The 57671-nt window shown below is 70.3% G+C and carries 50 protein-coding genes, 4 tRNA genes and 1 pseudogene; 34 read left to right on the top strand and 21 right to left on the bottom strand.

Annotation, left to right across the window (positions count from 1 at the left end):
* Window positions 1–55 precede the first annotated feature (55 nt).
* Window positions 56–610: a YceI family protein gene (locus H293_RS0127415; RefSeq protein WP_020121027.1), complete on the bottom strand. Its 555-nt coding sequence runs from the start codon at window positions 608–610 to the stop codon at window positions 56–58.
* 135 nt (window positions 611–745) lie between these two features.
* Here H293_RS0127415 and H293_RS52885 point away from each other — a divergent pair.
* From H293_RS52885 to H293_RS0127400, 3 genes and pseudogenes are all read left to right on the top strand, one after another.
* Window positions 746–3071: pseudogene (locus H293_RS52885) on the top strand (polysaccharide lyase 8 family protein).
* Between the two features lie 151 nt (window positions 3072–3222).
* Window positions 3223–4818: an acyl-CoA carboxylase subunit beta gene (locus tag H293_RS0127405; RefSeq protein ID WP_033415715.1), complete on the top strand. Its 1596-nt coding sequence runs from the start codon at window positions 3223–3225 to the stop codon at window positions 4816–4818.
* A 57-nt stretch (window positions 4819–4875) separates the two neighbouring features.
* Complete coding sequence (locus H293_RS0127400) at window positions 4876–5067, top strand: acyl-CoA carboxylase subunit epsilon (protein ID WP_020121024.1); 192 nt, start codon at window positions 4876–4878, stop codon at window positions 5065–5067.
* 179 nt (window positions 5068–5246) lie between these two features.
* On the opposite strand, the gene H293_RS0127395 is transcribed toward H293_RS0127400, so the two are convergent.
* The 8 genes from H293_RS0127395 to H293_RS0127360 form a co-directional block, all read right to left on the bottom strand.
* The gene (locus tag H293_RS0127395) at window positions 5247–5828 is read right to left on the bottom strand and encodes a GTP-binding protein (protein WP_009314218.1); all 582 of its coding nucleotides are present in this window, start codon (window positions 5826–5828) and stop codon (window positions 5247–5249) included.
* Window positions 5809–6390 carry a DUF742 domain-containing protein gene (locus tag H293_RS0127390; RefSeq protein ID WP_028808243.1) on the bottom strand — a complete coding sequence of 194 codons (582 nt, stop codon included), beginning with the start codon at window positions 6388–6390 and terminating at the stop codon, window positions 5809–5811. The genes H293_RS0127395 and H293_RS0127390 overlap by 20 nt, the downstream gene beginning before the upstream one ends.
* Window positions 6391–6490: 100 nt before the next feature.
* On the bottom strand, window positions 6491–6904 hold the full coding sequence (locus H293_RS0127385; protein ID WP_007384910.1) for a roadblock/LC7 domain-containing protein: 414 nt from the start codon (window positions 6902–6904) through the stop codon (window positions 6491–6493).
* A gap of 10 nt (window positions 6905–6914) precedes the next feature.
* The gene (locus tag H293_RS0127380) at window positions 6915–10217 is read right to left on the bottom strand and encodes a nitrate- and nitrite sensing domain-containing protein (RefSeq protein ID WP_028808242.1); all 3303 of its coding nucleotides are present in this window, start codon (window positions 10215–10217) and stop codon (window positions 6915–6917) included.
* A gap of 400 nt (window positions 10218–10617) precedes the next feature.
* Window positions 10618–11193, bottom strand: a complete 576-nt coding sequence (locus H293_RS0127375; protein ID WP_007384912.1) for a GTP-binding protein — start codon at window positions 11191–11193, stop codon at window positions 10618–10620.
* Complete coding sequence (locus tag H293_RS0127370; protein ID WP_003973454.1) at window positions 11174–11572, bottom strand: DUF742 domain-containing protein; 399 nt, start codon at window positions 11570–11572, stop codon at window positions 11174–11176. The genes H293_RS0127375 and H293_RS0127370 overlap by 20 nt, the downstream gene beginning before the upstream one ends.
* Before the next feature lie 110 nt (window positions 11573–11682).
* Window positions 11683–12096: a roadblock/LC7 domain-containing protein gene (locus H293_RS0127365; protein ID WP_003993189.1), complete on the bottom strand. Its 414-nt coding sequence runs from the start codon at window positions 12094–12096 to the stop codon at window positions 11683–11685.
* A 9-nt stretch (window positions 12097–12105) separates the two neighbouring features.
* A complete protein-coding gene (locus tag H293_RS0127360) occupies window positions 12106–15918 on the bottom strand; it encodes a sensor histidine kinase (RefSeq protein WP_020121022.1) in 3813 nt (1270 codons plus the stop codon).
* Window positions 15919–16484: 566 nt separating this feature from the next.
* Between H293_RS0127360 and H293_RS0127355 the strand changes: the two genes are divergently transcribed.
* From H293_RS0127355 to H293_RS0127315, 9 genes are all read left to right on the top strand, one after another.
* Window positions 16485–16667 carry a hypothetical protein gene (locus tag H293_RS0127355; RefSeq protein WP_007384915.1) on the top strand — a complete coding sequence of 61 codons (183 nt, stop codon included), beginning with the start codon at window positions 16485–16487 and terminating at the stop codon, window positions 16665–16667.
* Between the two features lie 136 nt (window positions 16668–16803).
* Window positions 16804–17589 (top strand): fumarylacetoacetate hydrolase family protein, encoded by a 786-nt coding sequence (locus H293_RS0127350; RefSeq protein WP_020121021.1) that lies wholly within the window; start codon window positions 16804–16806, stop codon window positions 17587–17589.
* On the top strand, window positions 17573–19057 hold the full coding sequence (gltX, locus tag H293_RS0127345) for a glutamate--tRNA ligase (RefSeq protein WP_078612677.1): 1485 nt from the start codon (window positions 17573–17575) through the stop codon (window positions 19055–19057). The genes H293_RS0127350 and gltX overlap by 17 nt, the downstream gene beginning before the upstream one ends.
* A 117-nt stretch (window positions 19058–19174) precedes the next feature.
* Entirely contained in the window at window positions 19175–19837 is a 663-nt protein-coding gene (locus tag H293_RS0127340) for a DUF4241 domain-containing protein (RefSeq protein ID WP_020121019.1), read from the top strand.
* A 49-nt stretch (window positions 19838–19886) separates the two neighbouring features.
* Window positions 19887–20621: an HAD family hydrolase gene (locus H293_RS0127335; protein WP_028808241.1), complete on the top strand. Its 735-nt coding sequence runs from the start codon at window positions 19887–19889 to the stop codon at window positions 20619–20621.
* 91 nt (window positions 20622–20712) lie between these two features.
* Window positions 20713–20784 (top strand) — tRNA-Gln (locus H293_RS0127330).
* Between the two features lie 40 nt (window positions 20785–20824).
* A tRNA-Glu gene (locus H293_RS0127325) sits at window positions 20825–20897 on the top strand.
* Between the two features lie 20 nt (window positions 20898–20917).
* Window positions 20918–20989 (top strand) — tRNA-Gln (locus H293_RS0127320).
* A gap of 28 nt (window positions 20990–21017) precedes the next feature.
* Window positions 21018–21090, top strand: a tRNA-Glu gene (locus H293_RS0127315).
* Between the two features lie 195 nt (window positions 21091–21285).
* On the opposite strand, the gene ndgR is transcribed toward H293_RS0127315, so the two are convergent.
* Window positions 21286–22002: an IclR family transcriptional regulator NdgR gene (gene ndgR / locus H293_RS0127310; RefSeq protein WP_007384919.1), complete on the bottom strand. Its 717-nt coding sequence runs from the start codon at window positions 22000–22002 to the stop codon at window positions 21286–21288.
* 191 nt (window positions 22003–22193) lie between these two features.
* Here ndgR and leuC point away from each other — a divergent pair, with 191 nt between their 5' ends.
* The 4 genes from leuC to H293_RS0127290 all read left to right on the top strand — a co-directional run bounded on the left by leuC (window position 22194) and on the right by H293_RS0127290 (window position 25510).
* Window positions 22194–23618, top strand: a complete 1425-nt coding sequence (gene leuC / locus H293_RS0127305) for a 3-isopropylmalate dehydratase large subunit (protein WP_020121017.1) — start codon at window positions 22194–22196, stop codon at window positions 23616–23618.
* Window positions 23619–23623: 5 nt separating this feature from the next.
* Window positions 23624–24217 carry a 3-isopropylmalate dehydratase small subunit gene (gene leuD / locus H293_RS0127300; RefSeq protein ID WP_020121016.1) on the top strand — a complete coding sequence of 198 codons (594 nt, stop codon included), beginning with the start codon at window positions 23624–23626 and terminating at the stop codon, window positions 24215–24217.
* 277 nt (window positions 24218–24494) lie between these two features.
* Window positions 24495–24725: an SCO5555 family protein gene (locus tag H293_RS0127295; protein ID WP_007384922.1), complete on the top strand. Its 231-nt coding sequence runs from the start codon at window positions 24495–24497 to the stop codon at window positions 24723–24725.
* A 137-nt stretch (window positions 24726–24862) separates the two neighbouring features.
* Complete coding sequence (locus tag H293_RS0127290; protein WP_020121014.1) at window positions 24863–25510, top strand: HU family DNA-binding protein; 648 nt, start codon at window positions 24863–24865, stop codon at window positions 25508–25510.
* Between the two features lie 73 nt (window positions 25511–25583).
* Here H293_RS0127290 and H293_RS0127285 read toward each other — a convergent pair whose 3' ends face one another.
* On the bottom strand, window positions 25584–25775 hold the full coding sequence (locus tag H293_RS0127285; protein WP_020121013.1) for a hypothetical protein: 192 nt from the start codon (window positions 25773–25775) through the stop codon (window positions 25584–25586).
* A 9-nt stretch (window positions 25776–25784) separates the two neighbouring features.
* On the bottom strand, window positions 25785–26423 hold the full coding sequence (cofC, locus tag H293_RS0127280; protein WP_020121012.1) for a 2-phospho-L-lactate guanylyltransferase: 639 nt from the start codon (window positions 26421–26423) through the stop codon (window positions 25785–25787).
* Between the two features lie 155 nt (window positions 26424–26578).
* Between cofC and H293_RS0127275 the strand changes: the two genes are divergently transcribed.
* The 3 genes from H293_RS0127275 (at window position 26579) to H293_RS0127265 (ending at window position 29590) form a co-directional block, all read left to right on the top strand.
* Window positions 26579–27343, top strand: coding sequence for a lysophospholipid acyltransferase family protein (locus H293_RS0127275; protein ID WP_020121011.1), 765 nt, complete (start codon window positions 26579–26581; stop codon window positions 27341–27343).
* Window positions 27340–28350, top strand: coding sequence for an NAD(P)H-dependent glycerol-3-phosphate dehydrogenase (locus tag H293_RS0127270; protein WP_020121010.1), 1011 nt, complete (start codon window positions 27340–27342; stop codon window positions 28348–28350). The genes H293_RS0127275 and H293_RS0127270 overlap by 4 nt, the downstream gene beginning before the upstream one ends.
* Before the next feature lie 82 nt (window positions 28351–28432).
* A complete protein-coding gene (locus H293_RS0127265; protein ID WP_028808240.1) occupies window positions 28433–29590 on the top strand; it encodes a D-alanine--D-alanine ligase family protein in 1158 nt (385 codons plus the stop codon).
* A 19-nt stretch (window positions 29591–29609) separates the two neighbouring features.
* Here H293_RS0127265 and H293_RS0127260 read toward each other — a convergent pair whose 3' ends face one another.
* Together H293_RS0127260 and H293_RS0127255 are read right to left on the bottom strand one after the other, a co-directional pair.
* Window positions 29610–30092, bottom strand: a complete 483-nt coding sequence (locus tag H293_RS0127260) for a DUF3515 domain-containing protein (protein WP_020121008.1) — start codon at window positions 30090–30092, stop codon at window positions 29610–29612.
* Window positions 30093–30112: 20 nt separating this feature from the next.
* Window positions 30113–30346, bottom strand: coding sequence for an Lrp/AsnC family transcriptional regulator (locus tag H293_RS0127255; protein ID WP_020121007.1), 234 nt, complete (start codon window positions 30344–30346; stop codon window positions 30113–30115).
* A gap of 206 nt (window positions 30347–30552) precedes the next feature.
* Between H293_RS0127255 and H293_RS0127250 the strand changes: the two genes are divergently transcribed.
* Together H293_RS0127250 and thiD are read left to right on the top strand one after the other, a co-directional pair.
* Window positions 30553–31521: a thiamine-phosphate kinase gene (locus H293_RS0127250; protein ID WP_020121006.1), complete on the top strand. Its 969-nt coding sequence runs from the start codon at window positions 30553–30555 to the stop codon at window positions 31519–31521.
* The gene (thiD, locus tag H293_RS0127245; RefSeq protein ID WP_020121005.1) at window positions 31518–32315 is read left to right on the top strand and encodes a bifunctional hydroxymethylpyrimidine kinase/phosphomethylpyrimidine kinase; all 798 of its coding nucleotides are present in this window, start codon (window positions 31518–31520) and stop codon (window positions 32313–32315) included. The genes H293_RS0127250 and thiD overlap by 4 nt, the downstream gene beginning before the upstream one ends.
* A 112-nt stretch (window positions 32316–32427) precedes the next feature.
* Here the strand turns inward: thiD and rpmB are convergent, their stop codons facing one another.
* Complete coding sequence (rpmB, locus tag H293_RS0127240; RefSeq protein ID WP_007384934.1) at window positions 32428–32613, bottom strand: 50S ribosomal protein L28; 186 nt, start codon at window positions 32611–32613, stop codon at window positions 32428–32430.
* A 259-nt stretch (window positions 32614–32872) separates the two neighbouring features.
* Between rpmB and H293_RS0127235 the strand changes: the two genes are divergently transcribed.
* On the top strand, window positions 32873–34588 hold the full coding sequence (locus tag H293_RS0127235) for a DAK2 domain-containing protein (RefSeq protein ID WP_020121004.1): 1716 nt from the start codon (window positions 32873–32875) through the stop codon (window positions 34586–34588).
* A gap of 10 nt (window positions 34589–34598) precedes the next feature.
* On the opposite strand, the gene H293_RS0127230 is transcribed toward H293_RS0127235, so the two are convergent.
* Together H293_RS0127230 and H293_RS0127225 are read right to left on the bottom strand one after the other, a co-directional pair.
* Window positions 34599–37526, bottom strand: a complete 2928-nt coding sequence (locus tag H293_RS0127230) for a hypothetical protein (protein WP_020121003.1) — start codon at window positions 37524–37526, stop codon at window positions 34599–34601.
* On the bottom strand, window positions 37526–39352 hold the full coding sequence (locus H293_RS0127225; RefSeq protein WP_028808239.1) for an HSP90 family protein: 1827 nt from the start codon (window positions 39350–39352) through the stop codon (window positions 37526–37528). Before H293_RS0127225 ends, H293_RS0127230 begins: the two co-directional genes overlap by 1 nt.
* Window positions 39353–39517: 165 nt before the next feature.
* Between H293_RS0127225 and H293_RS0127220 the strand changes: the two genes are divergently transcribed.
* The 8 genes from H293_RS0127220 to mutM all read left to right on the top strand — a co-directional run bounded on the left by H293_RS0127220 (window position 39518) and on the right by mutM (window position 47756).
* A complete protein-coding gene (locus H293_RS0127220) occupies window positions 39518–42757 on the top strand; it encodes a helicase-related protein (RefSeq protein ID WP_020121001.1) in 3240 nt (1079 codons plus the stop codon).
* A 39-nt stretch (window positions 42758–42796) separates the two neighbouring features.
* On the top strand, window positions 42797–43384 hold the full coding sequence (rsmD, locus tag H293_RS0127215) for a 16S rRNA (guanine(966)-N(2))-methyltransferase RsmD (protein ID WP_020121000.1): 588 nt from the start codon (window positions 42797–42799) through the stop codon (window positions 43382–43384).
* A gap of 26 nt (window positions 43385–43410) precedes the next feature.
* Window positions 43411–43890 (top strand): pantetheine-phosphate adenylyltransferase, encoded by a 480-nt coding sequence (coaD, locus tag H293_RS0127210; protein ID WP_007384940.1) that lies wholly within the window; start codon window positions 43411–43413, stop codon window positions 43888–43890.
* Between the two features lie 57 nt (window positions 43891–43947).
* Entirely contained in the window at window positions 43948–44997 is a 1050-nt protein-coding gene (locus H293_RS0127205; RefSeq protein WP_020120999.1) for an ATP synthase F0 subunit B, read from the top strand.
* 131 nt (window positions 44998–45128) lie between these two features.
* Window positions 45129–45782 (top strand): YceD family protein, encoded by a 654-nt coding sequence (locus H293_RS0127200; protein ID WP_020120998.1) that lies wholly within the window; start codon window positions 45129–45131, stop codon window positions 45780–45782.
* A 2-nt stretch (window positions 45783–45784) separates the two neighbouring features.
* Entirely contained in the window at window positions 45785–45958 is a 174-nt protein-coding gene (rpmF, locus tag H293_RS0127195; protein ID WP_006139588.1) for a 50S ribosomal protein L32, read from the top strand.
* A 19-nt stretch (window positions 45959–45977) separates the two neighbouring features.
* Window positions 45978–46787, top strand: a complete 810-nt coding sequence (gene rnc / locus H293_RS0127190; protein WP_020120996.1) for a ribonuclease III — start codon at window positions 45978–45980, stop codon at window positions 46785–46787.
* A gap of 108 nt (window positions 46788–46895) precedes the next feature.
* Entirely contained in the window at window positions 46896–47756 is an 861-nt protein-coding gene (mutM, locus tag H293_RS0127185) for a bifunctional DNA-formamidopyrimidine glycosylase/DNA-(apurinic or apyrimidinic site) lyase (RefSeq protein WP_020120995.1), read from the top strand.
* On the opposite strand, the gene H293_RS0127180 is transcribed toward mutM, so the two are convergent.
* Together H293_RS0127180 and H293_RS0127175 are read right to left on the bottom strand one after the other, a co-directional pair.
* Entirely contained in the window at window positions 47729–48130 is a 402-nt protein-coding gene (locus H293_RS0127180) for a winged helix-turn-helix transcriptional regulator (protein ID WP_020120994.1), read from the bottom strand. The two genes, mutM and H293_RS0127180, sit on opposite strands and share 28 nt — an antisense overlap.
* 101 nt (window positions 48131–48231) lie before the next feature.
* Complete coding sequence (locus tag H293_RS0127175; RefSeq protein WP_020120993.1) at window positions 48232–49314, bottom strand: CAP domain-containing protein; 1083 nt, start codon at window positions 49312–49314, stop codon at window positions 48232–48234.
* A 172-nt stretch (window positions 49315–49486) separates the two neighbouring features.
* Between H293_RS0127175 and H293_RS0127170 the strand changes: the two genes are divergently transcribed.
* The 4 genes from H293_RS0127170 to H293_RS0127155 all read left to right on the top strand — a co-directional run bounded on the left by H293_RS0127170 (window position 49487) and on the right by H293_RS0127155 (window position 55809).
* Window positions 49487–49768: an acylphosphatase gene (locus H293_RS0127170; protein ID WP_020120992.1), complete on the top strand. Its 282-nt coding sequence runs from the start codon at window positions 49487–49489 to the stop codon at window positions 49766–49768.
* 382 nt (window positions 49769–50150) lie between these two features.
* Entirely contained in the window at window positions 50151–50354 is a 204-nt protein-coding gene (locus H293_RS0127165) for a hypothetical protein (RefSeq protein ID WP_007384948.1), read from the top strand.
* A 239-nt stretch (window positions 50355–50593) separates the two neighbouring features.
* Window positions 50594–54202, top strand: coding sequence for a chromosome segregation protein SMC (gene smc, locus H293_RS0127160; RefSeq protein WP_020120991.1), 3609 nt, complete (start codon window positions 50594–50596; stop codon window positions 54200–54202).
* A 188-nt stretch (window positions 54203–54390) separates the two neighbouring features.
* A complete protein-coding gene (locus H293_RS0127155) occupies window positions 54391–55809 on the top strand; it encodes a sugar porter family MFS transporter (protein ID WP_020120990.1) in 1419 nt (472 codons plus the stop codon).
* Between the two features lie 120 nt (window positions 55810–55929).
* Here H293_RS0127155 and H293_RS0127150 read toward each other — a convergent pair whose 3' ends face one another.
* Entirely contained in the window at window positions 55930–56304 is a 375-nt protein-coding gene (locus H293_RS0127150) for a hypothetical protein (RefSeq protein ID WP_028808238.1), read from the bottom strand.
* Window positions 56305–56356: 52 nt separating this feature from the next.
* Entirely contained in the window at window positions 56357–57328 is a 972-nt protein-coding gene (locus tag H293_RS0127145) for an LLM class flavin-dependent oxidoreductase (protein ID WP_020120988.1), read from the bottom strand.
* Between the last annotated feature and the right edge of the window lie 343 nt (window positions 57329–57671).

Below are 57671 nucleotides of genomic sequence, written 5' to 3'. Positions count from 1 at the left end.
GACGTGTCTCCCGGCTCTCCCCTACCGGCGCACCCGCTGATCCGCGGCGACCGGGTCACGCGTTCTTGATCGCGGAGATGTCGAAGTGCAGCTTGATCTTGTCGGAGACCAGGACACCACCCGTCTCCAGGGCCGCGTTCCAGGTCAGGCCCCACTCGGAGCGCTTGATCTCGGCCTTGCCCTCGAAGCCCACGCGCTCGTTGCCGAAGGGGTCCTTCGCGGCGCCGTTGAACTCCAGGTCGATGGTGAGCGGCTTGGTGGTGCCGAGGATCGTCAGGTCGCCGGTGATGCGGTAGTCCTCGTCGCCCAGCGCCTCCGCCTTGGTGGAGCGGAAGGTCATCGTCGGGAACTCGTCGGTCTTGAAGAAGTCCGCGCTCTTGAGGTGCCCGTCCCGGTCCGCCGAACCGGTGTCGATGCTGTCCATCTTGACGTCGATGGAGGCCGTCGACGCGGACGGGTTGCTGCCGTCCAGGTGCAGCGAGCCGCTGAACTCGTCGAACTTGCCCTTGACGTTGGTGACCATGGCGTGACGGACGGTGAAGCCGATCGTGGAGTGGGAGGCGTCGATCGTGTAGTCGCCGGTCAGTGCGGTCAGGTCGGTGTTCGCCATGACGGAACTCCTTGAAGTGAGGATGTTGAATCTTGAACCACTCAACATGGAGGACCGTAGACCTATTCCGCGCACCTTTCAACATCATCCGGAGAAGTGTTGGCGTGCCCGCCCCGCGGTGGTAGATGCCCCGGTATGAACCCACAGCGCAGAGCCCCCCTGCGACCCACCCGAAGGGCCGTCTTACTCGCGGCGGCGCTCCTGGCCGCCGCCGCCCCGCCCGCCCGTGCCGGCGCGGCCGACCCCTACGACACCCTCCGCCGACGCTGGCTCGACATCGCCCTCGGCACCGGCTACGACCCGGCGGCGCAGCCGTACGCCTCCCGCCTCGCCGAGACCGGCGAACTCGCCCGAGGCTTCCGCGCCACCCTGGGCTCCGACCCGTACCTCCCTGTGGGCCGGCTTCCCCTACGACCCCCCGGCCGGCATCACCCAGAGCTATGGCCGCCTGTGGACCATGACCCAGGCCTACGTCCAGCAGGGCACCGGTTCGACCGGCGACGAGAGCCTCCTCGCGGACGTCCTCCGCGGCCTCGACCACCTCTCCGCGACCGTCTACAACCCCTCCACCACCCGCTACGGCAACTGGTGGGAATGGCAGATCGGCAGCCCCCGTCTCCTCATGGACATCGTGGCCGCTCTCCACGACCACCTCACGGAGACACAAAAAGGAGCTGCCTGCGCCGCCGTCGACCACTTCATCCCCGACGCGATGCTCACCGACTACTCCGGCACCTCCACCGGCGCCAACCGCGTCGACCTGTGCCGCTCCGTCGCCCTGCGCGGCATCCTCGGCAGGGCCCCCGACCGGATCGCCCTCGCCCGCGACGCCCTCTCGCCGGTCTTCCCGTACGTCACGAAGGGAGACGGCCTCTATGCCGACGGCTCCTTCGTCCAGCACACCTGGGTCGCCTACTCCGGCACCTACGGCCAGGTCATGCTCGACGGTCTCGGCCGCCTCTTCGCCCTGCTCGCCGGCACCGAGTGGGAGGTGACCGACCCGAACCGGCAGACCGTCCTCGACAGCGTCGAGCGTGCCTACGCCCCGCTGATCCACGACGGGCTGGTGATGGACAGCGTCAACGGCCGTGCCATCAGCCGCGGTTACCTCAAGAGCGACGACCGCCATGTCATGCGCGGCGATCACTTCCACGGCCAGGGGATCATCGCCGCCATCGCACTGCTCGCGGGCGGCGCGAGCGCGCAGGAGCGCACACGCTGGCACGGCCTGGTGAAGGGCTGGATCGAACGGGACACCGTCACCCCGATCCTGACGGCCCGCCAGTTCGGGGTCGCCGACCTCGCCCGGCTGCACGCGGTGGCCGCGTCCCCCGTCCCGGCCGCACCCGAACCCGTCGGGCACACGCTCTTCGCCGCCATGGACCGAGCGGTCCACCGCCGCCCAGGATTCGTCGCGAACATCGCCATGGCCAGCGACCGGATCGCCGCCTACGAGTGCGGCAACGGCGAGAACCCGCGCGGCTGGCACACCGGCGCCGGAATGCTCTCCTGGTGGGCCGCCGACTCGGGCCAGTACACCGACTGGTACTGGCCCACCGTCGACTGGTACCGCCTCCCCGGCACGACCGTCTCCACCAAACGCCTCCCCGACCGGGCCGGTGGCGAGTGGGGCGAGCCCAAGCCGGACGTCCGCTGGGTCGGCGGCACGACCGACGGCGAGTACGCGGCGATCGGCCAGCACCTCAAGGGGCTCGGGTCGACGCTGGAGGCCCGCAAGTCGTGGTTCTGCGTCGCGGACGCGGTGATCTGCCTCGGCGCGGGCATCACCTGCGCCGACGGCGTCCCGGTCGAAACGGTCGTCGACAACCGCAACCTGGGGGAGGGCGGCACGCAGTCCTTCGTACGGGGGCTGGGCTGGGCCCATCTGGAGGGGCACGGAGGCTGGCTCGTCCCCGACCGCCTGCGGGCCCTCCGCGAGGACCGCACCGGCGCCTGGTCCGACATCAACACCTCCAGTACGACCGAACGGCGCACCCGGCGCTGGCAGACCCTCTGGCTCGACCACGGCACCGACCCGGTGGACGCCTCGTACGCCTATGTCCTGATGCCCGGGGCCGACCGCCGCACCGTGGCCGCCCGCGCCGCCGACCGTCATTGGCTGTCGGTCCTCGCCAACGACAGCGCGTGCCAGGCGGTCCGCGTCGACCGCCTGGGCCTGACCGCCGCGAACTTCTGGCGGGCAGGCACCGCGGGTCCGCTCACCGCGTCGGCGGGGGCGAGCGTGCTGGTCCGGCGCAGCGGCCGTACCGCTACCCTCTGCGTCGGCGAACCACCCCGTTCGGGCGAACCGCTGGAGATTGTCTGGAACCGGCCCGTGCGCTCGGTCGTGCGGGCCGACGACACGGTCGAGGTGCTTGCCACCGGCCGCCTGCTGCACCTGCGTGTCACTCCGGGGACGGTATGCGCCGCACACGAATGTGAGGTGGCTCTCACACTCTGACTTTGTTCGACCCCTACAAGCGTCAGGCCCTCTGAGCAGTTAGAACGCCTGCATGCTTCCAGGGTTCTGTTCGGTCGCACCAGGAAAACGGGCCGGAGACTGTGAGGAGTCGACGGCTCGCTTTCCTCGCGGGTCTTCGTAAGGTCACTACATGACCGTTTTGGATGAGGCGCCGAGTGAGTCGACGGGCGAGCCGACGGACGCGCGCGGGCGGGTGGCCGAGCTGCACGAGATCCGTGCGGCGGCCCTGGCCGGCCCCAGCGAGAAGGCGACCGAGGCGCAGCACGCCAAGGGCAAGCTGACCGCACGGGAGCGCATCGAGCTGCTCCTCGACGCGGGCTCCTTCCAGGAGGTCGAGCAGCTGCGCCGGCACCGGGCGACAGGGTTCGGCCTGGAGGGCAAGAAGCCGTACACCGACGGTGTCATCACCGGCTGGGGCACGGTGGAGGGCCGCACGGTCTTCGTCTACGCCCACGACTTCCGCATCTTCGGCGGCGCGCTGGGCGAGGCCCACGCCACGAAGATCCACAAGATCATGGACATGGCCATCGCGGCCGGGGCGCCCCTGGTGTCGCTGAACGACGGCGCGGGCGCCCGTATCCAGGAGGGTGTGAGTGCCCTCGCGGGCTACGGCGGCATCTTCCAGCGCAACACCAAGGCGTCCGGCGTCATCCCGCAGATCTCGGTGATGCTCGGCCCCTGCGCCGGTGGCGCGGCCTACAGCCCTGCCCTGACCGACTTCGTCTTCATGGTCCGTGAGACGTCCCAGATGTTCATCACGGGTCCGGACGTCGTGAAGGCGGTGACGGGCGAGGAGATCACCCAGAACGGCCTCGGCGGCGCCGACGTGCACGCCGAGACGTCCGGTGTCTGCCACTTCGCCTACGACGACGAGGAGACGTGCCTCGCCGAGGTGCGCTACCTGCTGTCGATGCTCCCGCAGAACAACCGGGAGAACCCGCCGCGGGTGGAGTCCTCCGACGCGGCCGACCGGCGCGGAGACGTGCTCCTGGACCTGGTCCCGGCGGACGGCAACCGGCCGTACGACATGACCAAGGTCATCGAGGAGATCGTCGACGACGGCGACTACCTGGAGATCCACGAGCGCTGGGCCCGCAACATCATCTGCGCGCTGGCCCGCCTCGACGGCCAGGTCGTCGGCATCGTGGCCAACCAGCCCTCCTCGCTCGCCGGTGTCCTGGACATCGAGGCATCGGAAAAAGCTGCGCGCTTTGTCCAGATGTGTGACGCTTTTAACATCCCGATCGTCACTTTCCTGGACGTCCCCGGGTTCCTTCCGGGTGTCGACCAGGAGCACGGCGGAATCATCCGCCACGGCGCCAAGCTGCTGTACGCGTACTGCAACGCCACCGTGCCGAGGATCTCCCTGATCCTGCGCAAGGCGTACGGCGGGGCCTACATCGTCATGGACAGCCAGTCCATCGGCGCGGACCTCACCTACGCCTGGCCGACGAACGAGATCGCCGTGATGGGTGCCGAAGGTGCCGCCAACGTCATCTTCCGGCGCCAGATCGCCGAGGCCGAGGACCCCGAGGCCATGCGGGCCCGCATGGTCAAGGAGTACAAGTCCGAGCTCATGCACCCGTACTACGCGGCGGAGCGTGGCCTCGTGGACGACGTGATCGACCCGGCGGAAACCCGCGAGGTCCTGATCCGGTCCCTGGCGATGCTCCAGTCGAAGCACGCCGACCTGCCCTCCCGTAAGCACGGCAACCCTCCGCAGTAACCCCGCGGACCCTCCGCGACACCCTCGCGGAAACCTCTCTCACGGAGACTGTGACCTATGAGCACCCCTGACATCCGCGTCGAGAAGGGCCACGCCGAGCCCGAGGAAGTCGCCGCCATCACGGCGATCCTGCTGGCTCGCGCGGCGGCTCAGCCCTCCGAGACCCCGGCCCACCGAGGCCGCCCCAAGGCCGGCTGGCGCCGCCTGGAGCGCGAGGGCGGCTTCCGCGCCCCGCACAGCTGGCACTGAGCCCTGTACGACGCCTGAGGGCCCCTCTCGAAGGAGAGGGGCCCTCAGGCGTTTTTGTCTTCAGGGGCGCGGGGCTGTGTCGATGTGCGGCTCCGCCGCGTGGGCGCGACAAGCCACCGGGCTGCCGCGGACGGCGTACAACCGTCCGTGGCAGCCCAGTAGCCGCAAGAACCGCGCACCTACCGCAGACGAGCCATCAACGCGTGCTCGACCAACGTGATGAGCGCGGACTTCGCGTCCGCCCGGTGCCGCGCGTCCGTCGTGATGATCGGAGTGTCCGGCCCGATCTGCAGGGCTTCCCGGACCTCGTCCGGGTTGTACGGCTGCTGGCCGTCGAAGCCGTTGAGGGCGATCACAAAAGGAAGCCCGGAGTTCTCGAAGTAGTCGACGGCCGGGAAGCAGTCGGCGAGGCGCCGCGTGTCCACGAGGACGATCGCGCCGATGGCGCCGCGGACCAGGTCGTCCCACATGAACCAGAAGCGGTCCTGGCCCGGCGTACCGAAGAGGTACAGGATCAGGTCCTGGTCCAGGGTGATGCGGCCGAAGTCCATGGCGACCGTGGTGGTCGTCTTGTCCCCGGTGTGGGTGAGGTCGTCGATGCCGGCCGAAGCGGACGTCATCACGGCCTCTGTGCGCAGCGGGTTGATCTCCGAAACGGCCCCGACGAACGTGGTCTTGCCCACGCCGAAGCCACCCGCCACCACGATCTTCGCCGAGGTGGTGGAGCGGGAAGGACCGCCGCTAGAGCTTGCGAAGTCCACTGAGCACCCTTTCGAGCAGTGTCACGTCTGGCTGGCCGCCGGCGTTCTCGTCGCCGCCGGGCTGATGGATGGCGACCAGGCCCGCCTCCGCCAAGTCGGCGACGAGGATCCTGGCCACGCCGAGAGGGATCGTCAGGAGCGCGGAGATTTCCGCCACCGACTTGATTTCCCGGCAGAGGTTGCAGATCCGCTGATGCTCGGGCAACTGGCCCTGCATCTGGTGCGGCTGCGCGGTGGTGTGCACCAGCGCCTCGATGGCGAGCTGGTACCGCGGCCTGGTACGGCCGCCGGTCATGGCGTACGGGCGCACCAGGGGGTTGCTGGCGCCTCCCGCGGGGGAAGGCTCAGGGGAGCGTCGCTGCGGCTGCACGGGCTGGATGCGCGGGGCCGGCGGCTGGTCGTACGGCGACGGGCCGGGGCCCTGGGGCGCGTACGGCTGCTGGCGCCGATGGCTGGGTGCGGAGGGGAAGTTGTAGCGGTTCGGGTTCTGGGAACCGTCGTTCTGGCCCTGGCCAGGACCGTACGACCAATTGCCAGATGAACCACCTGGGGGTGTTGCCACTTTCTCTCCTCCTCCGACTGTGCCGGGCACCCATCACGCTGTGTGGAGCCGCGTCCCGAAACCTTACGGCCCCGGGACGCCAAAACGCACCGTCTGTCTGTCAGTTGAGCAGGCTGCCCTGGAGCTCTGCACGCAGATCGGGCGTCAGGACCGAACCGGCACGGTCCACCAGAAGAGCCATCTCGTACCCGATGAGACCGATGTCCGCCTCCGGATGTGCAAGAACCGCGAGGGATGAACCGTCGGATACGGACATGATGAAGAGGAATCCCCGCTCCATCTCCACAACGGTCTGGTTCACCGCGCCGCCCTCGAAGATGCGCGAGGCACCGGCGGTCAGCGAGGTCAGACCGGAGGCGACGGCCGCAAGCTGGTCGGCTCGGTCGCGCGGAAAGCCTTCGGACATCGCCAGAAGGAGTCCGTCGGCGGAGACCACCACCGTGTGGGACACCCCCGGGGTGTTGTCCACGAAGTTGGTGATCAACCAGTTCAGGTTCTGCGCCGCCTGGCTCATCGGGCTCACACTAACGCTCCTGGTTGTAGGTGCTGTCAGGACCGAAGCCCTGGCCGTTCGTTTCACTGCCTGCGTTGCGGCCCCGCTGGACACCGCGGCGCAGGTTGCTCAGCCTGCCCCGGACGTCCTCGGGGGCACGGGAGACCTGTGGGCCTCCCTGGTTGGTGGCTTCGGCGGCTCCCTCGATCAGGTTGGCCTTGGGTACCCGCCGTGGCAGACCGGAGGAGGTGACCCCGCCCGCCTTGGGCTTCCGGAGCTGGGAGGCCTGCTGCCACCGCGCGTCGTTGGCCGATTGCCAGACGTCGCCGCCGCCGTTGCTCTCCGGCGCCGAGGCCGGCGGCTCCTGGTTCGCGTTCCGCGTTCCGTTCGTGCCGTTCGAGCCGTTAGCGCCGCTCCCGGTGGAGCCACGGCGGGGGAGCCCGGCGTCGGTCAGCTGGTGACCCACGGAGGCGGGGGCCGGCCCCGGACGGTCGAAGCCTACGCGGTCACGCTCACCCACGTCAGCGGCCTGCACAGATTCCGTTTCCGGAGCGTACTGGTCCGGGTAGCCGTTGCCGTAACCGTCCTGCTGCGGCCAGTCGTCCTGGTAGCGCCGCTCCTCGAAGCCCGAGAAGGTCTCCGGGGCGGCGGCGTGCACCGCCGCGGGCTCTTCCTGAGCCGGCTCCGTATAGGAGGGCTCCGGGTAGCCGCCGCCGGGGGAGAAGGCGTCGTTCTGCGGCAGGCCGCCGTTCTGCGCGTAGTACGGCTCTTCGTACGCCTGACGGTTCGGCTCCTCGTACGCCGTCTGCCGCTGCTCCTCGTACGGTGCCTGCTGCGCCTCCTCGTACGACGTCTGCTGGTCGTACGAGGCCGGCTGCTGCTCGGGATAGCCGGCCCGGTTGTTGTCGTAGCCGGTCTGCCGGCCGCTGTGGGAGGCGTCGAACGCGTCGCCGTACGACGACGAGTCCGGGCCCTGCAGGGCGGCCGGCTGGTCCTGGTTCTGGTTCTCCAGGGCCGCGCGGCGCTCCTCGCGCATCAGGGAGCGGCCGACCGGGTCCAGCTCGCGTATGTCGTCCGGGACCTCGGAGTAGCGGCTGTCGTCGAAGCCGAGTTCCGCGGCCGTACGCATGGGCAGACCGTTGTTGAAGTCCTCGCCCTGGTACTGCTGCTGCTCCGGCATGATCTGCGAGACGGTGAACTCGTCGCCGGCCGGCTGGTGCTCGCCGCCACCGCCATGGGTGATCGCGTCGGGCAGCATGACCAGCGAGGTGGTGCCGGCCTGCTCGCCCGAGGGGCGCAGCTGGACGCGGATGCCGTGCCGGTCGGACAGCCGGCCGACCACGAACAGGCCCATGCGCTGGGAGATCGCGGCGTCCACGGTCGGCGGGTTGGCCAGCTTGTGGTTGATGTCCGCGAAGTCCTCGGCGGTCAGGCCGATGCCCTTGTCGTGGATCTCGATCATGATGCGGCCGTCGGGCAGCCGGGTCGCGGTGACGCGGACCTTGGTCTGCGGGGAGGAGAACGTGGTGGCGTTCTCCAGGAGCTCGGCCAGCAGGTGCACGAGGTCGGTCACGGCGCGGCCGTGGATCTCGGCCTCCGGGACGCCGGAGAGCTCGATGCGCTCGTACTGCTCCACCTCGGAGGAGGCGGCGCGCAGCACGTCGACCAGCGGGACCGGCTGGTCCCAGCGGCGGCCGGGCTCCTCGCCGGCGAGGACCAGGAGGTTCTCGCCGTTGCGGCGCATACGGGTCGCGAGGTGGTCCAGGCGGAAGAGGTTCTCCAGCTGGTCCGGGTCGGCCTCGTTGTTCTCCAGGTCGGTGATCAGGGTCAGCTGGCCCTCGATCAGCGACTGGTTGCGCCGGGAGAGGTTGGTGAAGATCGCGTTGATGTTGCCCCGCAGCAGGGCCTGCTCGGAGGCGAGTCGTACGGCCTCGCGGTGGACCTGGTCGAAGGCGCGGGCGACCTCGCCGATCTCGTCCTTGGTGGTGATCGGGATCGGGGCGACCCGGGTGTCGACCCGGCCGGGGTCGGTGCGCGAGAGCTGGTCGACCAGCATCGGCAGACGCTGCTCGGCGATGCCGAAGGCGGCGTTGCGCAGCTGGCGCATCGCGCGGGACATCTGCCGGGCGACGGCGCCGGCCAGGATGAACGCGAGGAGCAGGGCGACCACGACGGCGGCACCCACGATGAAGGCGTCGCGCTTGGCGTTGTCGGCGATGCTCGCGGCCTCGTTCACCGCGGTGTCGGCCAGGTCGGTCTCGATCTGGCGGTAGGCGTTGTACTTGAGGGTGTTGACCGCCCACCAGTTCTCGGCGGTGATGCCGTCCTTGCCGAGGGCCTGACGGGCGCTCTCGTCCATCGAGGGCAGCTGGGCGATGCCGGAGACCATGTCCACGGGGTTGGACGGCGGCGGGACGTAGTTCGGGTTCTTGGCGGCGGCCTCCTTGGCCAGCGCCGCGCCCTCCGTCTGGATCTGCTTCTTCGCGGTGTCGAGCTTCGCGGCGTCGGCCTCGGTGCCACCGCCGATGTACTCCTCGACGGCGATGCCCTCCAGGTACGCGTACGAGGAGAGGGCGACCTTCTGGCTGGCGAAGCTGCTCAGCCCCGGGCCGGGCTTGATCAGCAGGTGCATGCCGATGGAGCGCTGCAGCGACAGGGCCGCCTTGGTGAGCTCGATGGCGTAGACCGTACGGCCGTAGCTGGTGATGTTGCCGGTGCCGAGACCGAGCTCGTTGGCGAACTCCGTCAGCGGGTGCGCGACCTGGGTGTAGCCCTCCTCGGTCTTCACACCGGTGAGCTTGGAGGAGGTGTAGGCACCCGCGCGCAGGGTCTGGAGCCCGCCCTCGCCGTCCCGGAACAGCTTGAGGCGGCGTTGGAGGCCCGCCTTCTGCGGCATGTTCTGGGCGGCCTCGTCGAAGGCGTCCGCGGCCTGGTCGGTCTTCTTGCGGGCGGCGACGACCGTGGCGTTGTCCTGGCCCTGGCCGCTCAGCAACGGGGCGGCACTGTTGTCGCGCTCGTTGTAGAGGGCGTCGGCGTAGCTGAGAGCGGCCCGCACCAGACGCGCGGTGTTCTCCGCGTCCTCGGCCTCCCGCCAGGTGTCGATCGAGCTCTTGACCTGGAAGCCGCCCATGACGAGGCCGACGATCACGGGTATGAGCAGGATCGCGTTCAGCCGGGTGGGCACCCGCCAGTTGCGCGGGGAGAACCGGCCGCCGCCGGACGGCGGCGCGGCCGTCGGTTCCGGACCGGACACAGGGGCGGGCGCCGCTCCGCGCGGCGGCGGGGTGAAGTTGCCCCGGGCCGACGGCTCGGGACCGTTCTTGCTTCGCCTCACTCGACCAACAACCTCTCGGAGGGGTCGGCACCTACGTTGTGCCGCAGTCTCTCAGAGCCCAGTACGTCATCGACTGTGAGTACGTCTTTGACTATTGGGCAGTTCAGGCATTCCAGCACGACCGCCTGCGCACCTCCAAACAGTGGTACGCGGGGATTCCGAGTGATGTAAGCCCCAGATAAAACGGTCATAAAGAGCGAGCCCCGCCAAATGGCGGGGCCGTTGTGAGCGCAGCGAGACCGGTTGGCAACCACGCGTGGCCGTACCACCGGATTCCTCTGCCGAAACGTTATGAACGCCGGGGCCGACCGTGTCTAAGACCACAGTCGGCTCCGGGACATCTACGACAACTGCCGTATGACGCTGTTGATTTGCGGCGGGTCGACACGCCCTGGGGGCGTTACCGCAGACGTGCCATGAGGGCATGCTCGACCAGGGTGATCAGTGCACTCTTGGCGTCCGAGCGGTGCCGGGCGTCCGTCGTGATGATCGGCGCGTCCGGCCCGATCTGCAGGGCCTCGCGCACCTCTTCGGGGGCGTACGGCTGGTGCCCGTCGAAGCCGTTGAGGGCCACGACGAAGGGCAGACCGCTGTTCTCGAAGTAGTCGACCGCGGGGAAGCAGTCGGCCAGACGCCGGGTGTCGACCAGGACGACCGCGCCGATGGCGCCGCGGACCAGGTCGTCCCACATGAACCAGAAGCGGTCCTGGCCCGGCGTACCGAAGAGGTACAGGATCAGGTCCTGGTCGAGCGTGATGCGGCCGAAGTCCATGGCGACCGTGGTGGTCGTCTTGTCCCCGGTGTGGGTGAGGTCGTCGATGCCCGCGCTCGCGGACGTCATGACGGCCTCCGTGCGCAGCGGGTTGATCTCGGAGACGGCGCCGACGAACGTGGTCTTGCCCACGCCGAAGCCACCCGCCACCACGATCTTCGCGGAGGTGGTCGCCCGCCCCGCGTCAGAGCTTGCGAAGTCCACTGAGCACCCTTTCGAGCAGCGTCACATCGGGAGCGCCGCCGTTGTTCTCGTCGCCGCCCGGCTGGTGGATGGCCACCAGGCCGGCCTCGGCGAGGTCCGCGACGAGGATCCTGGCCACCCCGAGCGGCATGGCGAGCAGCGCCGAGACCTCGGCGACCGACTTCACCTCACGGCACAGGTGGCAGATGCGCTGGTGCTCGGGGAGGAGCCCCATCAGTGCCGCCGGGTCGGCCGTGGTGCTGATCAGGGCCTCGATGGCGAGCTGGTAGCGCGGCCGGGTCCGGCCGCCGGTCATCGCGTACGGACGTACCAGCGGCTGGTCGCCCTCATCCTCGTACGGCTCCGCGTACGGATCATGAGAGGCGGTGGGCGGGGTCATGAATCCTCCGGGCGGGACAGCAAGTCGGTCTGGCTAGCCGTCTGGTGAGGCCGGTGGGGGGATTGTGGCGGCCGGACGGTGATTTGGTGAGACGGGTGGATCCGGTTCGGTCAGTGGAGCAGACTGCCTTGCAGCTCGGCTCGCAGATCCGGCGTGAGCACTGCGCCCGCGCGGTCGACGAGCAGTGCCATCTCATAGCCGACGAGGCCGATGTCGCATTCCGGGTGCGCGAGGACCGCGAGCGAGGAACCGTCCGAGACGGACATGAGGAAGAGGAATCCCCGCTCCATCTCCACGACGGTCTGGGCCACGCTGCCGCCCTCGAAGATCCGGGAGGCGCCCGCCGTGAGCGAGGTCAGCCCGGACGCGACGGCCGCCAGCTGGTCGGCACGGTCGCGCGGGAAGCCCTCGGACATCGCCAGCAGAAGGCCGTCGGCGGACACGACGACGGTGTGGGACACCCCTGGGGTGTTGTCCACGAAGTTGGTGATCAACCAGTTCAGATTCTGTGCCGCCTGGCTCATCGGGCTCAACTAACGCTCCTGCTGGTGAGTGGGGTTCGGGAAGCTGCCCGTCTGGCCGTTGCCGCCGACCTGACGACCTTGCGCGATACCCCGACGGAGATTGGTCAGCCGGCCGCGCACGTCGTCAGGCGCACGCGAGACAGCCGGACCGCTTTGGTGCTGTTGCTGCTGAGCCGTACCCGGGACGAGGTTCGCCCTGGGTACCCGGCGCGGCAGACCGGAGGTGGTGACACCGCCCGCGGCCGGTTGCCTGACACGCTCCGCCTGCCGGACGAGGTCGTCGTTGGGCGAACTGCGCCAGGCCGCTGAGGCCGCGGGACGCTGGGGGGCCGCCGGAGCCTGCTGCTGCCGCGGCGCCTGAGCCGGGGAGGGGTCGGTGCCGTTGGCCGGCTGTCCCTGTCCCTGCTGCTGGCTGCCGTGGAACCAGTTGGTCTCCAACGTGTCGTACAGCGGCGTACGGCCGTCACCGGGACCCGCGGGCGGCAGCGCCTCGGGCTCCTGGCGGACCTGCCGCTGCTGGGGCCGCGGCGGCATGGGCGGCCGCGGGGCACCGAAGTCGGCGCCGTTGGTCTGGGGGCGCTCGAACTGGCCCGTGTTCGCGGGGTCCTGACGAGCCGGCAGGGAATGCTGCCCCGTGGAGCCGGGATTGTAGCCAGGCATCGCGAACTGGCCCGTCGAGCCGGCGTCGTACGCCTGCGGCGTCGCGAACTGCCCGGTCTGCGAGCCGCCGGTCTGCCCGGACGGAGTGCCGAAGACGTCCGAGCGGACGAAGTCACCCGTGTCCTGGGGGCTGTTGGAGCCCGGCCGCGGGAACTGGCCGGTGTTCTGCGGGCCGACCGCGCCCGGACGGGGGAAGTCGCCCTGCGGGCCGTTCGCACCCGGCCGGGGGAACTGGCCGGTGTTCTGCGGGGCGTCGAAGTCCGGGCGGGGGAACTCGGAGGTGCTCGCCGGGCCCCGGTGGTCCTCGATCCGCGGCATGCGCGACGTGGCGGCCGGGTCCTGCTCGTCGTGCCCGCGCGGAGCGTCGAGCGAGGCCCGCGGCACCGGCGGCTGGGCGTTCTCGTCGCTCCAGCTCGGCGTGCGGGGCTGCTGGTTGCCGCCCGGCAGCTCGGCCCGCGGACCACCGCGGCCCGGCAGCTGCGGCCGACGGCGCCGACCGCCCGGCTCGGGAGCCTGGCCCGCGCTCGGGGCCTGCGACTGCGGGGGTACGGGACCCCGGGAGCCGAAGGCGTCCTGGCCGCCGCCGAAAGCGTCCTGACCGGTGAAGGCGTCCTGGCCCGGACCGCTCGTGCCCGCGGCCTGGAGGCCTTGCGGGGCACCCGGCGCCTGACCGCCGAACCCAGCGCCGGCGCCTGCCGGAGCGGGCCGGCCCTGCGGAGGCATACCCGGACCCTGCGGTCCACGCTGTCCGCCCGGCCCACCGGGGCGACCGCCCTGGCCACTGCCGGGCAGCGCGGCCCGCGGTCCCTGACCGGCGTTGAGCCGTCCGCCCGAGGGGGCGCCGACGCCGAGGGCGCCACCCCCGGGGCCACCGGGCGCACCGCCGAGGGCGCCACCGCCCTGGCCGTTGCCACCGCCCCGACGGGCCGCGGCCACACCGGCGGCGGCCTGCGCGGCGGCGGGCGCACCGGGGGCGCCCTGACCGGGCTTGGCCTGGGGCTTCTTGCCGCCCTGGGCGACATCGACGGGCAGCATGACCAGCGCGGTCGTGCCACCGGAGTCGGACGGGCGCAGCTGGATGCGGATGCCGTGGCGCTGGGACAGCCGGCCGACCACGAACAGACCCATGCGGCGGGAGACGGAGACGTCCACGGTGGGCGGCGAGGCGAGCCGCTCGTTGATCGCGGCGAGGTCCTCGGGGGAGAGGCCGATACCGGTGTCGTGGATCTCGATCAGGACGCGGCCGTCGGGCAGCGCGTGACCGGTGACCTTGACCTTGGTCTGCGGGGAGGAGAACGAGGTGGCGTTCTCCAGCAGCTCGGCGAGCAGGTGCACGAGGTCGTTGACCACGCGGCCGGCCACTTCGGTGGTCGGCACGGCGGCCAGCTCGATGCGCTCGTACTGCTCCACCTCGGACGCGGCGGCGCGGAGCACGTCGACCAGCGGGACCGGACGGGTCCAGCGGCGGCCGGGCTCCTCACCGGCGAGGACGAGGAGGTTCTCACCGTTACGGCGCATGCGGGTCGCGAGGTGGTCGAGCTTGAACAGCGAGGAGAGCTGGTCCGGGTCGGCCTCGCGGGACTCCAGTTCGGAGATGAGCGAGAGCTGACGCTGGATGAGGCCCTGGGAGCGGCGCGAGAGGTTGGTGAACATCGCGTTGACGTTGCCCCGCAGCAGGGCCTGCTCGGCGGCGAGGCGGACCGCCTCGCGGTGCACGTCGTCGAAGGCCGCGGCCACGCGGCCGATCTCGTCCCGGGAGTGCACACCGACCGACTCCACGGACGTGTCGACGTCCTGCGGGTCGGACTCGGAGAGCTGCTTGACCAGCTCGGGCAGCCGGTCCTGGGCGACCTTGGTGGCGGTCTCCTGGAGGCGGCGCAGCGAGCGGATCATGGACCGGGCGACGACGAAGGCGCCGACCAGGGAGACACCGAGCACGAGCAGGATCAGCGCACCGGCGATGATCGCGTCGCGCTCGGTGGCGCTGCGCAGCTCGCGGGCCTTCTGCTCCATGTCCTCGAGCAGCGTGTGCTCGATGTTGCCCATCTGCTGGATCTTGGTCGAGCTGTCGTCGACCCAGTCCTTGTAGGAGCGCCGGTCCAGATCGGCAAGGCCCTCCGGGCGGCCGAAGGCACGGCCGGCGTACTGGTCGGAGGCCTCGATCGTGGAGCTGCCGTCCTCGATGGGCTTGAGGAGTTCCTCGGCGCCGTCGTCGCCGTAGATGCTCCGGAAGCTGTTGAGGTCGGACTCCTCGCTCTCCAGGGCGCCCTGGGCGTACAGCCGGTCGTTCTCGCTGAGGTCGCCGAGGGTCTTGTTGTCGGCCGGCAGGGCCGCGGCGAGGACCGCGCGCTGGACGGAGGCGTACTCCTTGGCGGAGGAGAAGGCCGCCAGGGCGCGCGTGCGCTGGATCATGTCCGGGTTGCTGGTGGCCTCGGCCATGTCCTGGGAGAGGTCCAGCAGGTGGGTGATCAGACGGTGGTAGGACTCCACCGTCTGGGTGGCGTTGCCCTTGGTCTCGTAGGCGTCGCTGCGGATCTTGCTGAGCGTGTCCAGGTCGCGGACCAGGCCGACGAGGCTGTCGCGGACGCCCTGGAGGTTGCCGTCCTTGCTGGAGGTGTCGATGTCCTCGGCGGCGTTGATGAAGTTGGTCGCGGCCCGGTCCGACTTGTCCCGATAGCCCTTGACCGTGATGTTGCTCGCCGTGGAGTTGTGCGCCAGCGGTCCGGCCGACTGGTCGCGCTCCTCCTGGAGGGCCGCGGCCAGCTCGGTGGCCTGCTTGGTCATCTCCGTCAGCAGCTTCATGTTGTCGAGCTGCTGGATGTCGTCCATGGAGTCGTTGATGCGCAGCGCGCCCAGCGAGGTGGCCGCCACGACGGGGAGCGCGAGCAGCGACACCAGACGCGTGGAGATGCGCCAGTTGCGCAGGGCTATGCGCGACCCGGGGCCGCTCGGGCCCTTCGGTGGCTTCACCGTCGGCGTGGCCGCCAGGCCCGAGGACGCCGATGTGCCAAGGCGCCCGGTGCCGGAAGCACCGTCCGCCGACGGTCCCGGGCCCGGGTTCTGGGCGTGCTGGGGGGAGGAACTGCCGACATTGGGGCCAGTCCCGCCGTGCCGCTCCGGCTCGGCCGAAGCGCTGCCATCCCTCTTGAAACGTCCCTGCACTAGCGTCGCAACCTCTGGACCAGGCGCTCCTCCGCAGAACGGTGGAGCACGGTGTCGGCGTTGTGGGGAGCGCCCTGAATACGCACCCCGGGTGATCGTGAGTGACCGGCGCTGGCTCCCCCTTCTCACCGCCGCTCGGCGCTTGTCTGCGCCCCCTGTGCGCCGGCTCGATCCCGCGGCGGTCCGTGGAATTCCAGCACAGTGCAGGATCTCCAACAAGGTCCGTGGGTCAGACCGTGACCTACGTGACACCTCGTGAGGACCGTGTCACCGGGTGTGGAAAGCGTTTTTGTCGATATCGGACATAGGTCCGCGAGTCTCCCCGCGGTGGTGGGTGTCCCAGTCGCCATGATCAGGAGCGGAATGATGGCTTCAGGGGGTCAATGTCCGTTTCGTTGGGGTGGGTTGAGGCTGGGAATTGTCCGGTTTGCCCGCAGCTCAGTGAGCAAACTCACATGCCGATCACGGGGTCTTCGCGAGTTCGGAGGGGAATGGCATGTTTAGCCTGACGCTTTACAAGAAGGCCCCATCTGCCCAACCCACCACTGTCGAGGTCGAGTACAACCGTGAAGACGACGATGATGTTCCGCAACATTGCCAACCCGCGGCGCACGACGCTGGCGCACCTCGAGGACGCCGACGCCCTGCAGATCCCGGAGCAGCCGGAGCACCCGCTCGACCTCCCCGCCCAGACCGCCAACCCCCGGCGTACGGTCCTGATGGAGATCCCGGTCTCCGCCGCGAAGTAACCGTAGCGCGCCCGGATCACCGCCCCCGCGGCAGGTGGCCCGGGCGGCGCGCGGTCCGGAGCCTCGGGGCACCCCTTCCCGCGTTAGCCTGGAGCGTCAGACTTCAGCCGGCCGAGTAGAGGGGCGCCCAGATCCCGTGCGCATCGCCAGATTCTCCATCGACGGGAACGTCGCCTTCGGCGCGGTCGAGGGCGACAGGCCGGACGAGCTCGTCCTCGACATCATCAAGGGCATCCCCTTCACGGACTTCGAGCTCTCCGGTACGAAGGTCCCGCTGAGCAAGGTCAGGCTGCTGCCGCCGGTGCTCCCCAACAAGGTCGTGGCGTACGGCCGCAACTACGCCGACCACGCGAAGGAACTGGGCAACGAGGTCCCGGACGTCCCGTTCGCCTTCTTCAAGCCCTCCACCTCGGTGATCGGCCCCGGCGACGAGATCCAGTACCCGTCCTTCTCCGCGGACGTCCACCACGAGGCCGAACTGGCCGTCGTCATCGGCCGTATGTGCCGCGAGGTCCCGCGCGAGCGCGTCAAGGACGTGATCTTCGGCTACACCTGCGCGAACGACATCACCGCCCGGGACGTCCAGAAGCGCGAGAAGCAGTGGGCGCGGGCCAAGGGCTTCGACACCTCCTGCCCGCTGGGCCCCTGGGTGGAGACCGGCCTGGACCTGGAGACGGCCTCCGACCTGACGGTCCAGCTCACCGTCAACGGCGAACAACGCCAGCTCGGCCGCACCAGCGAGATGATCCACTCGATCGAGGATCTGATCGTCAACATCTCCGAGGCCATGACGCTGCTCCCCGGCGACGTGATCCTCACGGGCACCCCGGCAGGCGTCGGGCCGCTCACCGTCGGCGACGAGGTCGCCGTCACCATCGAAGGCATCGGCACTCTCACCAACAAGGTTGTCAAGCGTGGCTAGCGCACCCGTCCGCGTACGTTTCTGCCCCTCGCCCACCGGTAACCCCCATGTGGGCCTGGTCCGCACCGCCCTGTTCAACTGGGCCTTCGCCCGGCACCACCAGGGCACGCTCGTCTTCCGCATCGAGGACACCGACGCGGCCCGCGACTCCGAGGAGTCCTACGACCAGCTGCTCGACTCGATGCGCTGGCTGGGCTTCGACTGGGACGAGGGCCCCGAGGTCGGCGGCCCGCACGCGCCGTACCGCCAGTCGCAGCGCATGGACCTCTACAAGGACGTCGCCGCCAAGCTGCTGGACGCCGGTCACGCGTACTACTGCTACTGCTCCCAGGAGGAGCTGGACACCCGCCGCGAGGCGGCTCGCGCGGCCGGCAGGCCCTCGGGCTACGACGGCCACTGCCGCGACCTCACCGAGGCGCAGGTGGCGGAGTACACGGCCCAGGGCCGTACCCCCATCGTCCGCTTCCGCATGCCCGACGAGACGATCACCTTCACGGACCTGGTCCGCGGCGAGCTGACCTTCACCCCGGAGAACGTGCCGGACTACGGGATCGTACGAGCGAACGGGGCGCCCCTCTACACGCTCGTGAACCCGGTCGACGACGCCCTGATGGAGATCACGCACGTCCTGCGCGGCGAGGACCTGCTGTCCTCCACCCCGCGCCAGATCGCCCTGTACAAGGCGCTGATCGAGCTGGGGTTCGCGAAGACCGTTCCCGCCTTCGGCCACCTGCCGTACGTGATGGGCGAGGGCAACAAGAAGCTCTCCAAGCGCGACCCGCAGGCCTCGCTCAACCTCTACCGGGAGCGCGGCTTCCTGCCCGAGGGCCTGCTCAACTACCTGTCCCTGCTGGGCTGGTCGCTCTCCGCGGACAAGGACATCTTCACCACCGACGAGCTGATCGCGGCCTTCGACATCGCGGACGTGAACCCGAACCCGGCCCGCTTCGACCTGAAGAAGTGCGAGGCGATCAACGCCGACCACATCCGCCTGCTCGACGTGAAGGACTTCACGCAGCGCTGTGCCCCCTGGCTGAAGGCTCCCTTCGCCCCGTGGTCCCCGGAGGACTTCGACGAGACGAAGTGGCAGGCCATCGCCCCGCACGCGCAGACGCGCGTCAAGGTCCTCTCGGAGATCACCGACAACGTCGACTTCCTGTTCCTCCCGGAGCCGGTCTTCGACGAGCCCTCCTGGACGAAGGCGATGAAGGAGGGCTCGGACGCCCTCCTGCGCACGGCCCGCGAGAAGCTGGAGTCGGCGGACTGGACCTCGCCGGAGTCCCTCAAGGAGGCCGTCCTGGCCGCCGGCGAGACCCACGGCCTCAAGCTCGGCAAGGCCCAGGCCCCGGTCCGGGTCGCCGTCACCGGCCGCACGGTCGGCCTGCCCCTCTTCGAGTCCCTGGAGATCCTGGGCAAGGAGACGACGCTGGCGAGGATCGACGCGGCGCTGGAGAAGCTGGCCGCGTAGGGCACGCGTGCGTGAGGGGCGGCAACCGGGAGGCCGGGTGCCGCCCCTCACGCGTCGCTGTCAGTGGTGCGCACTACTGTTCCGGCTCATCCGCACAAGATCCGGAAAGGCGCTCCCATGCCGATGTCCCCGCGCGACTACACCTGGCTGTTCACGCCGGGCAGCACCTTCGCCTTCGAGTCCGGCACCACCGGTGTGATCCACGTGGCCCAGGGAGGGGAGCTGGACCTGCCCACCGGACGGGTCGTCGCCTGTGATCCGTTCGTCTACCTCGGTTCGGGGGACATCGAGCCGTTCACGGTCTCCGTGCCCCCCGGCCGCTACCGCGTGGAGGCGGCCGTCGCGACCCTCGGCCGGCCCGACGAGCCCCCGGCCGACAAGCCCCACCTGAGGGTGGCCGCCGCCCGCCTGGTCATACGCGACGAGCCCACCGCGACTTGGGAGTTGGCGCTGAGCCCCGAGCAGGACCTCGCGGAGCTCAAGGACGACGAGTTCTTCGGCTACGGCGTGGACGCCGGCACCGGCTGCTTCTACGACGCGGCGGCGGAGGAGGCCTTTCCGGAGGCGCAGGAGGACGAGGGCCCGCTGTGGGACGCCTTCGAGGACAGCGACTGGTCGGGCGGCCCGCACCTGGTCACGGCCCCCTCCACCGGGCACACCCTCGCCGCCTTCACCTCCGGCTGGGGAGACGGCTTCTACCCCACCTGGATCGGGCGGTCCGCGTCCGGCGAGGTCACCTGCTTCCTCACGGACTTCTTCGTCGCACCCGACCCCTCCTGAGCACCGCAATCACCGGACGGGCCCCGGCTGTCCGCGTTACCGTCGGATCATGAGCATTCGGGCCGTGGTCTGGGACGTCGACGACACCCTCTTCGACTACACGAGGGCCGACCGCATCGGAATGGGCCTGCACCTCGCGGCCGAGGGGATGCTGGAGGCGTACGAGAGCGTCGAGCAGGCCATCGCGCGGTGGCGGGCGGTCACCGACGCCCAGTGGGCGCGGTTCTCGGCGGGGGAGGTCGACTTCCAGGGACAGCGGCGGGACCGGGTACGGGTGTTCCTAGGTCAGGAGCTGACCGACGCGGAGGCCGACGCCTGGTTCCAGCGGTACATCGCGCACTACGAGACCGCCTGGGCCCTCTTCCCGGACGTCCTGCCCGCGCTGGACGCCCTCGCCGCCAGTCACCGGCACGCGGTGCTGTCCAACTCCAGCATCCACGTCCAGGACCACAAACTGCGCGTCCTCGGTGTCCACGACCGCTTCGAGGTCATCCTGTGCGCCGCCGAGCTGGGCGTCTCCAAGCCCGAGGCCGGCGCCTTCCTCGCGGTCTGCGACGCCCTGGAGCTGGCCCCGCACCAGGTCGCGTACGTCGGCGACCATCCGGAGATCGACGGTAGGGGCGCCGCCGAGGCCGGACTGCTGTCGGTCTGGATCGACCGGGACTGCGGTGTGCACGCCCAGGTCCCCCCGCCCGCGGGACCGCGCCGCATCGCCTCGCTGGCCGAACTCCCCGCCATCCTCGGCGCGGATACCCGTTTTGGAGCCCCGTCCACCTTCGGGTAATGTTCTTCCTGCGCCGCCGGGGAGCGGGCCGAAAGGCCGGGAACCGGAGGAGCGAACTAGAACAAAATCCCCTCCGGGGCTTGCGTTCCAGTGGCCTATGGTGTAATTGGCAGCACGACTGATTCTGGTTCAGTTAGTCTTGGTTCGAGTCCAGGTAGGCCAGCTCGCAGAGCTCATCTGCAGGCGGAGGTCGGCTCGGCGTGGCCCCCGTTGTGTAGCGGCCTAGCACGCTGCCCTCTCAAGGCGGTAGCGCCGGTTCGAATCCGGTCGGGGGTACGCGTTTCTTTAAATCGCATTGGTCTATGGTGTAATTGGCAACACTACGGTTTCTGGTACCGTCATTCTTGGTTCGAGTCCAGGTAGACCAGCTCGGACCTGCGGAAACGCAGGCTCCACGCCCCCGTTGTGTAGCGGCCTAGCACGCCGCCCTCTCAAGGCGGTAGCGCCGGTTCGAATCCGGTCGGGGGTACGTAGAGGAAGGCCCTCCACTTCGGTGGAGGGCCTTCGCCGTGTGCGGGGTCCCCTCGAAGCCGTGTCGCATCAACGCCGTATCGCATCAACCGCGCGTAGGGCACGAGGACTTCGGGACTGCCGTCGGTCGGGGACCTGCCGCGGCGTTGAGGCCGGTCCCTTTGCGAACGGGGTTACGACGATCCCGGTGCCCTCAACCGGTACGGCGCAGTGCCTCGGAGAGGCGGGCCGCCGCGTCGATGACCGCCTGGGCGTGCATGCGGCCCGGGTGACGGGTCAGGCGCTCGATGGGGCCGGAGACCGAGACGGCGGCCACCACGCGGTTGGAGGGGCCGCGGACGGGCGCGGAGACGGACGCGACGCCCGGCTCGCGCTCGCCGATGGACTGGGCCCAGCCCCGACGCCGTACGCCCGACAGGGCCGTCGCCGTGAAGCGGGCGCCCTGGAGGCCGCGGTGCAGGCGCTCCGGCTCCTCCCAGGCCATCAGGATCTGAGCCGAGGAGCCCGCCTTCATGGTGAGCGTCGAGCCGACCGGGACCGTGTCCCTGAGGCCCGACAGGCGCTCCGCCGCGGCGACGCAGATGCGCATGTCGCCCTGGCGGCGGTAGAGCTGCGCGCTCTCGCCGGTGATGTCCCGCAGATGCGTGAGCACCGGGCCGGCCGTCGCGAGGAGGCGGTCCTCGCCGGCGGCCGCGGCCAGCTCGGCAAGGCGCGGGCCCAGAATGAAACGGCCCTGCATGTCGCGTGCCACCATGCGGTGGTGTTCCAGAGCCACGGCGAGCCGGTGGGCCGTGGGTCGTGCCAGTCCGGTGGCCGCGACCAGTCCTGCGAGGGTGGCGGGTCCGGACTCCAGAGCGCTCAGAACAAGGGCTGCCTTGTCCAGAACGCCGACGCCGCTACTGTTGTCCATGAAACGATACTCACGTCTCACTCTGTGAAACGCAAGTTCCTTTTTTCGTGAGACGCGCAACCCTTGTAGGCACAGCGGCCCGCAGACCAACGGGCCTGGCGGCGGGTGCCCGGGAACAGGGGCCATGGGCGTCGCCTCCACAAGATCTTCTAGTTGGGTCGGCGCGGCTTTGGCCGACCGGAGGGAAAGCGATGGGTAGGACACTCGCGGAGAAGGTCTGGGACGACCATGTCGTCCGGCGCGCCGAGGGCGAGCCCGACCTCCTCTTCATCGATCTGCACCTGCTGCACGAGGTGACCAGCCCGCAGGCCTTCGACGGTCTGCGCAAGAGCGGTCGCCAGGTGCGCCGGCTCGACCTGACCATCGCCACCGAGGACCACAACACCCCGACCCTCGACATCGACAAGCCGATCGCCGACCCGGTCTCCCGGATCCAGCTGGAGACGCTGCGCAAGAACTGCGCCGACTTCGGTGTGCGCCTGCACCCGCTGGGCGACGTCGAGCAGGGTGTCGTGCACGTCGTCGGCCCGCAGCTGGGCCTGACCCAGCCCGGTATGACGGTCGTCTGCGGCGACTCCCACACCTCCACGCACGGTGCCTTCGGCGGTCTGGCCTTCGGCATCGGCACCTCCCAGGTCGAGCACGTGCTGGCCACCCAGACGCTGCCGCTGGTCCGCCCGAAGACCATGGCCATCACGGTCAACGGCGAACTGCCCGACGGCGTCACCGCCAAGGACCTGATCCTTGCGATCATCGCCAGGATCGGCACCGGCGGCGGCCAGGGCTACGTCCTGGAGTACCGCGGCTCCGCCATCGAGAAGCTGTCGATGGAAGCCCGCATGACCATCTGCAACATGTCGATCGAGGCCGGTGCCCGCGCGGGCATGATCGCCCCCGACCAGACCACCTTCGACTACCTCGAGGGCCGCCCGCACGCGCCCAAGGGCGAGGACTGGGACGCGGCCGTCGCGTACTGGAAGACCCTGAAGACGGACGAGGACGCCGAGTTCGACGCCGAGGTCGTCATCGAGGCCGCCGAACTGTCGCCGTTCGTCACCTGGGGCACCAACCCGGGCCAGGGTGCGCCGCTTTCGGCGAACGTCCCCGATCCTGCTTCGTACGAAGACGCTTCGGAGCGCCTCGCCGCCGAAAAGGCCCTGGAGTACATGGGGTTGGAGGCCGGCCAGCCGCTCGGCTCCATCAAGGTGGACACCGTCTTCGTAGGTTCGTGCACCAACGGCCGCATCGAGGACCTGCGCGCCGCCGCCGAGCTCGTCAAGGGCCGCAAAGTCGCCGACGGCGTACGGATGCTGGTCGTCCCCGGCTCCGCGCGCGTGGGCCTGCAGGCCGTCTCCGAGGGCCTGGACGTCGTCTTCAAGGAGGCCGGCGCCGAATGGCGGCACGCGGGCTGCTCGATGTGTCTGGGCATGAACCCGGACCAGCTGGCCCCCGGTGAGCGCTCCGCGTCCACCTCCAACCGCAACTTCGAGGGCCGGCAGGGCAAGGGCGGTCGTACCCACCTGGTGTCGCCGCAGGTCGCGGCCGCGACCGCCGTGCTGGGCCACCTGGCTTCGCCCGCCGACCTGTCCGACGCCCCTGCCGCCGCTGGAGTCTGAGAGTCATGGAAGCATTCACCACGCACACCGGCCGGGCCGTCCCGCTGCGCCGCTCGAACGTCGACACCGACCAGATCATCCCTGCTCACTGGCTCAAGAAGGTGACCCGGGACGGTTTCGAGGACGGACTGTTCGAGGCCTGGCGCAAGGACGAGACGTTCATCCTCAACCAGCCCGAGCGCAAGGGCGCCACCGTGCTGGTCGCGGGCCCCGACTTCGGCACCGGTTCCTCCCGTGAGCACGCGGTGTGGGCGCTGCAGAACTACGGCTTCAAGGCCGTGATCTCCTCCCGCTTCGCCGACATCTTCCGCGGCAACTCGCTCAAGAACGGCCTGCTCACGGTGGTTCTGGAGCAGAAGATCGTGGACGCGCTGCAGGAGCTCACGGAGAAGGACCCCACGGCCGAGATCACGGTCGACCTGGAGGCCCGCGAGGTGCGCGCCGAGGGCATCACCGCCGCCTTCGAGCTCGACGAGAACGCCCGTTGGCGGCTGCTGAACGGCCTGGACGACATCTCCATCACCCTCCAGAACGAGGCCGACATCGCCACGTACGAGGCCAAGCGGCCTTCGTACAAGCCGCGGACGCTGCAGGCGTGACCGCGCCCCTCCTTCGGAGCAACTGAACAGGTCGAGATTCGGCCACCTCAACATCCCTGCCGTACCCCCGATCAGCCCGATCGGGGGTACGGCCGTGTCTGCGTCCGGACGGCCTCGCGCCGCGCGACGTGGCCGCTCAACTTCCCACGTTACGGCGGGTGTTGTCGGGGTACGCGTCTCTTGTAGCCGTGACTCCCGGATGTGCCCGGAAGGCCGTTTGAGGCGGCAGTTGCACCCCTAGCAGGCGACAACTCGCCCCAGATGGCACAATCTGTGCATGGAACACGACGGCCAACTCGAGCTCTATGCGGCAGTCGCGGACCAACTCAAGGAAGCGCACGCAAGAGTGCGCGCACTGCAAGTCCCGGAGGGCGTACGGATGGCGCTGACCCGGAAGCTGCTGGTCATTACGGCCGCGGCCAAGCACGACGTCGTCGAAGCGACAAGGCGTCTGGAGGGGTTCATGGCCGACCTCGACGCGGGTCGAATCCCGGAAGAGGAACGCTGAACAAGTCCAGAGCAGTCGAGTTCGTTGCGGCACAAGGGTGATAAGCCCGTTTCGTGTTTGATTTGCGGTATATATCTGCCTAACGTGCGAAAAAGCTTGAACACTTTCGTTCTGGCAATGTCTCCGAAGGGGAAGACGTGAACAAGGCGCAGCTCGTAGAAGCGATTGCCGACAAGGTGGGCGGCCGCCAGCAGGCCGCCGACGCGGTCGACGCGGTCCTGGACGCCATCGTCCGCGCGACGGTCGCGGGCGACCGGGTCTCGGTCACCGGCTTCGGTTCGTTCGAGAAGGTCGACCGGCCGGCCCGTTACGCCCGCAACCCCCAGACGGGCGAGCGGGTTCGGGTCAGGAAGACCTCCGTTCCGCGCTTCCGCGCGGGCCAGGGCTTCAAGGACCTGGTGAGCGGCACGAAGAAGCTCCCGAAGAACGACGTCGCGGTCAAGAAGGCACCCAAGGGCAGCCTGACCGGCGGGGCTTCGGCCACGGTCAAGAAGGCGGCCGCCAAGAAGGCCACCGCCAAGACCGCCGCGGCCAAGAAGACCGCCGCGAGGTCGACGGCGGCCAAGAAGACCACGGCCACCGCCAAGAAGACGACGGCGAAGAAGGCCCCCGCCAAGAAGGCCACCGGGACCGCCGCCAAGACCACCGCCGCGAGCAAGAGCACCGCCAAGAAGACGACGGCCAAGAAGGCTCCGGCCAAGAAGGCCACCGCCAAGAAGGCGCCCGCCAAGAAGTCGGCGGCTCGTACCACCACCGCCAAGAAGACCACGGCCCGCAAGAGGTAAGGGCACAGGGGTACTCACGCGCCGGGCCGGACTCCGCATCGGAGTCCGGCCCGCGGCGTGTGCGAGGGGGGGTTCAGAAGGTCTGGAGCGTCACCAGGGTGACCTTGTCCCCGCCCATCTCGACGCGCACGCGCTGGCCGGGACGCAGCAACCGCAGACCGCCCGCGTCGAACGCCGCCGCGTCGAAGGGCACGGGGGTGCCGTCGTCGAGGAGCACCTGCCCGCTGCGGCTTTCGGGGTCGTACGTGTACGCGGTCGCCTGCATGGCCGCAGCCTACTGCCCGGGGATCAGCAACCGCGCCGCGGCGGCGGCCGTCCGGGGACCCACCCCGAGCGCGAGCGCGGCCCGCAGGTCCTCGCCGGTGTCCACGTCCTGGCGTACGGAATCCACCGCGGTGAGCGGGAGTTCCGTAGCTCCCGAGGCGCGATGACGCGCGCGTGAATCCGGGCCGAAGGCGGGACTCAATTCCGCGTCCTTGCGGGCCGCCAGCAGAGTGGTGCCGATTGCCGCCGCGTCGGCGAGAAATGCGCGCGGGAATTCCGCGGCGGCGTCGAGGACCCGGGCCAATTCGAGTGGCCGTAGTGCCGGAAGATCGGCGTTCAGTGCAGCGAGGGCACTGTCGGGGCGCGTGGACCGTACAACGTCCGCCGCGTGCGCCAGAGCCGCGTTCAGGCCGCCTCGGGGCTCGTCGGGGACGATGTGGGCGCCCAGGGCCGCAAGCTCCCGGCCGGCCAGGGGATCGTCCGTGACGACCGCCACATCCCCGACCGCAGGGCAGGCCAGCGCGGCCGCCACGGTGTCCTGGGCGAAGGCGAGGGCCAGACCCGGGCGCACCCCGTCGCCGGCGGTGTCCGAGAGCCTGCTCTTGGCCCGCGCCAGGGGTTTCAGCGGGATGACCAACGTCCACTGCACCAGCGTTCCGTCCTTCTCTTCTCGCCGCCATTGTCACTCAGTCGTCACGCGCCCCATCTGGCGGTGTCGGTGGCGGGGCGTACGGTGTTCTCGACAGACAGGCGGCCTGGGGCGACACTTGTGCGGCCCCCCAGGCCCAAGAGGAAGGTGTCCGCGTGCCCCGCCGCAGAATCGGCTTCTGGTACCGCCTGGCAGCGGTGATCGCCAAACCGCCGCTCGTGGTTCTGCTCAAGCGGGACTGGCGTGGAATGGAGCACATTCCGGCTGACGGCGGATTTATCACCGCGGTCAACCACAATTCGCACATCGATCCCTTCGCGTACGCGCACTTCCAGTACAACACCGGCCGCGTTCCGCGATTCCTCGCGAAGAGCGGTCTTTTCAACAAGGGATTCGTCGGCGCCATGATGCGCGGCACGGGGCAGATTCCCGTCTACCGCGAGACCACGGACGCGCTCAGCGCGTTCCGGGCCGCCATTGAGGCCGTGGACCGCGGCGAATGCGTCGCGTTCTACCCCGAGGGCACCATCACCCGGGACCCGCACCAGTGGCCCATGATCGGCAAGACCGGCGCCGCGCGCGTGGCCCTGCAGACCAAGTGCCCGGTCGTCCCGGTCGCGCAGTGGGGCGCCAACGAACTGCTGCCGCCGTACGCCAAGAAGCTCCACGTCCTGCCGCGCAAGACCTCGCACGTCCTCGCGGGACCGCCCGTGGACCTGTCGCCGTTCTACGACAAGGAGATGACCCCGGACCTCCTGAAGGAGGCCACCGAGGTCATCATGGCCGCCGTCACCGCCCAGCTGGAGCTGATCCGCGGCGAGAAGGCGCCCGAGTCGGCGTACGACCCGCGCCGCGAGCGGATCGAGCAGCGGCGCCGGACCCGCGCCCAGAACGGCCACGAGGGGGAGAAGAGCAAGTGAGCAAGCCCGTCAAGGCGGCGGTTCTCAGCGCCGGTTCATGGGGCACGGCCTTCGGTGTCGTGCTCGCCGACGCAGGCTGCGAGGTCACCCTCTGGGCGCGTCGTCCGGAGGTCGCCGAGGCCATCAACTCCAGCCGGACCAACCCCGACTACCTCCCCGGTGTAGAGCTCCCGCAAGGGGTCAGGGCGACCACGGATCCCGCCGAGGCCGCCGCCGGCGCCGACTTCACGATCCTGTCGATCCCCTCGCAGACGTTGCGCGCCAACCTCGCCGAGTGGACCCCGCTGCTCGCGCCCGACACCGTCCTCGTCTCCCTCATGAAGGGCGTCGAGCTCGGCTCCGCCATGCGGATGAGCGAGGTGATCGAGGACGTCGCGAAGGTCGGCGCCGATCGCATCGCCGTGGTCACCGGCCCCAACCTCGCGCGTGAGATCGCCGCCCGGATGCCGGCCGCCGCCGTGGTCGCCTGCACCGACGAGGCGGTGGCCCGGCGCCTCCAGGCCGTCTGCCACACGCCGTACTTCCGGCCCTACACCAACACCGACGTGGTGGGCTGTGAACTGGGCGGTGCCGTGAAGAACGTCATCGGCCTCGCCGTCGGCATCGCGGACGGCATGGGACTCGGCGACAACGCCAAGGGCTCGCTGATCACGCGCGGTCTCGCGGAGACGACCCGGCTCGGACTCGCCATGGGCGCCGACCCGCTGACCTTCTCCGGACTCGCCGGTCTCGGCGACCTGGTGGCCACCTGCTCCTCGCCGCTGTCGCGCAACCACACCTTCGGCACCAACCTCGGCAAGGGCATGACCCTCCAGGAGACCATCGCGGTCACCCGGCAGACCGCGGAGGGCGTCAAGTCCTGTGAGTCGGTGCTGGATCTCGCCCGCAGGCACGGCGTCGACATGCCGATCACCGAGACGGTCGTCGGCATCGTGCACGAGGGCAAGTCCCCGGTGGTCGCCGTCAAGGAGCTCATGTCGCGCAGCGCGAAGCCCGAGCGACACTGAGCCACGACGTCGTTCTTTGCCTCGTTCGCCGCAGGGGTGGACGCTGTCTCAGGGCACTACCAACGGGTACTCTCAACGCGATATGAGCACCGAGAACCTCCCCCAGAACCCTGAGCAGCCGCCTCGCAAACCGCGCGTGGCCGTCGTGTTCGGCGGGCGCAGCTCCGAACACGGGATCTCCGTGGTCACCGCCGGCGCCGTACTGCGGGCCATCGACCGGACCAAGTACGACGTCCTGCCGATCGGCATCACCAAGGACGGCCGCTGGGCGCTCACCGCCGACGAACCGGAACGCATGGCGATCACCGAGCGCCGTACGCCGAGCGTCGAGGAACTCGCCGAGTCGAGCGAGGGCGGCGTGGTGCTCCCCGTGGACCCCGCGAACCGCGAAGTCGTCTACAGCGAGCCCGGATCGGTGCCCAAGGCGCTCGGCGAGGTCGACGTCGTCTTCCCCGTCCTGCACGGCCCCTACGGCGAGGACGGCACCCTCCAGGGCCTGCTGGAGCTCTCCGGTGTCCCGTACGTCGGCTCGGGTGTGCTCGCCTCGGCGGTCGGCCAGGACAAGGAGTACATGAAGCGGGTGTTCACCTCCTTCGGGCTCAAGGTCGGCCCGTACGTGGTGATCCGGCCGCGCGAGTGGGAGCGGAACGAGTCCGCCGCCCGCAAGAAGATCGTCGACTTCGCGGGCGAGCACGGCTGGCCGCTCTTCGTGAAGCCCGCGCGCGCGGGTTCTTCGATCGGCATCACCAAGGTCGACGACCTGTCCGGCCTGGACGAGGCGATCGCGGAGGCGCAGAGCCACGACCCGAAGATCCTCGTGGAGGCGGCGCTGCGGGGCCGTGAGATCGAGTGCGGTGTCCTGGAGTTCGAGGACGGCCCGCGCGCGTCGGTCCCGGCCGAGATCCCCCCGCCGCAGGAGCACGCGTACTACGACTTCGAGGCGAAGTACATCGACTCGACCCCGGGGATCGTGCCGGCGCCGCTCACGCCCGAGGAGACGGCCGAGGTGCAGAGGCTCGCGGTCGACGCCTTCGAGGCGGCCTCCTGCGAGGGCCTGGTCCGCGCCGACTTCTTCCTCACCGAGGACGGCGAGTTCGTGATCAACGAGATCAACACGCTCCCGGGCTTCACGCCGATCTCGATGTACCCGCAGATGTGGGAGAAGAGCGGGATCAGCTACCCGGAGCTGGTGGGCCGGCTCATCGAGGCGGCACTGCGCAGGTCGACGGGGCTGCGGTAGCCGGTCGGCAGTCGGTCGGCTAGTCGGCGATCCCTTCGGGGATCGCCCTCTTTATGCCGGACGCGAGGTCCACCAGCGGTGCCATGCCGTCCGCGGTGCGGTCCTTGGGGATCGTCACCTCGACATACGCCCTGCGCAGGGTCGTGGTGAACCGGAACGACCCGTCGTCCTGCTTCTCCAGCAGCCACCCGACCCCGTTCACCTCGACGCCGTCGGCCTCCGGATCGTCCATCTTCGAGGGCCGCACGACACCGCACCGCAGTATGATCGCCGGGTCACCCCAGCCCGCGGTCAGTGCGGACGCGGGCTCGGGATCCCGACGGTCCTGGTCGTCGACCTTGGACGGCAGGACCCGGTCCAGTTCTCGGCACAGCTTCGTGACGCCCGCCCCCGGCGAGGGAACCGCCGCCGACGCGCTGTCGTCTGCGGAGGAGCAGCCCGCGACCGTGATCAGCAGGGCGAGCGCGGACAGACCGAGAGGCCGGTGACGGAAGAAGTTCACCGGCCAAGGGTAGACGGGGGCTACAGATGGACGACCGGGCAGGTCAGGGTGCGGGTGATGCCGTCCACCTGCTGGACCTTGGCGACCACGAGCCGGCCGAGGTCGTCCACGGTGTCGGCCTGTGCGCGGACGATCACGTCATACGGTCCTGTCACGTCCTCGGCCTGGATGACTCCAGGGATCTTGCTGATCGTCTCGGCGACGGTCGACGCCTTGCCGACCTCAGTCTGGATCAGGATGTACGCCTGTACCACGGAACCTCCAGGGCGGCCACGAGGATCATGTGGGGAAAAGGAACGCCACGGTATCGCGTCGCCGCTCGTCGCGGGGAGACCCGCGGAGACGCGGACACCCGTGCCGGGGTGCGGACACGACAGAAGTTCACGGTCCCCTCGACCGTATCGAGGACACTGATGACGCGCGACCGGGCACGGCACGGCACAGAAGGGGCGTAAGGGCAATGAAGGGCACTGTTGGTGAGCTCGGCGAGTTCGGGCTCATCAGGGAGCTCACCTCCCGTCTCACCACCACGCCGGCGGTCCGGGTGGGCCCCGGCGACGACGCCGCGGTGGTCGCCGCGCCCGACCGCAGGGTGGTGGCGAGCACCGACATCCTTCTGGAGGGCCGGCACTTCCGCCGCGACTGGTCCACGGCCTACGACGTCGGGCGCAAGGCGGCCGCGCAGAACCTCGCCGACATCGCCGCCATGGGCGCCGTGCCGACCGCCCTGCTGCTCGGCCTGGTCGTGCCCGCCGAACTCCCCGTGACCTGGCCCTCGGAGCTCATGGACGGCCTGCGCGACGAGTGCCAGGTCGCGGGCGCGTCGGTGGTCGGCGGGGACGTCGTACGCGGGGACACGATCATGGTCTCCATCACCGCCCTCGGCGATCTGCGGGGCCAGGAACCGGTGACCCGGGGCGGCGCCCAGCCCGGCGACCTCGTGGCGGTGACCGGCTGGCTGGGCTGGTCGGCGGCCGGGTACGCGGTGCTCGCCCGCGGCTTCCGCTCGCCCCGCGCGTTCGTGGAGGCGCACCGGCGCCCCGAACCGCCGTACCACGCGGGCCCGGCCGCCGCCGCGCTCGGCGCGACCGCGATGTGCGACGTGAGCGACGGGCTGATCGCCGACCTCGGACACATCGCCGAGGCCAGCAAGGTCCGTATCGACATCAGGTCCGGTGCGATCGACATCCCGAGCCAGATGAACGACATCGGGCAGGCCGTCGGTGTCGACCCCATCCAGTGGGTGCTGACCGGGGGCGAGGACCACGCCATAGTGGCGACCTTCTCGCCGGACGTGAAGCTCCCGGCCCGTTGGAAGGTGATCGGCGAGGTCCTCAACCCCTCGGCGCTGCCCCAGGTGACGGTCGACGGAGCGCCCTGGACCAGCAGGGGCGGCTGGGACCACTTCGGCGGGGACATCGAGTCGTGAAGCCCCTGGTGCTCACGGTGGCCGGCTCCGACTCCGGCGGAGGCGCCGGAATCCAGGCCGACCTGAAGACCATGCTCGCGCTCGGCGTGCACGGCATGAGCGTCGTCACCGCCGTCACCGCGCAGAACTCCCTCGGCGTGCAGGGTGCCTGGGAGCTGCCGGTGGAGGCGGTGCGGGCCCAGTACCGCAGTGTCGTGGACGACATCGGCGTCCAGGCCGTCAAGACCGGGATGCTCGCCTCGGCCGAACTCGTCGAGACGGTGGCCGAGTTGATCGGTACCACGGACGCCCCGGCCGTGATCGACCCGGTCGGGGTCTCCAAGCACGGCGACTCGCTGCTGGCCGCCTCCGCCCTGGACTCCGTACGGCGACGGCTGCTCCCGGTGGCCACCGTCGCCACCCCGAACCTCGACGAGGTGGCCCAGCTCACCGGCGTCCTGGTCGAGTCGGAGGAGCAGCTGGGGGAGGCCGCCGAGGCCGTCCTGTCGTACGGACCGAAATGGGTGCTCATCAAGGGCGGCCATCTCCCCGGTGACGCCGTCGACCTGCTCACCGACGGCTCCGAGGAGCACTGGCTGCGCGCGCCCCGCCACGACAACCGGCACACGCACGGCACGGGCTGCACCCTCGCCTCCGCGATCGCCTCGCACCTCGCGCGGGGCCGGTCCGTGCCGGAGGCGGTGACGGCCGCGAAGGAGTACGTGACCGGGGCGATCGCCGCCGGATTCGCGCTGGGCGGCGGGATCGGACCCGTGGATCACGGATGGCGGTTCCGTCAGGACGCGGGCGCGTAGTACGTGGAGGCTCCGTACGTGGCGGCGCGCGGACACGGCAAAAAGCCGGCCCACCTCTCGGTGGACCGGCTCAGTGCAGCGAACAAGCAGTGGCCGCGCGCTTAGCTGTGCGTCAGCGCGAGACCTTGCCGGCCTTGATGCACGAGGTGCAGACGTTCAGGCGCTTCGGCGTCCCGCCGACCACCGTACGGACGTGCTGGATGTTCGGGTTCCAGCGACGGGACGTACGGCGGTGCGAAAACGACACGCTGTTGCCGAAGCCCGGCCCCTTGCCGCAGACGTCGCAGTTGGCAGCCACGGGTCACTCCAAAGACTTCAGATGCACTTACGGTTGGATCCCGGCAGCGAGCCAGGATCGAGATCGCAGGATCAGAGATCTGAGTGGCACTGCCAGGGGAATGGCCCGATCAGGATCGGGCAACCGGAGCAGCATACAACGACTGCGCCAGTAGAACGAAACTACCATGGCTGATCAGGCACTCGCTCCCGGCCCACTTCCGGCGAACACCCGCCCGGGGTCTACGCTGCGTCCAGTCCAGGAGCCCGAGGAGGCGCAGGTGGCGCAGGTGCCGCAGACATTCTTCGATGCTCTCGCGGTGCGCACCTGGTGCGGTCTCGCGTTGCGGGCGCTGGGTCGGGCGCGCGAGGAGATCGACGCGATCAACGTCTACCCGGTCGCCGACGGGGACACCGGCACCAACCTGTATCTGACGGCGGAGTCGGCGTCCGCGGCCGTGGAGGCCGTCTTCGAGGCCCACGACGCCCACGGCTCGGGGAAACCGGCCCTGGCCGACGCCGCGCGCGCGATGGCGCACGGAGCCCTCATAGGAGCCCGCGGCAACTCGGGCACGATCCTCGCCCAGCTGCTGCGCGGCATGGCCCAGGTGCTCGCCGCCGACGGTGAGACGACTCACACGGACGGCGAGGGACTCCGGCTCGCCCTGCGGCGGGCCGCCGACTCCGCCCGCCAGGCCGTGGCCCACCCCGTGGAGGGCACCGTCCTCACGGTCGCCTCGGCCGCCGCCGACGCGGCCGGGGGAGCGGAGGGCGACTGCGGGACGGTCGCCCGGGCCGCCTACGACGGGGCGCGCGCGGCCCTCGCCGCGACACCCGGCCAGCTGGCCGTCCTGGAGCGGGCGGGAGTGGTGGACGCCGGCGGGCGCGGGCTGGTGGCGGTGCTCGGGGCTCTGGTGGAGACCTTCACGGGGGAGGTGCCCAGGGCGGTGCCGGTGACGAGCGGCCCGGAGCACGCGCGCGTGGCGGGCGACACGGACACGACCTCCCCCGCGGGCTTGGCCGAGATCCTCACGGACTCCCCCGACGAGTGCACCGACGATCCGGGCACCGGTGGCCCCGCCTTCGAGGTGATCTACCTCCTGGAGGCCGACGACACCGCCGTCGCGCGGCTGCGGCAGCGGCTCGACGGGCTCGGGGACTCCCTCGTGGTGGTCGGCGGCGACGGACTGTGGAACGTCCATGTGCACGTCGACGACGCGGGCGCCGCCGTGGAGGCGGGCGTCGAGGCCGGGCGGCCGTACCGGATCCGCATCACGCACTTCGGCCTCGGCGACGTGCACACCACCGGCGCCGAGCGGCCGCCCCGCGAGCCCGCCCAGCGGGCCGTCGTCGCCGTCGTGCCCGGTGAGGGCCTGGCCGGCCTTTACGCCGAGGCAGGCGCGACCACCGTGCTCGCCCGGCCCGGGGAGCCGCCCGCGAGCGGGGAGCTCGTGGAGGCCGTACGACGGGCCCACGCGCGCGAGGTCGTGCTGCTGCCCAACGACGCCGACCTGCGCCACACCGCGGCCGCCGCGGCCGAGCAGGCCCGCACGGAGGGCATCCGGGTCGCGCTGATCCCGACCCGCTCCGCGGTCCAGGGCATCGCGGCGCTCGCCGTGCACGAGCCCGAGCGCCGGTTCGACGAGGACGTCGTGCAGATGACCTCGGCGGCCGGCGCGACCCGCTACGCCGAGGTCACCGTCGCCGAACGCCAGTCCTGGACCATGGCCGGCATCTGCCAGGCCGGCGACATCCTCGGGCTCATCGAGGGGGACGTGGCGGTCATCGGCTCGGACGTCGCCGTCACCGCCGAGACCGTCCTCGACCGCATGCTCTCGGCCGGCGGCGAGCTGGTCACCCTCGTCCTCGGCGACGAGGCCCCCGAGACCGTCGCCGACCACCTGGAGGCGCGCGTACGGGAGTCCTACCTCGCCGTCGACACGGTGGTGTACCGGGGCGGACGGCAGGGGGCCGTCCTGCTCATCGGCGTCGAATAGCCCCTGGGCGTCAGCTGTCCTGCCCCTCCATGAGGCCCAGCAACTGTTCCGCCTCGGCCCGCCGCGCCTGTGCCGTGCCGTCGGACCCGTCCCCGTCCCCGTAGGCGTCGAGCACCGCACGCGCGCGTGCCGCCCCCTCCGCCGGCCGGCCCAGGTCGGCCGCCAGCCAGCCCGCCGCGAGTTCGGCACCGGCGCGGGCGTCCAGGGCGCCGTCCCCGAGCGAGCCGAACACCACGATCGCCTCCACCACCTGGGCCAGCGCCTCCTCCAGCACCGCCCGGATCGAGTCGTCCTCGGCGTCCTCGGGCACGGAACGGGCGATCAGGTCCCCGAACTGCCGGTGGGTGTGCCCGAGTTCGCCGACGAGCCGCTGCCGCGCCTCCTCGTCGTCGTCCCGCGCGTCCCCCAGCGCGGCCTCGCACTCCCGGACCGCGTCCGCCATCAACTCCCGTGCCGCGTCCGTCCCGTCCTGCGCGCGCAGCGCGAGCCAGGCGCGGGCCCGCAGGGAGCGGACGAGGCCGTGCACGTTGCCGAGGTCCCGCCACAGAGCGCCCGCGCGCGCGTACGCCCGGTCGGCCTCGGCGGGCAGCCCCGCGGCACCGAGGGACTCGGCGGCGAGGTGGGCGAGCGTGGCGTGGTCGTGCTGCTCGGGCCAGTGCCGGGCGATCTCGGCGGCCTGAAGCCGCCGTTCGGCCGCCTCCCGGTGCTCGCCCAGCTCGCTGAGACAGTCGCCGAGCCACCACCGTGCCTGTACGACCGCGCCCTCGCCGTGCCGCTCCGCGCTCAGGTCCGGCAGCGCCGACTCCAGCACCTCCGCGGCCTCGGCCCACCGCCCGAGCCCCAGCAGGAACCCGCCCAGCTGGTGCCGGGCCAGGGCACCCAGCGTCGGCCCCTCCCCGGCCTCGTCGGCCCAGTGAGCGGCCTCCAGGGCATGCTCGGCGGCCTCCTCGGCCCCTCCCCGGCCCCCGACGACCTCCGCGAGCTGGAGATGCAGCTGGGCCCGTCCGACCGCCTCCAGGTGCGGCCCGCCGTGCTCCAGGGCCGCCCGCAGCGCCCGTTCCGTCCCGGCCGGGTCCCCCAGGTGGTGCAGGAGCCCGGCCAGCCGGGCCTCGTACTCCACCGCGAACCACGGCAGGCCCGCCTCCACGAACCCCGTCGCCGCCCACGTGAACAGCTCGGCCGCCGTCGGAAGGTCCCCGGTTTGCGCGGCCAGCTCCGCCAGCATCGCCTGCCCCTCGGCGACCCGCGCGGCGAGCCGCACGTCGTCCCCGGTCCGCCCCTCGACGAGGGCCAGCACCTCCCGTACGGCCGACTCGGCGTCGCTCAGGAACGCCTCGTCGTCGCCCTCGTGCACCCGCCGCATCAGGATCCGGGCCCGGGACATCAGCACCGACGCGGCCTGCCGTACGCCCGTGTCGTCCACGGAGTAGAGCGCGAGGACCTCGTCGTACGGCCCGGCGACCGCCGCGAGGGCCTCCTCCACCTCGCCCGCCAGCGCGCGCACGTACGCGGCACGCGCGCGTGCGGCCAGCGCCTCGCCGGGGTCGCCCGCCGCCGCGTACAACTCGGCCGCCCGCTCGAACAGTTCGACGCCCTCGGGGCCCAGGTCCATCGCCTCGTGGTCGGCGATCTCCGCCCGGTCGCGCGGGTCCAGCTCTACGCCCTCGGCGGCCCGTGCGACCGCCGCCCACGCCTCCACGGCGTTCGGCCGGAGGGTGTCCGACAGCCGCCGGGCCTCGGCGACCAGCGCCGGCAGATCGGGTTCCCGGGCGGGCGCGGGGGCCGCAGGGACCGCCACGGGAGCGGCGGCGGTCCGGGCCGCCCGCACTCCCAGCGGCAGCCGTTCCACCAGCGGCCGCTGCGCCATACGCGCGCGCGTCCGCTCGCTGACGTGGGGCGTGCCGTTGCGCTCGTCGAAGCGGGCGGCCAGCGCGAGCGCCTCCCCGCGCGCGTGGACGGCGAGTTCGGCCGCCGTCCAGGACCGGCCCGCGGGCCCCGGCACCGGCCGCTCGCCCAGGCCCAGCCCGGTCAGCCGGTCCATCAGCAGGGCCACCACGGCCGTGAAGTCCAGCCTGCTGCGCGGATGGCCGTCGTCCGTGAAATACGCGGGGCGCTCCGCCAGCAGTTCCAGGCCGCGGGCCTCGTTGCCGCTGAGCGCGCAGAACTCGACATGGTCCGCGTAGGCGCCGCGCATGCTCTCCATGGACCGCACGAGGCGGAAGCCCCGCAGATGGTTGGCGCGCGCCTCGTCGAGGCGGCCCAGGCGCAGCAGCGGCCTGAGGGAGGACGCGAGGACCGCGTGCGGCTCGTGGGCGCACGTGAACTCGCCCTCCAGGACCGGCGCCCACAGCTCCAGCGCCTCCTCGTCCCGCCCGCGCTGCGCCTGCCACCAGCCCTGCTCGTGCAGCTCGCAGGCGTGGCAGTCGGCCATGCCGTCCCGGTCGGCGGCCAGCCACGCGACGTACGCGCGCTCGGCCCGCTCCAGGTCCCCGACATGCGCGGCCACGCTGTACTCGGCGCTGCGCACGGCCCGCTCGGAGTGCCCGGCCAGCCGGTAGCGGTGCTCCATCTCGCCGAGCCACTTCTCCATGGCGGCGAGCGGGATGTGCGGCTGGTCGAGCATGCCGGCCGTCATCCACTTGAAGACCCAGTGCAGCGCGTGCGTCTCGTACTCGTCGAAGTCCTCGGGGTGCTCGTCCCACATGCGCAGCAGCCGCGCGAAGGGGACGAACATCTTGGCCTTCTCGGAGCTGTAGTTGTAGACCTTCAGCTGGTGTCCGAGCGCCTCGATCACCGCGAGCGGGATGTTCAGCTTCTCCGCCTCGGCGAGCAGCTGTTCCGCGCGCGCGTTGCGGGCGGGCCCCTCCGGTTCCTCGCCGTTCTCCGCCATCGCCCGGCGCAGCGCGTCGAAGGCCGCGCTCCCGTCGACTCCGCTCATCAGCGGCCCTCCTCGCCGTTCGTGGCCCACTCAAGGAGACCTATGAAGGCCCGGTTCAGCAGCGCCGAGTCCGCGGGCCTGAGCGGCCGCTGGGCCATCAGCAGCGCCTGCCCGTACAGGGACTCGGTGGCGGTGCCCATCAGCTCCGGGTCGCCGAGCGAACCGATCCGCCGTACCAGCGGGTTGAGGTGGTTCAGCACGAGACGCGCGCGGGGGGCGTTTCCGCGCAGCGAGCCGAGGATGCCCGCCCACAGGTCGTCCGCCCGGTCCTCGGCCTCCGCCCGCGCCTGTTCGTGCCGCGCGTCCCGGTCGTCCAGGTGCAGCGCGGGCACGGACAGCGGCCGGAAGGCACGCAGGACCACGTCACAGCCCAGCGGGTCCAGCCTGGCCCGCGCGGCCGCCAGGAAACCGGACAGCGCCAGCTCCTCGGCCGGATCGACCAGGTCCATGTGGGCGGTGACGGTGTCCGCGTCCAGCTCGGCGACGACCGTGCCGGGGCGCACCGAGGGCAGTGCCTCGACCAGGTCGCTGTCGTACGTGTAGCCGCCGTTGACCACCCCGACGCCCTGCGCCGACGCGATCGCCGCGACCTGCCGGTACTCCTCGACGGTCCGCGTGAAGTGCACCACCGGGTGCCGCTGCGCGAACTCCTCCAGGGACAGCCGCCCGTCCGTCGTCTCGAACGGCAGCCAGGGCAGCATCGTGCGCAGCATGTCCTTGTCGTGCCGCGCGAGCGACTTCACGCCCAGGTGGTGCACGGACAGGAAGGCCGCGAGCCGCTCCGGATCCCCGGCCGCAAGACCCGTCAGCCAGGACCGGATCCGCTCCCCGAGCGCGTCCCGCACGGCGGCCAGCGTCTCGTCCTCGTACAGCGACTCGCGCGAGGCCGTGGGCCGCAGGCTGTCGGTGTCCAGGACACAGCGCACGAAGAACGCCCAGTCCGGCAGCAGCTGTTCGGCCCGCTCGGTCAGCAGCATGCCCTTGAGGTGCACGCGATGGGTGGCCCGCTGAGCGGGACTGACCGCCGAGGGCAGGACGTACGCCACGCCCCGGATCCCGGCCAGCGGCACGTTCAGCTCGATCGAGTCCAGTGGGGTGAAACCGAACAGCTCGTGGCAGTGCCGGGCCAGGGCCACCCGGCGGGTGGCGGGGGAGGGGTACGGCCGGTCCCAGGGCGCGGGCAGATCGGTGACCGCCTCGTCGCCGACCCGGACGTCGTACGGCAGCAGGGAGCCGAAGTCCCGGGCGAGCTGGAGGACCCGGTCGGGCGACAGCCACTCGCCGGCACCCGCCCGTGCCACCAGATGCACCGTGGTCCCCGGCTCCGGACGGGCCTCATGGGGCAGCGTCCGCACCCGGTAGGAGCCGTCGTCGCCCGCCGTCCACTCCACGGGCGGCGCGTCCGGCGTACGGGCGCTGCGGCTGACCACGCGGATGCGCTCGGCGACCACGAAGCAGGCGAGCAGACCGATCCCGAACTGCCCGAGGAAGTCGGAGCGGGCCTCCTGAAGCCCCTCGGCCCGCTTGGAGCTGCGTCCGATGGTGGCCAGCAGGTTGTGCACGTCCGCCTCGGTGAGCCCGACCCCGGAGTCCTCGACCCGCAGGGTGCCGCTCTCGGCGTACAGCCGCACGCGGGCCGGGGCGTCCGGCTCCTCGGCCCGCCGGGCCGTGATCGCGTCCACCGCGTTCTGGAGCAGTTCGCGCAGATAGACCTTGGGGCTGGAGTAGAGGTGATGGGAGAGGAGGTCCACCAGACCGCGCAGGTCGACCTGGAACGTATGAGGTTGCTGAGGTACCTGGGGTGTCTGTGAGGTCTGGGAATCCATCGTCGCAGCGCCGGTGGGGGGAACGTTCGCACGGCGCGGGGTAGGGCGGTCCCGGATGGGGCGGAATCCGCGGATGGCCGGAGCGCGCCATCCTAAGTCCCCAACCAGCCGTCTGACCAGGGGTTTCCCGGGACGTATACGGCAATGTCAGTGGTGTGGTGTGCAATGGATCTCGTGCCCGCACTGGAAGAACCGTTGAAGAAGGTGCTCGGCCCCGCCACCGCGAAGGTGATGGCCGAGCATCTCGGCCTGCACTCCGTAGGCGACCTCCTGCACCACTACCCGCGCAGATACGAGGAGCGGGGGCAGCTGACCCACCTCGCCGACCTGCCCATGGACGAGCACGTCACCGTGGTCGCCCAGGTCGCCGACGCCCGGTTGCACACCTTCGCCTCCGCCAAGGCGCCGCGCGGCAAGGGACAGCGCCTTGAGGTCACCATCACGGACGGCAGCGGGCGCCTCCAACTGGTCTTCTTCGGCAACGGCGTCCACAAGCCCCACAAGGAACTCCTGCCGGGTACCCGCGCGCTGTTCGCCGGCAAGGTCTCCCTCTTCAACCGCCGCCTCCAACTGGCGCACCCGGCCTACGAGTTGCTACGCGGCGCCGACGACGAGGCGGCGGAGACGGTGGAGTCCTGGGCGGGCGCCCTGATCCCCCTCTACCCCGCCACCGCCAAACTGGAGTCCTGGAAGATCGGCAAGGCGATCCAGACGGTCCTGCCGAGCGCGCAGGAGGCGATCGACCCCCTCCCGGAGTCGCTGCGCGCGGGCCGCGGCCTGCTTCCCCTCCCCGAGGCCCTCCTCAAGATCCACCGCCCGCACACCAAGGCCGACATCGCCGACGCCCACGCCCGCCTCAAGTGGGACGAGGCCTTCGTCCTCCAGGTGGCCCTCGCCCGCCGCCGCCACGCGGACGCCCAACTCCCCGCGGTACCGCGGAGGCCTGCTCCCGACGGCCTGCTCTCGGCCTTCGACGACCGCCTGCCCTTCACCCTCACCGACGGCCAGAAGAAGGTCTCCAAGGAGATCTTCGACGACCTGGCGACGGACCATCCGATGCACCGGCTGCTGCAGGGAGAGGTTGGCTCGGGCAAGGCCCAGCCTCTCGACTCGCTCGTCCTCACACCTGCCGGTTTCCGCCGCATGGGGGACATGAGGGTGGGTGACGAGATCGTCGTGCCTGACGGGGAGATCGCACTGATCGACGGTGTCTTCCCGCAAGGCGAGCGCGAGGTCTGGCGCCTGGTCCTTTCGGACGGCAGCTCCGTCGAGTGCGACGACGAGCATCTGTGGATCGTCGGCACGAGTTGCGGCTGGCACCGCGGCCAGGCCCCCAAAGTCGTGACGACGCGCGAGATTCGGCTGGACACCTTCGAGGCCGACGGATCGTCGAAGTGGTACCTCCCGGCCGCCACCCCCGTCGATCTCGGAGACGACTGTGGGCTGCCTCTCGACCCGTACCTGTTCGGCCTGCTTCTGGGAGCCGGTTCCTTCCGGCACAACCTGCTTCTGTCCACGGTCGATGCCGAGATCCGTGATGCGGTCGAGACCGCCGTGGCACCGGAATGCCGGCTGGTTCCGGTGGGCGGTTCCCGGTGCGACTACACGATCCAGCTGACCCGCCGCGCGGGTGGCGTGCGCAATCCGGTGATCCAGGCCGTTCGGGACATGAATCTTTGGGGCGTGACGTCGCACGGCAAGTTCGTTCCCGACGAGTACAAGAACACGTCGATCAAAAACCGTCTCGCCGTGTTGCAGGGACTCATGGACACGGACGGCACTGTCGACGAGGCGGGCCTCAGCATCTCGTTCTGCTCCGCTTCGCTGAGGCTCGCGGAAGACGTCGCGTGGCTCGTCCGGTCACTGGGCGGCCGGGCGCGAGTCCTGCCGAAGCGGGCGGCGTTCAACGTCTCCGTCTCTCTGCCCGACGGGTCCGCCCCGTTCCGGCTGCGGCGCAAGGCCGAACGAGTAGGTCCCCGCCCGGGATACAACACGTTCCGACGGGGGATTCGGGCGGTCGAGTACGTGGGACGCAAGCCCGTTCAGTGCATCAGCGTCGCGCACCCCAGCCACGCCTACATCACCGACAACTTCACAGTGACCCACAACACCATGGTGGCGCTGCGCGCCATGCTCGCCGTCGTCGACGCCGGCGGGCAGGCCGCCATGCTGGCCCCCACCGAAGTGCTCGCGCAGCAGCACCACCGCTCGATCGTGGAGATGATGGGCGAGCTCGCCGAGGGCGGGATGCTGGGCGGATCCGAGCAGGGCACCAAGGTCGTCCTGCTCACCGGCTCTATGGGGACGGCCGCGCGCAGGCAGGCGATGCTGGATCTGGTCACCGGTGAGGCCGGGATCGTGATCGGCACGCACGCGCTGATCGAGGACAAGGTGCAGTTCCACGACCTGGGCCTGGTCGTGGTCGACGAACAGCACCGGTTCGGGGTCGAGCAGCGCGACGCCCTGCGCGGCAAGGGGAAGCAGCCGCCCCACCTCCTCGTCATGACGGCCACCCCCATCCCGCGCACGGTCGCCATGACGGTCTTCGGCGACCTGGAGACCTCCGTCCTCGACCAGCTCCCGGCCGGCCGCTCCCCGATCGCCAGCCATGTGGTGCCGGCCGCGGACAAGCCCCACTTCCTCACCCGGGCCTGGGAACGCGTCCGCGAGGAGGTGGAGAACGGCCACCAGGCGTACGTCGTCTGCCCCCGCATCGGCGACGACATCGACGAACCCGCCGACCCCAAGAAGTCCGCCAAGAAGAAGTCCCCGGAGGACGAGGCCGAGAAGCGCCCGCCGCTCGCGGTGCTCGACGTGGCGGACCAGCTCACGAAGGGCCCGCTGCACGGCCTGCGCGTCGAGGTGCTGCACGGCCGTATGCACCCCGACGACAAGGACGCGGTGATGCGCCGCTTCGCCGCCGGCGAGACCCACGTCCTGGTCGCCACCACGGTCATCGAGGTCGGCGTCAACGTCCCCAACGCCACGGCGATGGTCATCATGGACGCCGACCGCTTCGGCGTCTCCCAGCTCCACCAGCTGCGCGGCCGGGTGGGCCGGGGCTCGGCGCCCGGGCTGTGCCTGCTGGTCTCGGAGATGCCCGAGGCGAGCCCGGCCCGCCAGCGCCTGAACGCGGTGGCGTCGACGTTGGACGGCTTCGAGCTGTCCCGCATCGACCTGGAGCAGCGCCGTGAGGGCGATGTCCTGGGCCAGGCCCAGTCAGGCGCCCGGACCTCGCTGCGGGTCCTCGCCGTGATCGAGGACGAGGAGATCATCGCGGAGGCGCGGGAAGAGGCGACGGCGGTGGTGGAGGCGGACCCGGAGCTGACGGAACTTCCCGGCCTGCGGACAGCCCTGGACGCGCTTCTGGACGAGGAGAGGGAGCAGTACCTGGAAAAGGGCTGAGAAACTGAACCCGTAACGATCCCCGAACAAGGACCGAAGATGACGCGCGTGATCGCGGGTACAGCCGGTGGACGCCGCCTGGCCGTCCCGCCAGGGAACGGCACCCGTCCCACCTCGGACCGCGCGCGCGAAGGTCTCTTCTCCACCTGGCAGTCCCTGCTGGGCGGCCCCTTGGCGGGCGAACGAGTCCTCGACCTGTACGCCGGATCAGGTGCGGTCGGCCTCGAAGCGCTCTCCCGGGGCGCGAGCCACACGCTTCTGGTGGAGGCCGACGCCAGAGCCGCCCGCACGATCCGCGAGAACGTCAGGAACATCGGCCTGCCCGGCGCCGAGGTCCGCGCGGGCAAGGCCGAACAGATCATCCGGACGGGGGCGCCGGCAGAGCCGTACGACCTCGTCTTCCTGGATCCTCCGTACCGAGTCACGGATCACGATCTTCGCGAGATCCTGCTCACACTCCGCACGGAACACTGGCTCACGCCGGACGCCCTCGTCACCGTGGAGCGCAGCACCAGAGGCGGAGAATTCAAGTGGCCGCCCGGTTTCGACGCGGTCAGGGCCCGTCGCTACGGCGAGGGAACGTTTTGGTACGGTCGCGCCGCCTCTACGTGCGAAGACGCACGATGACCGGACCGGAGAGCGAGGGATCTCAAGTGCGCCGCGCCGTCTGTCCCGGGTCGTTCGACCCGATCACCAACGGACACCTCGACATCATCTCCCGCGCCTCCAGACTGTACGACGAGGTCTATGTCGCGGTGATGATCAACAAGTCCAAGAAGGGCCTGTTCGAGATCGACGAACGGATCGACCTGATCCGCGAGGTCACCGCCGAGTACGGCAACGTGATCGTGGAGGCCTTCCACGGCCTTCTCGTCGACTACTGCAAGGAGCGCGACATCCCGGCCATCGTCAAGGGCCTGCGCGCGGTCAGCGACTTCGACTACGAGCTCCAGATGGCCCAGATGAACAACGGCCTGAGCGGCGTCGAGACCCTCTTCGTGCCGACCAACCCCACCTACAGCTTCCTGTCCTCCTCGCTCGTCAAGGAGGTCGCGACCTGGGGCGGAGACGTCTCCCACCTGGTCCCCCCGAGGGTTCTCGAAGCCCTGAACGAGCGCCTCCACAAGGGCTGATGGGGCTACAGTCGTCCCGTCCGTCTCCAACACAGTTTTAGAGAGTGGCGAGCACAGGTGGACGTGCAGAAGAAGCTCGACGAGATCGTCGCCGCGGTCTCCGGCGCCCGTTCGATGCCCATGTCGGCCTCCGTGATGGTCAACCGCGCCGACCTGCTCGCGATGCTCGAAGAGCTTCGCCAGGCCCTGCCCGGCTCTCTCGCGCAGGCCCAGGAGCTGATCGGCGACCGTGAGCAGATGGTCGAGCAGGCACGCCAGGAGGCCGAGCGGATCATCGGGCAGGCGCACGCCGAGCGCGGTTCCCTGATCTCCGACACCGAGGTGGCCCGCCGCTCCCAGGCCGAGGCCGACCGGATCCTGAACGAGGCCCGCCAGGAGGCCGAGGAGGTCCGCGCCGAGGCCGACGACTACGTCGACTCCAAGCTCGCCAACTTCGAGGTCGTCCTCACCAAGACCCTCGGCTCGGTCGGCCGCGGCCGCGAGAAGCTCCTCGGCACCGGTCCCGGCCTCGACGAGCACGGCTACGAGGACGAGGACGCCCCCGAACGCAGCCACGACCCCGAGACGCTGCGCAAGGACGCCGACTCCTACGTCGACGCCAAGCTCGGCGCCTTCGAGGCGGTCCTCGCCAAGACCCTGGAGGCCGTCGGCCGCGGCCGTCAGAAGCTGCACGGCCGTATCGCCTCCGACGACCTCGGTGCCCTCGCCGACGACACCTCCACCGTCCAGCACTCCAGCGACGCCGACTACCTGGCCGATCTCACCGCCCTGGCGGAGCAGGACGCCCAGGCCCAGCAGGCGGCCCAGCAGCCGCCGGACTACGCCCAGCAGCCGGCGTACGGCTACCAGCAGCAGACCGACGCCTATGCCGGGTACCAGCAGCAGCCCGATCCGTACGCGCAGCAGCAGGACCCGTACGGCTACCAGCAGGCCGATCCCTATGCCTACCAGGGCTACGACCAGCAGCAGGCCGCGTACGACCAGCAACAGGCCCAGCAGGCGCACCAGTCCCAGCAGAGCTACGCCCTCGACGAGACCAGCCTCTTCGACACCGGCATGATCACGCCGGAGCAGTTGAGGGCGTACGAGCAGGGTCGCGGCCAGTAGGAGAGACCGGATTGGGCCGTGAGCGAAAGGTTTAGTATCCTGGCTCTTCGGTCGCGTGTACGTCCGCGATCAACGCTGCCCGGGAACACCGAAGGGCAGTGTCCCTCTGAGCTCGAAGATCGAAAGCAGGAATGGCCCTGAACGCCCGCCTCGACCACCGCAACCCACTCGTGTTCGACACACACGAGCTGGGGCGGCGTCCTGGCGCGCTGCAGCGCCTGACCCGTGAGATCGACGCTCCCAAGGATCTCGGCATCCAGGGAGTGATCGGAGTGCCGGAAGGCGCCCCGGTCGAGCTTGAACTCCGCCTTGAGTCGGTCATGGAAGGGGTGCTTGTCACAGGCACCGCCCGTGCACAGGCCGAGGGGGAGTGCGTAAGGTGTCTGGAGCCGCTTGAGCTGGCGCTCGAAGCGGACTTCCAGGAGATGTTCTCGTACCCTGACGCCGACGACCGTGGCCGCGTGAAAGCGGAACCGGCCGACGACGCCGAGGAAGACGAGGACAGGCTCTTCATCGAGGACGGCCTGTTCGACCTCGAACCCGTGCTGCGCGATGCGGTGGTGCTCGCACTGCCGATGCAGCCGGTGTGCCAGGACGACTGCCTGGGCCTGTGCTCCGAGTGCGGAGAGCGGCTCACGGACGACCCGGACCACCACCACGACGCCGTCGACATCCGTTGGGCGGCACTGCAGGGACTCGCCGGTTCACTCGAAGACGGCGAGAAGGACGAGATGAGTGGCGAAGCGCCTCGATCGGCGCCCGCCAACGAGAAGCAGGAGAAGTAGCCGTGGCTGTTCCGAAGCGGAAGATGTCGCGCAGCAACACGCGCCACCGCCGGTCGCAGTGGAAGGCTGCGGTCCCCACCCTGGTTGCGTGCGAGCGCTGCCACGAGCCCAAGCTGCAGCACATCGCGTGCCCCGCTTGTGGCACCTACAACAAGCGCCAGGTCCTCGAGGTCTGAGCGGCTGGTGAGAGGCACTGTGTCCACGCCGAAGAAGAACTCGGGCGACAACCAGGCCTCGTCCCACACCCTGTTGGAAGGGCGGCTCGGGTACAAACTCGAGTCCGCCCTTCTGGTGCGTGCACTGACCCACCGCTCGTACGCGTACGAGAACGGCGGTCTGCCGACCAACGAGCGTCTGGAGTTCCTCGGGGACTCCGTGCTCGGTCTGGTCGTCACGGACACGCTGTACACCACCCACCCCGACCTGCCCGAAGGCCAACTGGCCAAGCTGCGGGCCGCGGTGGTCAACTCGCGTGCGCTGGCGGAGGTCGGTCGCGGCCTAGAACTCGGTTCCTTCATCCGGCTCGGCCGTGGTGAAGAGGGCACGGGTGGCCGGGACAAGGCATCCATCCTCGCCGACACCCTGGAAGCGGTGATCGGTGCGGTCTATCTCGACCAGGGCCTCGAAGCGGCGTCCGAACTGGTTCACCGCCTGTTCGACCCGCTGATCGAGAAGTCCTCCAACCTCGGTGCCGGCCTGGACTGGAAGACCAGTCTCCAGGAGCTCACCGCGACCGAAGGACTCGGCGTGCCCGAGTACCTGGTCACGGAGACCGGCCCCGACCACGAGAAGACCTTCACTGCTGCCGCCCGCGTCGGAGGCGTCTCGTACGGCACCGGCACCGGCCGCAGCAAGAAGGAGGCGGAGCAGCAGGCCGCGGAGTCCGCCTGGAGGTCCATCCGGGCCGCGGCGGACGAGCGCGCCAAGGCGGCGGCCGAAGCGGCTGTCGAAGCCGTCGAAGCCGCCGAGGACGACGACGAAGGTCCGTCGTCCGTCTCCGCCTGACGCCTGGAAGCACCCAGCGCGTCTGGAAGAACAGCGCAGCCGAGCGCCTGTCCCTGAAGACCGGGGCGGGCGCTCGGCTCATACACCGGTCCGTGACGGGGGAGCCCCATGCCCGAGTTGCCCGAGGTCGAGGTCGTACGGCGTGGCCTTGAGCGGTGGGTCGCCCACCGCACGGTCGCCGAGGCCGAGGTGCTGCACCCGCGCGCGGTCCGCCGTCACCTCGCCGGTGCCGAGGACTTCGCGCACCGCCTCAAGGGCCACCGCGTCGGCACCCCGAGCCGCCGCGGCAAGTACCTCTGGCTGCCCCTGGAGGACACGGACCAGTCGGTCCTGGCGCATCTCGGGATGAGCGGCCAGCTGCTGGTCCAGCCGCATGCCGCGCCCGACGAGAAGCACCTCAGGATCCGGGTGCGGTTCGCGGACGAGGTGGACACCGAGCTCCGCTTCGTCGACCAACGCACCTTCGGCGGGCTGTCGTTGCACGACAACACCCCCGACGGACTGCCCGACGTCATCGCGCACATCGCGCGCGACCCCCTCGACCCGCTCTTCGACGACGACGCCTTCCACCAGGCCCTGCGCCGCAAGCGCAGCACCATCAAACGGGCCCTGCTGGACCAGTCGTTGATCAGCGGAGTGGGCAACATCTATGCGGACGAGGCCCTTTGGCGCTCCCGCATCCACTACGAGCGCCCCACCGCCGCCTTCACGCGCCCGCGCACGGCCGAACTACTGGGCCACGTCCGGGACGTGATGAACGCGGCTCTCGCGGTGGGCGGCACCAGCTTCGACAGCCTGTACGTCAACGTCAACGGTGAGTCCGGGTACTTCGACCGGTCCCTCGACGCGTACGGCCGTGAAGGACTGCCGTGCAAGCGGTGCGGTACGCCGATGCGCCGACGGCCCTGGATGAACCGGTCCAGCTACTTCTGCCCGAGGTGTCAGCGGGCGCCGCGCGTCACGTCGTAGCGCTCGCGGGCGGCCAGGACGTCGTCCATGCGGCCCTCGACGAAGCGGATGAGGCCCAGCAGTCGCCCGGCCACCTCGTGGCCCAGCGGGGTCAGCTCGTAGTCGACCCGGGGCGGGTTGGTGGGCTGGGCCTCGCGGTGCACCAGGCCGTCGCGCTCCAGCCCCTGGAGTGTCTGGGAGAGCATCTTCTCGCTCACGCCGTCGACCCGGCGGCGCAGCTCGTTGAAGCGCAGCGAGCCCTCGTACAGGGCGCCGAGGGTGAGGGCGCCCCAGCGGCCCGTCACGTGCTCCAGCGTGCCGCGCGAGGGGCAGGCCTTGGCGAACACGTCGTACGGGAGGTCCCGGGCCTCCGGGGGCTGCTGCGTGGTGTCCATATCGTGAGCGTACTGGAAGACAGCACTAACCGACAGGTCGCACTAACCAAAAGTTAGTGCGACCCGTGATCGTCGGGACGCCGTCTGATCGTCGGCAGCCTCTAGTAGCCGAAGTCCTGGGTCCACCAGGGTCCGCCCGCACCGAACTGCACACCCACACCCAGGGTCTTGAAATCGCAGTTCAGGATGTTGGCCTTGTGGCCGGGGCTGTTCATCCAGGCTTCCATGACCGAGGCCGCGTCGGCCTGGCCCCGGGCGATGTTCTCGCCGCCGAGGCTGGTGATCCCGGCCTGCGCGGCGCGGTCCCACGGGGTGGCGCCGCTCGGGTCGGTGTGGTCGAAGAAGCCCTGGTCGGCCATGGCCTTGCTGAAGGTCTCGGCGAGCTGGGTCAGTGCGCTGTTGGCGGCGACGGGGCTGCACCCGACCTTCGCCCGCTCGGCGTTGACGAGCCTGAGTACCTCGGCCTCGGCGGCGGCCTCCGTGGAGACCTCCACCGGCGCGGTGGTCTCCTTCTTCGCCGGCTCCCGCTCCTTCTGTGAGGGCGTGGTCTTCGGCTTCTTGCTCGGCGGGGCCTTCGGCTTCTCCGTCGGCCTCTCGGTCGGGGCGGCCGTCGAGGTCGAGGGGGCCGGCGAGGGCGAGGAGGCGCGGTCGGCGTCCCGGCTCGTCGACGAGCCGTCCTCGCGACTGTCCGAGCTGCCGGCGCTGCCGGAGGTGCCGCCCTGCTCGGCGGGGGAGTTGGTCGGCGAGCCCGCTGCCTGCACATCACCGCCGGTGGTGCTGCCACCGCCGATCTTGTAGTTGTCCAGGCCGGGCACGACGCCCGTGGCGACCGCCACCGTGCCGATCGCGACGGCGGCCGAGACACCGAGCAGACCGGTCTTGACCGGCGTCACGAGGTTCCTCTTGCGGCGGCGGTGCGAGCCGCTCCGGCGCTGACCGTCGGCGGGCGTGTAGCCCTCGCCCCGGTACAGCGCGTACTCCTCCTCCGACGCGAACAGGTAGGCGTCACTGCGCGCGTAGGGGTCGGCGTCCTCGTGGCCCGGATAGGTCGAGGTGCCCACCGAGGCGAAGTTGTACGAGTCCTGCGGGTCGAAGTCGCTCCCGTAGGAGCTCTGTGTCTGCGTGAACCCCGTGGCGCGGCCCGTGGCGGCGCGGCCGGCGGCGGAGCGTCGGTGGCGTCCCATGTCCTTGCCTTCCTCGTCTGTTCGTGAGGTCGACGCGTCCCCCCGGTCAACCAGAGTCACAAAACCCACACGATCGAGTGAGTTTCGTATGAGATTCATTGGCAGCGGACAGTACCGCATGCCGCCAGATGAAGGAGTGTCGAGAGAGACATTGGCCGGTTAGGTTGCACCCATGAGCGAGGATGTACGACTGGTCGCCTGGGTGCGCGGACGCGTCCAAGGTGTGGGTTTCCGCTGGTTCACGCGGGCCAAGGCGCTGGAGATCGGCGGCCTGAGTGGTTTTGCTCTCAATCTGGACGACGGACGCGTGCAAGTGGTCGCGGAGGGACCGCGCAAGGGCTGTCAGGAACTCCTGGACTGGCTCCTGGGTGACGACACGCCCGGCCGCGTCGACGGTGTCACCGAGATCTGGGACACACCCCGCGGGGGGTACGACGGCTTCGCCATCCGATGAGCCGTTTCTGTAAAGCGGCCCCGGCGGGAGCGGTGGGACATGCCACAGGCAGCTGCCCGGGGGAGAAAGGCGCTGGTGGTTGCCAAGAAGCCCGGTGCCGTGGCAGGCTCCGCAGCTAAGAATGATCGTCACGCCCCCGGGTCCCGAGGGAGCCGCAGCGCCGCCGTTCTCAGGCCGCGCCGGCACGGGTTGCCGCCAATACGGGGCGTGATCGTGTTGACCGTCAAACTTTTTGGTGAGACGCTGAAAGCACCCCGCGCACCTTAGCTGTTTGGCATGGAAGAACGGCAGCACGAACTCAAAAGTGTCAAGCACCGCGGGTGCGAATCCCTCACGACCCACACCGCATCGGTCGGTCACTCATTGTGGAGGACCATCCATCATGGCAAAGGCGCTTCTCGGTTACGTCGGCGGCTCGGACCCTCGACTCCTCGCCGAGATGCGACGGCTCCAGCAGCGCGTCCAGGACCTGGAATCCGAGCTCGTACGGATCCAGGCGGAGAACGACGAGCTCGCGGCTGCCGCTTCTCACGACAGGATCATGGAGAGCATCGACGCACACCAGGCGGAGCCTGCGCTCACCTGATCGCTGCATCGCTCCACGACAGCTCACGCAGTGGTCGGGCGGCCCGTATCAACCGCTGATCCGTATCAACCGCTCAGTCGTCAGAGTTTGCAAGGGACGCTTCGGCGTCCCTTCTTTCTTGCCCCCGTGCACCCTTTCACTCTCTTAACGTTTGGTGTGCCCTGCACGTTCAACGGTGAAACCGCGGGGGACAGCGCGTTCATGGAGTGAGACACCCCCGGAAGGTAGAGTCCAGCGGCGTGCACCTCAAGGCCCTGACCCTCCGAGGGTTCAAGTCGTTCGCCTCGGCCACCACGCTCCGGTTCGAGCCGGGGATCACGTGTGTCGTCGGTCCGAACGGTTCGGGCAAGTCCAATGTCGTGGACGCCCTCAGCTGGGTCATGGGCGAGCAGGGCGCCAAGTCGCTGCGCGGCGGCAAGATGGAGGACGTCATCTTCGCCGGCACCACCGGCCGCCCGCCGCTGGGCCGCGCCGAGGTGTCCCTGACCATCGACAACTCCGACGGCGCCCTGCCCATCGAGTACGCCGAGGTCACCATCACGCGGATCATGTTCCGCAACGGCGGCAGCGAGTACCAGATCAACGGTGACACCTGCCGTCTCCTGGACATCCAGGAACTCCTGTCCGACTCCGGCATCGGCCGCGAGATGCACGTGATCGTCGGCCAGGGCCAGCTCGACTCCGTCCTGCACGCGGACCCCACGGGCCGCCGCGCCTTCATCGAGGAGGCCGCAGGCGTCCTCAAGCACCGCAAGCGCAAGGAGAAGGCGCTGCGCAAGCTGGACGCGATGCAGGCCAACCTCGCGCGCGTGCAGGACCTCACCGACGAACTCCGGCGCCAGCTCAAGCCGCTCGGCAGACAGGCCGCGGTCGCCCGCCGGGCCGCCGTCATCCAGGCCGACCTGCGCGACGCCCGCCTCCGGCTGCTCGCCGACGATCTCGTACGACTGCGCCAGGCGCTCCAGGCCGAGGTCGCGGACGAGGCCGCGCTGAAGGAGCGCAAGGAGGCCGCCGAGCAGGAACTGAAGAAGGCCCTCCAGCGCGAGGCGCTTCTGGAGGACGAGGTACGGCAGCTCACGCCCCGGCTCCAGCGCGCCCAGCAGACCTGGTACGAGCTTTCCCAGCTCGCCGAGCGGGTGCGCGGCACGATCTCGCTGGCCGACGCCCGTGTGAAGAGCGCGACCTCGGCGCCGCCCGAGGAACGGCGGGGCCGGGACCCCGAGGACATGGAACGCGAGGCCGCCCGGATCCGCGAGCAGGAGGCCGAGCTGGAGGCTGCCCTGGAGGCGGCCGAGCGCGCTCTGGAGGACACGGTCGCGCACCGCGCCGACCTGGAGAGCGCGCTCACCCAGGAGGAACGGCGCCTCAAGGACGTGGCCCGGGCCATCGCGGACCGCCGTGAGGGCCTTGCCCGGCTCAGCGGCCAGGTCAACGCGGCCCGCTCCCGCGCCGCCTCCGCCCAGGCCGAGATCGACCGCCTCGCCGCCGCTCGGGACGAGGCCCAGGAGCGGGCGTTCGCCGCGCAGGAGGAGTACGAGACGCTGAAGGCCGAGGTCGACAACCTCGACGCCGGCGACGCGGAGCTGGCGGAGCAGCACGAGGCGGCCAAGCGGCAGCTCGCGGAGGCGGAGGCCGCCCTGACGGCCGCGCGGGAGGCGACCACGGCCGCGGAACGCAGGCGGGCGGCGACCCAGGCCCGCCATGACGCCTTGGCGATGGGATTGCGGAGGAAGGACGGGACGGGGGCGCTGCTGAGCGCGAAGGACCGTCTCACCGGCCTGCTGGGTCCGGCGGCAGAGCTCCTGACGGTGACCCCGGGCCACGAGGTGGCGCTCGCGGCGGCGTTCGGGGCGGCGGCGGACGCCCTCGCTGTGACGTCCGTGTCCGCAGCGGCAGAAGCGATCCGCCTGCTCAGAAAGCAGGACGGAGGCAGGGCCTCACTTCTGCTCGCCGGTTCGCCCGAGGCGCCCCTCGCAGGCGCGGGGCTGCATCAATCTGCGGCTCCGCCGCGGGGCGCGACCAGCCACGACGGACCCGCGGACGCCACACATCAGCACGCTGCAGACCTCGTCCGCGCCCCCTCCGACATCATGCCCGCAGTGAGGCGCCTCCTGCAGGGCATGGTGATCGTCGGCACCCTCGAAGACGCCGAGGACCTCGTCTACGCCAACCCCCACCTCACCGCCGTCACCGCCGAAGGCGACCTCCTCGGCGCCCACTTCGCCCACGGCGGCTCCGCGGGCGCCCCGAGTCTCCTCGAAGTACAGGCCTCGGTGGACGAGGCCGCAGCCGAACTCGAAGAGCTCGCGATCCGCTGCGAGGAACTCACCGAGGCCCAGCACACGGCCGTGGAAAACCGAAAGACCTGCGCCGGCCTCGTCGAGGAGCTGGGGGAGCGACGCCGGGCCGCGGACCGGGAGAAGTCGGCCGTGGCCCAGCAGCTCGGCCGGCTGTCCGGTCAGGCGAAAGGCGCCGCCGGTGAAGCCGAGCGCTCCACCGCGGCGGCCGCCCGCGCGCAGGAGTCGCTGGAGAAGGCGCTCGAAGAGGCCGAGGAACTCGCCGAACGCCTCGCCGTGGCCGAGGAGATGCCGGTCGAGGAGGAGCCCGACACCTCCGTGCGGGATCGGCTCGCCGCCGACGGGGCCAACGCCCGCCAGACCGAGATGGAGGCCCGTCTCCAGGTCCGTACGCACGAGGAGCGGGTCAAGGGGCTCGCCGGCCGTGCCGACTCCCTCGACCGGGCCGCCCGCGCGGAGCGGGACGCACGCGCGCGTGCCGAACAGCGGCGGGCGCGGCTGCGGCACGAGGCCGCCGTGGCCGGGGCTGTGGCTTCCGGTGCGCGGCAGCTGCTCGCGCACGTCGAGGTGTCCCTCGCGCGCGCGGACGCCGAGCGCACCGCCGCCGACGCGGCCAAGGCGCTCAGGGAGCGGGAGCTGACGGCCGCCCGCACCTCCGGGCGCGACCTCAAGGCCGAGCTCGACAAGCTGACCGACTTCGTTCACCGGGGCGAGGTGCTCGGGGCCGAGAAGCGGATGCGGATCGAGCAGCTGGAGACCAAGGCGCTGGAGGAGCTGGGTGTCGAGCCGGCGGGCCTCGTCGAGGAGTACGGCCCCCACCAGCTCGTACCGCCCTCTCCGCCCGCCGAGGGCGAGGAACTGCCTGAGGACCCGGAGCATCCGCGCAACCAGCCGAAGCCGTTCCACCGGGCCGAGCAGGAGAAGCGGCTCAGGGCGGCCGAGCGGGCGTACCAGCAGCTCGGCAAGGTCAATCCGCTCGCGCTGGAGGAGTTCGCGGCGCTGGAGGAGCGGCACAAGTTCCTCAGTGAGCAGCTGGAGGACCTGAAGAAGACCCGCGCCGACCTGCTTCAGGTGGTGAGGGAGGTCGACGAGCGCGTCGAGCAGGTGTTCACCGAGGCATACCGGGACACGGCCCGGCAGTTCGAGGGCGTCTTCAGCCGGCTCTTCCCGGGCGGCGAGGGGCGGCTGATCCTGACCGACCCCGACAACATGCTCACCACCGGCGTGGACGTCGAGGCGCGGCCGCCGGGCAAGAAGGTCAAGCGGCTCAGCCTGCTCTCCGGTGGCGAGCGGTCCCTGACGGCCGTAGCGTTGCTGGTGTCGATCTTCAAGGCGCGGCCCAGCCCGTTCTACGTCATGGACGAGGTCGAGGCCGCCCTCGACGACACCAACCTCCAGCGGCTGATCCGCATCATGCAGGAGCTGCAGGAGGCGTCGCAGCTGATCGTGATCACGCACCAGAAGCGGACGATGGAGGTCGCCGACGCGCTGTACGGCGTCTCCATGCAGGGCGACGGGGTGTCGAAGGTCATCAGCCAGCGACTGCGCTAGGTCGTCGGCGGCTGCGCCGGTCTGTCCGGGTACCCGGTTTCAATCTCTTCATTCCTTGAACTCAACAACCCCACCTGTGCCTGTTTTCTCACACGACCCCGGCTGTTGATTTCGGAACTTGAAGGCATAGGGTCTGCATCGTTGTTCTTGCCTTCAGGCAGCGTTGCCGATGGCCTTAGGAGTTGAACGTGACCAGCACAGCGCAGGCGCAGAAGTCAGGAGCCGGAACGGCTCACCCCGATCATCTCGGGCACGTCATCTTCATCGCGGCCGCGGCCGCGATGGGCGGATTCCTCTTCGGTTACGACAGCTCCGTGATCAACGGCGCCGTCGAGGCCATCCGAGGCCGCTACGACATCGGCTCCGCGGCCCTGGCGCAGGTCATCGCCATCGCCCTGATCGGCTGTGCGATCGGCGCGGCGACCGCCGGACGCATCGCGGACCGCATCGGCCGTATCCGCTGCATGCAGATCTCGGCCGTCCTCTTCACGATCAGCGCCGTCGGGTCCGCGCTGCCCTTCGCGCTGTACGACCTGGCGTTCTGGCGGATCGTCGGCGGCTTCGCCATCGGCATGGCCTCGGTCATCGGCCCCGCCTACATCGCCGAGGTCGCCCCGCCGGCCTACCGCGGCCGTCTCGGCTCCTTCCAGCAGGCCGCCATCGTCATCGGCATCGCCGTCTCCCAGCTGGTCAACTGGGGCCTGCTCAACGCCGCCGGCGGCGACCAGCGCGGCAAGCTGATGGGCCTGGAGGCCTGGCAGGTCATGCTCGGCGTCATGGTGATCCCGGCCGTCCTCTACGGGCTGCTCTCCTTCGCCATCCCCGAGTCCCCGCGGTTCCTGATCTCCGTCGGCAAGCACGAGCGGGCCCGGGAGATCCTCGCGGAGGTCGAGGGTGACAAGATCGACCTCGACGCGCGCGTGTCGGAGATCGAGCACGCCATGAGGAGCGAGCACAAGTCGACCTTCAAGGACCTGCTCGGCGGGAGCTTCTTCTTCAAGCCGATCGTCTGGGTCGGCATCGGGTTGTCGGTCTTCCAGCAGTTCGTCGGCATCAACGTCGCGTTCTACTACTCCTCGACGCTGTGGCAGTCGGTCGGCGTCGACCCGACGGACTCGTTCCTCTACTCCTTCACGACGTCGATCATCAACATCGTCGGCACCGTGATCGCGATGATCTTCGTGGACCGCATCGGCCGCCGGCCGCTGGCCCTGATCGGCTCGGTCGGCATGGTGATCGGTCTCGCGCTGGAGGCCTGGGCCTTCTCCTTCGACCTGGTCGACGGCAAGCTGCCGGCCGCGCAGGGCTGGACCGCCCTGATCGCCGCCCACGTGTTCGTCCTCTTCTTCGCCCTGTCCTGGGGTGTGGTCGTCTGGGTCTTCCTCGGCGAGATGTTCCCGAACCGGATCCGCGCCGCCGCCCTCGGTGTGGCCGCCTCCGCGCAGTGGATCGCCAACTGGGCCATCACCGCGAGCTTCCCGTCGCTGGCCGACTGGAACCTGTCCGCGACCTACGTGATCTACACGGTCTTCGCCGCGCTCTCCATCCCGTTCGTACTCAAGTACGTCAAGGAGACGAAGGGCAAGGCGCTGGAGGAGATGGGCTGACGCCCCCGCGAACCCGGGGGGAGGGGCCAACACCCCGCTGCCCCTCTCCCCGAACCGTCCGCCGCCCCCGGCCCGGCAACCGCCTGGACCGGGGGCGGCGGTGTCGTACCGGACGTGCGGTCACCAGATGAGCACCCCGCCGCCGGTTTCCAAGGCCTTGCGGCAGCTGTCCTCGATGATCCGCAGCCGGATGTTGTGGTCCCTGTGCTCCTCGACCGTCCGCGGCCGCTGTGTGCCGTCGGCGATCTCGTCGAGACGGGAGCGCAGCAGTGCCACCTCGCGCTGGAACTCGGGTACGTCCTCGGCCTCGACGTACAGGTCCTTGTGGGCCAGCACGGGCAGGAAGCGCGCACCGAGCGAGCGCACGAATGCCGATCCCCACACCGTCGTACGCCACGACTCGAAGCCGCCGGACTGGTACACGTCGTCGGGTACGTGAAGGATTCGCCGTGTGCCGTCCGGCTCCCGGACGAAGACCTCCACCAACAGACTCATGGGTTCAGTGGATCGTCGTGGCTTCGGCCGCGGCCACTGGATATCGCGCGGCTCAGCCACCCAGAGTCGGAATCACCTGTTCCGCGAACAACCGCAGACTCCGCCAGCCCTCCTCCACCGGCATTCCGCCCGCCAGCGGATGCAGGACGAGGTTGTCGAGGCCCTGCTCCACGCACTCCTCGGGCGTGAGGATCCGGTACACGCCCTCCGCGCGCAATTCGTCGACCGACGTGGCCGCCGAGCGCACCGCCGAGCGGATGTCGCCGGACTGCCAGGAGGCGTACGTCCGGGCCTCGTGCAGGAAGTGCTTCCCGTGCCGGTCCCACGTCTCGTCCGGGTCCTCGGCGATGTGCAGCAACGGCGTCTCGGCCGTCGGCATCATGGTCCAGCCCTCGGTGCCGTACTCGACGAGCCGTTCCTTGTAGTACGCCTCCAGCTCCGGCAGATGCGCGCTGGGGAAGAAGGGGAGGCCCAGGCGGGCGGCCCGGCGGGCGGCGGCCTGGGAGGAGCCGCCGACCAGGAGGAGGGGGTGCGGGTCGGTCAAGGGGCGCGGGGTGACCCGTACGGTACGGCCGCGGTACTCGAACTCCTCGCCGGTCCAGGCCTTGAGGAGGGTCTCCAGGAGCTCGTCCTGGATGCGGCCCCGGCGCCGCCACTCCACGTCGAACAGGGCGTACTCCTCGGGCCGGTACCCGATGCCCGCGACCGTCACCAGCCGGCCGCCGCTCAGCAGGTCCAGTACGGCGATCTCCTCGGCCAGGCGGAGCGGGTCGTGCAGCGGGCCGATCACGGCGGAGACGGTGACCGCGATCCTGCGCGTCGCGCCGAACACCGCGCCCGCGAAGACGAACGGCGACGGCAGCCAGTTGTTGTCGACGCCGTGGTGCTCCTCGGTCTGCACGGTGGTGATCCCGTGCTCGTCGGCGTACGCGGCCATGTCCAGGGCGGCCCGGTAGCGGGCGCTGAGGGACGCGGGAGTCGCGCCGGGCTCGACGAGGTTGAAACGGACGACCGTGACGGGCATGGGAGGTCCCCCTTCACCGGACGGGTGGTGCGGGGACGGTAGCTGACGGGGCGTCAGATTGCTATGGGGGAGGCAGGCGCACGCGCCGACGGTCTGGGTGCGTCCCGTTCCCCTGCGCCGCTGCTGCGCCACGGTTGCGGCCGGGTGCGGTGCCGGGTGGGCGTCGCCCCGCGTGCGGGTGCCCGTCGAGCCGCGCCGCAGGCGACGGCATCGACTCGGTCCTTCGTTCGTCCGACCGGTTTCACGGCCGCGGGCTTCGGCAGTGCGCGTGCAGCAGCCCCGAGACCATGATCGCCGCCGCCCGGTCGCGGTCGTACGCGCCGATCGGTCTGTTCGAGGCGAG

Origin of the sequence: Streptomyces canus 299MFChir4.1 (genome assembly GCF_000383615.1) — a bacterium.
Lineage (GTDB): Bacteria > Actinomycetota > Actinomycetes > Streptomycetales > Streptomycetaceae > Streptomyces > Streptomyces canus_C.
This window is presented reverse-complemented; position numbering and strand designations above follow the sequence as displayed.

Excerpts from the sequence above, each read along its gene's own strand:
- H293_RS0127175 (WP_020120993.1), bottom strand. The coding sequence starts at position 49,314 with ATGGGACGCCACCGACGCTCCGCCGCCGGCCGCGCCGCCACGGGCCGC.
- H293_RS0127385 (WP_007384910.1), bottom strand. The coding sequence starts at position 6,904 with ATGAGCCAGGCGGCGCAGAACCTGAACTGGTTGATCACCAACTTCGTG.
- H293_RS0127150 (WP_028808238.1), bottom strand. The coding sequence starts at position 56,304 with ATGAGTCTGTTGGTGGAGGTCTTCGTCCGGGAGCCGGACGGCACACGG.
- H293_RS0127170 (WP_020120992.1), top strand. The coding sequence starts at position 49,487 with ATGAGCGAGGATGTACGACTGGTCGCCTGGGTGCGCGGACGCGTCCAA.
- H293_RS0127225 (WP_028808239.1), bottom strand. The coding sequence starts at position 39,352 with ATGGATTCCCAGACCTCACAGACACCCCAGGTACCTCAGCAACCTCAT.
- H293_RS0127295 (WP_007384922.1), top strand. The coding sequence starts at position 24,495 with ATGGAACACGACGGCCAACTCGAGCTCTATGCGGCAGTCGCGGACCAA.
- rsmD (WP_020121000.1), top strand. The coding sequence starts at position 42,797 with ATGACGCGCGTGATCGCGGGTACAGCCGGTGGACGCCGCCTGGCCGTC.
- H293_RS0127265 (WP_028808240.1), top strand. The coding sequence starts at position 28,433 with ATGAGCACCGAGAACCTCCCCCAGAACCCTGAGCAGCCGCCTCGCAAA.
- H293_RS0127250 (WP_020121006.1), top strand. The coding sequence starts at position 30,553 with ATGAAGGGCACTGTTGGTGAGCTCGGCGAGTTCGGGCTCATCAGGGAG.
- H293_RS0127180 (WP_020120994.1), bottom strand. The coding sequence starts at position 48,130 with ATGGACACCACGCAGCAGCCCCCGGAGGCCCGGGACCTCCCGTACGAC.
- H293_RS0127405 (WP_033415715.1), top strand. The coding sequence starts at position 3,223 with ATGACCGTTTTGGATGAGGCGCCGAGTGAGTCGACGGGCGAGCCGACG.
- H293_RS0127145 (WP_020120988.1), bottom strand. The coding sequence starts at position 57,328 with ATGCCCGTCACGGTCGTCCGTTTCAACCTCGTCGAGCCCGGCGCGACT.
- ndgR (WP_007384919.1), bottom strand. The coding sequence starts at position 22,002 with ATGGACAACAGTAGCGGCGTCGGCGTTCTGGACAAGGCAGCCCTTGTT.
- H293_RS0127165 (WP_007384948.1), top strand. The coding sequence starts at position 50,151 with ATGGCAAAGGCGCTTCTCGGTTACGTCGGCGGCTCGGACCCTCGACTC.
- H293_RS0127400 (WP_020121024.1), top strand. The coding sequence starts at position 4,876 with ATGAGCACCCCTGACATCCGCGTCGAGAAGGGCCACGCCGAGCCCGAG.
- mutM (WP_020120995.1), top strand. The coding sequence starts at position 46,896 with ATGCCCGAGTTGCCCGAGGTCGAGGTCGTACGGCGTGGCCTTGAGCGG.
- leuC (WP_020121017.1), top strand. The coding sequence starts at position 22,194 with ATGGGTAGGACACTCGCGGAGAAGGTCTGGGACGACCATGTCGTCCGG.
- H293_RS0127415 (WP_020121027.1), bottom strand. The coding sequence starts at position 610 with ATGGCGAACACCGACCTGACCGCACTGACCGGCGACTACACGATCGAC.
- H293_RS0127200 (WP_020120998.1), top strand. The coding sequence starts at position 45,129 with ATGGCCCTGAACGCCCGCCTCGACCACCGCAACCCACTCGTGTTCGAC.
- H293_RS0127230 (WP_020121003.1), bottom strand. The coding sequence starts at position 37,526 with ATGAGCGGAGTCGACGGGAGCGCGGCCTTCGACGCGCTGCGCCGGGCG.
- H293_RS0127285 (WP_020121013.1), bottom strand. The coding sequence starts at position 25,775 with ATGCAGGCGACCGCGTACACGTACGACCCCGAAAGCCGCAGCGGGCAG.
- H293_RS0127340 (WP_020121019.1), top strand. The coding sequence starts at position 19,175 with ATGCCGATGTCCCCGCGCGACTACACCTGGCTGTTCACGCCGGGCAGC.
- H293_RS0127370 (WP_003973454.1), bottom strand. The coding sequence starts at position 11,572 with ATGACCCCGCCCACCGCCTCTCATGATCCGTACGCGGAGCCGTACGAG.
- H293_RS0127220 (WP_020121001.1), top strand. The coding sequence starts at position 39,518 with ATGGATCTCGTGCCCGCACTGGAAGAACCGTTGAAGAAGGTGCTCGGC.
- H293_RS0127335 (WP_028808241.1), top strand. The coding sequence starts at position 19,887 with ATGAGCATTCGGGCCGTGGTCTGGGACGTCGACGACACCCTCTTCGAC.
- leuD (WP_020121016.1), top strand. The coding sequence starts at position 23,624 with ATGGAAGCATTCACCACGCACACCGGCCGGGCCGTCCCGCTGCGCCGC.
- H293_RS0127365 (WP_003993189.1), bottom strand. The coding sequence starts at position 12,096 with ATGAGCCAGGCGGCACAGAATCTGAACTGGTTGATCACCAACTTCGTG.